40 protein-coding genes and 8 tRNA genes are annotated in these 54,125 nt (G+C 29.2%); 40 read left to right on the forward strand and 8 right to left on the reverse strand.

What is annotated here, in order from left to right; genetic code table 4:
• From ACWXVQ_RS02545 to ACWXVQ_RS02615, 15 genes are all read left to right on the forward strand, one after another.
• The coding region (locus ACWXVQ_RS02545; RefSeq protein ID WP_456013511.1) for a hypothetical protein at positions 1-425 on the forward strand (425 nt) is incomplete at its 5' end.
• A gap of 190 nt (positions 426-615) precedes the next feature.
• Entirely contained in the window at positions 616-1,413 is a 798-nt protein-coding gene (locus ACWXVQ_RS02550; protein WP_444704791.1) for a tRNA1(Val) (adenine(37)-N6)-methyltransferase, read from the forward strand.
• The gene (metG, locus tag ACWXVQ_RS02555; protein ID WP_456013512.1) at positions 1,406-2,971 is read left to right on the forward strand and encodes a methionine--tRNA ligase; all 1,566 of its coding nucleotides are present in this window, start codon (positions 1,406-1,408) and stop codon (positions 2,969-2,971) included. Before ACWXVQ_RS02550 ends, metG begins: the two co-directional genes overlap by 8 nt.
• A gap of 103 nt (positions 2,972-3,074) precedes the next feature.
• Positions 3,075-4,112, forward strand: coding sequence for a hypothetical protein (locus ACWXVQ_RS02560; RefSeq protein WP_456013514.1), 1,038 nt, complete (start codon positions 3,075-3,077; stop codon positions 4,110-4,112).
• Positions 4,113-4,223: 111 nt separating this feature from the next.
• Entirely contained in the window at positions 4,224-5,495 is a 1,272-nt protein-coding gene (obgE, locus tag ACWXVQ_RS02565; protein ID WP_456013516.1) for a GTPase ObgE, read from the forward strand.
• A gap of 65 nt (positions 5,496-5,560) precedes the next feature.
• Positions 5,561-5,637: transfer RNA gene (locus tag ACWXVQ_RS02570), tRNA-Pro, on the forward strand.
• Between the two features lie 5 nt (positions 5,638-5,642).
• A tRNA-Ala gene (locus ACWXVQ_RS02575) sits at positions 5,643-5,719 on the forward strand.
• A 4-nt stretch (positions 5,720-5,723) separates the two neighbouring features.
• Positions 5,724-5,800, forward strand: a tRNA-Met gene (locus tag ACWXVQ_RS02580).
• A 27-nt stretch (positions 5,801-5,827) separates the two neighbouring features.
• Positions 5,828-5,903, forward strand: a tRNA-Ile gene (locus tag ACWXVQ_RS02585).
• Between the two features lies 1 nt (position 5,904).
• A tRNA-Ser gene (locus ACWXVQ_RS02590) sits at positions 5,905-5,995 on the forward strand.
• Between the two features lie 6 nt (positions 5,996-6,001).
• Positions 6,002-6,077, forward strand: a tRNA-Met gene (locus ACWXVQ_RS02595).
• Between the two features lies 1 nt (position 6,078).
• A tRNA-Asp gene (locus ACWXVQ_RS02600) sits at positions 6,079-6,155 on the forward strand.
• Between the two features lies 1 nt (position 6,156).
• Positions 6,157-6,232, forward strand: a tRNA-Phe gene (locus tag ACWXVQ_RS02605).
• A 183-nt stretch (positions 6,233-6,415) separates the two neighbouring features.
• Entirely contained in the window at positions 6,416-7,219 is an 804-nt protein-coding gene (locus ACWXVQ_RS02610; RefSeq protein ID WP_456013518.1) for a SemiSWEET family transporter, read from the forward strand.
• Between the two features lie 234 nt (positions 7,220-7,453).
• Positions 7,454-7,714, forward strand: a complete 261-nt coding sequence (locus ACWXVQ_RS02615; protein ID WP_438340326.1) for a hypothetical protein — start codon at positions 7,454-7,456, stop codon at positions 7,712-7,714.
• Between the two features lie 392 nt (positions 7,715-8,106).
• On the opposite strand, the gene ACWXVQ_RS02620 is transcribed toward ACWXVQ_RS02615, so the two are convergent.
• Positions 8,107-10,701: a hypothetical protein gene (locus ACWXVQ_RS02620; protein ID WP_456013520.1), complete on the reverse strand. Its 2,595-nt coding sequence runs from the start codon at positions 10,699-10,701 to the stop codon at positions 8,107-8,109.
• A gap of 866 nt (positions 10,702-11,567) precedes the next feature.
• Positions 11,568-11,915: a YigZ family protein gene (locus ACWXVQ_RS02625; protein ID WP_456013522.1), complete on the reverse strand. Its 348-nt coding sequence runs from the start codon at positions 11,913-11,915 to the stop codon at positions 11,568-11,570.
• Between the two features lie 35 nt (positions 11,916-11,950).
• Here ACWXVQ_RS02625 and ACWXVQ_RS02630 point away from each other — a divergent pair, with 35 nt between their 5' ends.
• The 12 genes from ACWXVQ_RS02630 (at position 11,951) to ACWXVQ_RS02685 (ending at position 26,795) form a co-directional block, all read left to right on the forward strand.
• Positions 11,951-12,847 carry an RluA family pseudouridine synthase gene (locus ACWXVQ_RS02630; RefSeq protein WP_455993638.1) on the forward strand — a complete coding sequence of 299 codons (897 nt, stop codon included), beginning with the start codon at positions 11,951-11,953 and terminating at the stop codon, positions 12,845-12,847.
• 67 nt (positions 12,848-12,914) lie between these two features.
• A complete protein-coding gene (locus ACWXVQ_RS02635; protein ID WP_456013524.1) occupies positions 12,915-13,871 on the forward strand; it encodes a hypothetical protein in 957 nt (318 codons plus the stop codon).
• Positions 13,872-13,886: 15 nt separating this feature from the next.
• Entirely contained in the window at positions 13,887-15,062 is a 1,176-nt protein-coding gene (locus tag ACWXVQ_RS02640) for a hypothetical protein (protein ID WP_456011978.1), read from the forward strand.
• A 12-nt stretch (positions 15,063-15,074) separates the two neighbouring features.
• Positions 15,075-15,653 carry a hypothetical protein gene (locus ACWXVQ_RS02645; protein WP_456013526.1) on the forward strand — a complete coding sequence of 193 codons (579 nt, stop codon included), beginning with the start codon at positions 15,075-15,077 and terminating at the stop codon, positions 15,651-15,653.
• Between the two features lie 150 nt (positions 15,654-15,803).
• The gene (gene rpsL / locus ACWXVQ_RS02650) at positions 15,804-16,220 is read left to right on the forward strand and encodes a 30S ribosomal protein S12 (RefSeq protein ID WP_438340319.1); all 417 of its coding nucleotides are present in this window, start codon (positions 15,804-15,806) and stop codon (positions 16,218-16,220) included.
• Positions 16,221-16,248: 28 nt separating this feature from the next.
• On the forward strand, positions 16,249-16,719 hold the full coding sequence (rpsG, locus tag ACWXVQ_RS02655) for a 30S ribosomal protein S7 (RefSeq protein WP_438340318.1): 471 nt from the start codon (positions 16,249-16,251) through the stop codon (positions 16,717-16,719).
• 44 nt (positions 16,720-16,763) lie between these two features.
• Positions 16,764-18,857, forward strand: coding sequence for an elongation factor G (fusA, locus tag ACWXVQ_RS02660; protein ID WP_456013528.1), 2,094 nt, complete (start codon positions 16,764-16,766; stop codon positions 18,855-18,857).
• 333 nt (positions 18,858-19,190) lie between these two features.
• Positions 19,191-21,545 (forward strand): putative immunoglobulin-blocking virulence protein, encoded by a 2,355-nt coding sequence (locus ACWXVQ_RS02665; protein ID WP_456013530.1) that lies wholly within the window; start codon positions 19,191-19,193, stop codon positions 21,543-21,545.
• A gap of 32 nt (positions 21,546-21,577) precedes the next feature.
• The gene (gene mip / locus ACWXVQ_RS02670) at positions 21,578-24,373 is read left to right on the forward strand and encodes an Ig-specific serine endopeptidase MIP (protein WP_456013532.1); all 2,796 of its coding nucleotides are present in this window, start codon (positions 21,578-21,580) and stop codon (positions 24,371-24,373) included.
• Between the two features lie 556 nt (positions 24,374-24,929).
• Positions 24,930-25,670 (forward strand): hypothetical protein, encoded by a 741-nt coding sequence (locus ACWXVQ_RS02675; RefSeq protein WP_456013534.1) that lies wholly within the window; start codon positions 24,930-24,932, stop codon positions 25,668-25,670.
• 4 nt (positions 25,671-25,674) lie between these two features.
• Positions 25,675-25,959: a hypothetical protein gene (locus ACWXVQ_RS02680; RefSeq protein WP_456013536.1), complete on the forward strand. Its 285-nt coding sequence runs from the start codon at positions 25,675-25,677 to the stop codon at positions 25,957-25,959.
• Positions 25,959-26,795 carry a hypothetical protein gene (locus ACWXVQ_RS02685; RefSeq protein ID WP_456013538.1) on the forward strand — a complete coding sequence of 279 codons (837 nt, stop codon included), beginning with the start codon at positions 25,959-25,961 and terminating at the stop codon, positions 26,793-26,795. The genes ACWXVQ_RS02680 and ACWXVQ_RS02685 overlap by 1 nt, the downstream gene beginning before the upstream one ends.
• 171 nt (positions 26,796-26,966) lie before the next feature.
• On the opposite strand, the gene ACWXVQ_RS02690 is transcribed toward ACWXVQ_RS02685, so the two are convergent.
• Positions 26,967-28,337, reverse strand: coding sequence for an APC family permease (locus ACWXVQ_RS02690; protein WP_456013540.1), 1,371 nt, complete (start codon positions 28,335-28,337; stop codon positions 26,967-26,969).
• 399 nt (positions 28,338-28,736) lie between these two features.
• Positions 28,737-29,054, reverse strand: coding sequence for a hypothetical protein (locus ACWXVQ_RS02695; protein ID WP_456013542.1), 318 nt, complete (start codon positions 29,052-29,054; stop codon positions 28,737-28,739).
• A gap of 192 nt (positions 29,055-29,246) precedes the next feature.
• Between ACWXVQ_RS02695 and ACWXVQ_RS02700 the strand changes: the two genes are divergently transcribed.
• On the forward strand, positions 29,247-29,561 hold the full coding sequence (locus ACWXVQ_RS02700; RefSeq protein WP_456013544.1) for a hypothetical protein: 315 nt from the start codon (positions 29,247-29,249) through the stop codon (positions 29,559-29,561).
• Positions 29,562-29,942: 381 nt separating this feature from the next.
• On the opposite strand, the gene ACWXVQ_RS02705 is transcribed toward ACWXVQ_RS02700, so the two are convergent.
• A complete protein-coding gene (locus ACWXVQ_RS02705; protein ID WP_456013546.1) occupies positions 29,943-30,524 on the reverse strand; it encodes a hypothetical protein in 582 nt (193 codons plus the stop codon).
• 203 nt (positions 30,525-30,727) lie between these two features.
• On the opposite strand from ACWXVQ_RS02705, the gene rplJ reads away from it, so the two are divergent.
• From rplJ to rpmE, 11 genes are all read left to right on the forward strand, one after another.
• Complete coding sequence (gene rplJ, locus ACWXVQ_RS02710) at positions 30,728-31,219, forward strand: 50S ribosomal protein L10 (protein ID WP_438340307.1); 492 nt, start codon at positions 30,728-30,730, stop codon at positions 31,217-31,219.
• Between the two features lie 44 nt (positions 31,220-31,263).
• Complete coding sequence (rplL, locus tag ACWXVQ_RS02715) at positions 31,264-31,635, forward strand: 50S ribosomal protein L7/L12 (RefSeq protein ID WP_438340306.1); 372 nt, start codon at positions 31,264-31,266, stop codon at positions 31,633-31,635.
• A 143-nt stretch (positions 31,636-31,778) separates the two neighbouring features.
• Positions 31,779-35,372: a DNA-directed RNA polymerase subunit beta gene (gene rpoB / locus ACWXVQ_RS02720; RefSeq protein ID WP_438340305.1), complete on the forward strand. Its 3,594-nt coding sequence runs from the start codon at positions 31,779-31,781 to the stop codon at positions 35,370-35,372.
• Positions 35,372-39,832, forward strand: a complete 4,461-nt coding sequence (locus tag ACWXVQ_RS02725; protein ID WP_456013548.1) for a DNA-directed RNA polymerase subunit beta' — start codon at positions 35,372-35,374, stop codon at positions 39,830-39,832. The genes rpoB and ACWXVQ_RS02725 overlap by 1 nt, the downstream gene beginning before the upstream one ends.
• Before the next feature lie 168 nt (positions 39,833-40,000).
• The gene (gene rplU, locus ACWXVQ_RS02730; RefSeq protein ID WP_438340303.1) at positions 40,001-40,303 is read left to right on the forward strand and encodes a 50S ribosomal protein L21; all 303 of its coding nucleotides are present in this window, start codon (positions 40,001-40,003) and stop codon (positions 40,301-40,303) included.
• Positions 40,304-40,306: 3 nt separating this feature from the next.
• The gene (gene rpmA / locus ACWXVQ_RS02735; protein ID WP_438340302.1) at positions 40,307-40,567 is read left to right on the forward strand and encodes a 50S ribosomal protein L27; all 261 of its coding nucleotides are present in this window, start codon (positions 40,307-40,309) and stop codon (positions 40,565-40,567) included.
• Positions 40,568-40,666: 99 nt separating this feature from the next.
• Positions 40,667-41,155, forward strand: a complete 489-nt coding sequence (locus ACWXVQ_RS02740; RefSeq protein ID WP_456013549.1) for an MSC_0623 family F1-like ATPase-associated protein — start codon at positions 40,667-40,669, stop codon at positions 41,153-41,155.
• On the forward strand, positions 41,145-42,689 hold the full coding sequence (locus ACWXVQ_RS02745; protein WP_456013551.1) for an MSC_0619 family F1-like ATPase alpha subunit: 1,545 nt from the start codon (positions 41,145-41,147) through the stop codon (positions 42,687-42,689). The genes ACWXVQ_RS02740 and ACWXVQ_RS02745 overlap by 11 nt, the downstream gene beginning before the upstream one ends.
• Entirely contained in the window at positions 42,689-44,065 is a 1,377-nt protein-coding gene (locus ACWXVQ_RS02750) for an MSC_0618 family F1-like ATPase beta subunit (RefSeq protein WP_456013553.1), read from the forward strand. The genes ACWXVQ_RS02745 and ACWXVQ_RS02750 overlap by 1 nt, the downstream gene beginning before the upstream one ends.
• A gap of 584 nt (positions 44,066-44,649) precedes the next feature.
• Positions 44,650-47,031 (forward strand): phosphoketolase family protein, encoded by a 2,382-nt coding sequence (locus tag ACWXVQ_RS02755; protein WP_456013555.1) that lies wholly within the window; start codon positions 44,650-44,652, stop codon positions 47,029-47,031.
• 73 nt (positions 47,032-47,104) lie between these two features.
• Positions 47,105-47,314 (forward strand): 50S ribosomal protein L31, encoded by a 210-nt coding sequence (rpmE, locus tag ACWXVQ_RS02760; protein ID WP_438340297.1) that lies wholly within the window; start codon positions 47,105-47,107, stop codon positions 47,312-47,314.
• A gap of 61 nt (positions 47,315-47,375) precedes the next feature.
• Here the strand turns inward: rpmE and ACWXVQ_RS02765 are convergent, their stop codons facing one another.
• The 3 genes from ACWXVQ_RS02765 to ileS form a co-directional block, all read right to left on the reverse strand.
• Positions 47,376-47,615, reverse strand: coding sequence for a hypothetical protein (locus tag ACWXVQ_RS02765; RefSeq protein WP_444704768.1), 240 nt, complete (start codon positions 47,613-47,615; stop codon positions 47,376-47,378).
• 82 nt (positions 47,616-47,697) lie between these two features.
• Positions 47,698-48,282, reverse strand: a complete 585-nt coding sequence (locus tag ACWXVQ_RS02770) for a signal peptidase II (protein WP_456013557.1) — start codon at positions 48,280-48,282, stop codon at positions 47,698-47,700.
• The gene (gene ileS / locus ACWXVQ_RS02775) at positions 48,269-50,944 is read right to left on the reverse strand and encodes an isoleucine--tRNA ligase (protein ID WP_456013558.1); all 2,676 of its coding nucleotides are present in this window, start codon (positions 50,942-50,944) and stop codon (positions 48,269-48,271) included. Before ileS ends, ACWXVQ_RS02770 begins: the two co-directional genes overlap by 14 nt.
• 149 nt (positions 50,945-51,093) lie before the next feature.
• Here ileS and leuS point away from each other — a divergent pair, with 149 nt between their 5' ends.
• Positions 51,094-53,499 carry a leucine--tRNA ligase gene (gene leuS / locus ACWXVQ_RS02780; protein WP_456013559.1) on the forward strand — a complete coding sequence of 802 codons (2,406 nt, stop codon included), beginning with the start codon at positions 51,094-51,096 and terminating at the stop codon, positions 53,497-53,499.
• Positions 53,500-54,125: the final 626 nt, after the last annotated feature.

Here is a 54,125-nt window from a genome sequence, read left to right on the forward strand (position 1 = left end):
AAATTGAAATTGATTTTGGTGATCCAACTAATGAAGAAATTAAGAATGTAATTGAAAACTTCTATTACAAGAATTTATATAAAGAATACGACAAAACTAAGGATGATGACAATCATGGATTTGATTTTCCATTAGATGATGCATTTTATGGTGATTTAGATATTTTTTCAAAAAATAATGAAAAAGAACATAATGAACCATGGTATGAAGATGATGAACCCGGTATAGCAAAACCAATGCAATCCTTACCAAAAGCGCAATCTAAACAAGAACAAAAAAGTGATTCTAAACCGAAAGTTCAAGATTTAAGTGGGCCATCAAAATGAGATAATTTTTATGATCTTTTCTCAGGTGGAATTAAGGGTAAAGGTCCGATTATTGATATATACGGCATCCCCGGTGAAAAAAATGGAAATTCAAACTAAAAACCAGGTTCATTCTGGTTTTTAGTTTGCTTAAGGAAAATATTCATTTTTGGGATAACTAGTTTGTTGTTATTTATCATTATGTATAAGGCTTTTATAAATTATGAGGTTTTAAACATTTTATTAAAACGAAATGATTAATCTAACTTAATGCAGTATCAAAAAAAATATTAATTTATAATTAGTTATTATGAAAAAAATCGGTGTTTTTAAAAATAACTTAGGATATGGTAATGACCTCTTTGTTTATCAAGATAAGGAGATGTTTAATTATTCTGTTGATACAATTTTATTAGGTAATTTCGTTTCAATTAATCGCAATGTATCGAATATGCTCGAGGTTGGTACAAATAATGGAGCATTATCAATCTTTATGGCTGCCAGATCCAAAAAAATAAAAATTGACGCAGTTGAAATTCAACCTAAAGCAGTTTTGCTGGCTAAGCAAAATGTATGTTTAAATAATTTGGAAGACCAAATAAAAATTTTTGAAGCTGATTTTAAAGAATATGCAAAAGATTATGCTTTTAAATGTGGGAATAATCTTGCTAAGAAATACTCTTCAATTGTTGCTAACCCACCCTACTACAATGAAAACTATAATCAAGTTAGAAAAACTGGTACATATGCGCAAAAACTGGCTACACATGAAATTAATTTAGATTTAGAAACACTTATTTCTTTATCTTCTAAAATAATTGAGCAAAAAGGTTATTTTAGTGTTGTGCTTCCAATTGCTAGATATATTGATTTAATATCATTATTGCGCAAATATAATTTTGAACCAAAAAGAGTGCAACTAGTTTTCACTAGAATCAATTCTCAACCTAAATTTTGTTTAGTTGAATCACGATTTAACTCGGGTTGAGGCACGTATTTTGAACCAAATATTTATCTTCATAATGATGATAAAAACGACCATTCATATCGCCTAGAAACGCAAAAACTTTATATCCCAATGAAACAAAAAGGAGAAAAACATGAATAATTCAAAAAAAACATTTTATATAACTACTCCAATATATTATCCTAGCGGAAATTTACATATTGGTCATGTCTTAACAACGACACTGGCATGAGTTTTTGCAAATTATAAAAAAACTCAAGGATACGAAACTTTATTTGTGACCGGTATTGATGAACATGGTCAAAAAATTCAAAAAAAAGCTGAGGAATATAATTTGTCCCCTCAAGAATATGTTGATATTCAATCTCGGAAATTTATTGATTTATGAGGTTTATTGAAAATTAACTATGATTTCTACAGTCGTACTACAAGTAAACAACATGAACAAGCAATTATTAAAATTTTCGAAAAAATGTACGAAAAGGGATTTATTTTTAAAGATAAGTATGTAGGTCTTTATTCGGTTAGCGATGAAGAATTTTTTACTAAAACACAAGCTATCTATAAAGACGGAAGATATTACCACCCGACATCAGGTCATGAGCTTCAAGAAATTAAAGAAGAAAGCTATTTCTTTGATATGAAAAAGTTGGAACCTTGAATAAATGAATTTTTTGATATAAATTCTAACTTTTTAACTAATAAAAATATTGCCAAGGAGCTAAAGAGTAATTTTCTTTCCAAAGGAATTGAAGATCTATCAATTACTCGGGTTTCCTTTGATTGAGGAATCAATGTACCTAAACAAAAAAATAATGATGAAAAGCAACATGTTATTTATGTTTGATTAGATGCATTATTCAGCTATTTAACTGCTTTGGGATATGAAACAAATAACGATGAAAATTATCATAAATTTTGGCGTAATGGTAATGAACGTGTTCACGTTTTAGCGAAGGAAATTTCGCGTTTTCACTCAATTTACTGACCAATATTTTTAAAATCACTTGATATCAATCTACCGACAAAAGAAGTTGTTCATTCATGAATTATTACTCCCGAGGGTAAAATGTCAAAATCAAAAGGAAACATTGTGGAACCAATTCCCTTAATTAACAAATACGGAGCTGAGGAAATTAAATATTTCTTTTGTTCGCAGGTTAATATCGATAATGACTTTTCTTTTAGTGAAGAACTTTTAATTAACGTGCTAAATGCTGATTTGGCAAATAATTTTGGTAATCTTGTTAATCGTACTATCAAAATGGTTAATCAAAACTTTGCAAATGGCACATACTTTGATAAGAATAATTTGCTTGAAATCGATCAAAAAATATTAGACTCATTAAGTGTTTATTATGAGGAATATAAAAAGGAATTTGATCAATTTCATGCTGATAAGGCAATTAAAAATGCTATTAATTTGTCTTCGAAATTAAATGAATATATAGATTTAACAAAACCATGATTGTTGAAGGAAGATTTAGATAGACTTAATTGCGTTTTAAATACCTTGCTTAACGGGATTTATAGCATAGCCTTAATGTTATCTGTTGTCATGCCTCAAAAGATGAAAAAAATATTTAGTTTTATTAAGATAGATTTGATTAATTACGAACAAATAACTAATTTTGCCAAATTTGATAATTTGTATCCTGAGGCTAACGAGATCTTATTTGCAAGAGTTATTAAGAAATAAGACCATTTTTCATTTATAATATAATTGAAATTATGGAATATCTATAAAAAGCAAAAAAGATTCTTTTTTATCAAAATAAGGAATTTAACAATAAGGAGAACAAGTGAAAAAATCAAATAAATTGCTATTAGCATTGACATCTATTTCGTTACCAGTTATTACAGGAGCTGCGTTGGTTTCGTGTTCAAATCCATCTAACCCAGGGCCTAAAAAACCAGAAAAACCAGCTGAACCAAGCAATCCGCATAAGTCCCCCGGCAAACCTGGCGATCAAGGCAACCCTGAAAATAAGCCAAAAGAAAAACAACCTGATAAGCATGAGACACCAGATCAAGGAAGTAATACTACTCCTCCAATAGTGAATCCCCAAAAACCCGGCGAAGGAAAGCAAGAAGATCAGTCAAGTAAAAATCCTCAACAAGATAATCCAAAACATGACAATAAAAAAGAAGAAAAAAATCCCCAAACACCTGAACAAAAACCTGAACAAACACCCCTCCCAAATGATCCTATGGATAAACATGATGATAAACCAAAAAAGGATGATCAATCAAAGATCAAAAAAGAAGATGATAATATACCAAATGATAAAAATGGCATTATAAAAAAATTTGAAGAGTTACTTGCCTATTATGAAAAAAAATGAAATGATGTTAATAAAAAGATTGATGATTTACAATCTAAACTTAATGGAGATGAAATAAATAAACTAACTAGAGAAAAAGTAGCTCAAGATAAAACAGAACTTTCCTTCTTGCTTAATTTAGCTAACGAAATAAATCTAAAAATTAATAGTAGATTCTCGGAACTTAAAGAAGAAAAAAGTATGCATAAAGATGTTGATGAAGAACTTCTTAGAAAAATAAAAGAACTTATAACGGAATTTTCAGAAAAAAAAGGCGATAAGTTAATTGAAGAATTTTCACAAAAAGCAAGAGCCAAAGCAGAAGAAACATGAACTAAGAACCTTGCAAAGCAGAAAGAATTATATGAAAAACTAACTAAGCTTCTAGAAAAAATAACGGATTCAGAAGCAAAAGAAGATTGGAAGAAAAATATCGAAGATCTTTATAAAAAATTGTCACTAACAGATGAATTATTGCAACAATTAAATAAAACCATTGAATCACAAAAAAAGTAAATTAAATAATAGAAAAGCAGCCTTGTTAATTTTGAAAAAGGTTGCTTTTAATGTATTTAATAATTACTCATAATGGCTAAATTTATCTAAATTTTTGATAAAATAAAACACATGAAATTTATAGATGAAGTTGATATTTTGGTTATTGCTGGAAAAGGTGGAGATGGGATCATTAGTTTTCGTCGTGAGGCTAATGTTGATAAAGGCGGTCCGGACGGCGGCGATGGAGGAAATGGAGGTTCAATATATTTTCAGGGCGATCCTGGGCAAAATACATTATTGCCATTTTACTACCAAAAAAAGATTGTTGCTAATGATGGGGAAAACGGGAAACCTAAAAATGCTTTTGGCAGAGGCGCTGATGATTTAATTGTTAAGGTGCCATTGGGCACTATGGTTTATAATGATGGCAAGTTAGTTGCTGATATTGTTACAGAAGAAAAATATCTGATTGCTAAAGGCGGTAAAGGCGGTAAAGGCAATTTAAGATTTAAATCATCAAGAAATACTGCTCCAAGAATTTGTGAAAACGGAACATTAGGTGAAAGATTTAATTTGCATCTAACATTAAAGGTTTTAGCTGATGTGGGCTTTGTTGGAAAACCAAGCGCAGGGAAAAGCACAATTTTATCTCAAATTTCTAATGCTAAACCCAAAATAGCCGATTATAATTTTACAACACTTGTTCCACAATTGGGTTTAGTTAAATTTTATGAAAATACTTTTGTAGTCGCAGATTTGCCTGGATTGATAGAAAAAGCTTCGGAGGGCAAAGGCCTTGGGATTCAATTTTTAAAGCATATTGAGCGTTGTAGGGTTATATGCCACATTATTGATTTTGGTGATTCAAATAAAAACCCAATTTTGGATTATGAAATTATTAATAATGAACTAAGATCTTATAATCTTAGACTTGAAAAATTACCGCAGATTGTTGTAGCTAACAAATCTGATCTTGAATCATATCAAACTCATTTAGAAAAATTTAAAAGTAAGTACCCTAATATTAAATTAATAGAAAATTCATCATTGCTCGACTCGCATATAGAAGAAATAAAAAAAGTGTTATGAGAAACTCTACAAGAAGCCAAAATTAATATTGTTAATGAATTAAAAGAATCTGAAGAAGTTGTTGTTATTTCGCTAGATAAAAAGAAAATAGAAATTATCAAACTGTCTGATGATACTTATGAAATTGTTGGCAGTGATATTTATAAGGTTTATGAAAAAATTCCTGTTATTTCTATTGATAATTTATGAAGATTTAATTACAAATTAAAATCATTAGGTGTATTTGATTTAATTAAAAATTCAGATATTAAAGATGGTGATACTATTAAAATTAAGGATTATGAGTTTATTTGAAACAACGAAGATTTTTAAAAAAATTAATAACTAACATAAAAAATAATATATAATAATAAAGCATTTAGCAAAAATTTCTGTGTGGAGAAGTAGCTCAGCTTGGTAGAGCACTTGACTTGGGCTCAAGCGGTCGCAGGTTCGAATCCTGTCTTCTTCACCATTTATGGGGGGGTAGCTCACCTGGCCAGAGCGCCTGCCTTGCACGCAGGAGGTAGAGGGTTCGAGTCCCTTCCTCTCCACCATTATGGCACTGTAGCTCAGTTGGTTAGAGCGTCCGGTTCATACCCGGAAGGTCAAGAGTTCGACTCTCTTCGGTGCTACCAAATGTAAAACCCAATAGTGAAATTTTAGGACCCATAGCTCAATGGTTAGAGCAACCGGCTCATAACCGGTCGGTTACAGGTTCGAGTCCTGTTGGGTCCACCATGGGCAATTACCCAAGAGGCTGAAGGGAGCAGTCTTGAAAACTGCCAGGGGCTTCACGGCCCGCGGGGGTTCAAATCCCTCATTGCCCGCCATAATATAGCGGAGTAGAGCAGGCGGCAGCTCGTTGGGCTCATAACCCAAAGGTCATTGGTTCGATTCCAATCTCCGCAACCACGGTCCAGTGGTAAAGTGGTTTAATACGCTTCCCTGTCACGGAAGAGATCGCGGGTTCAATTCCCGTCTGGACCGCCATGGCTCTGTAGCTCAGTTGGTAGAGCAACGGACTGAAGCTCCGTGTGTCGCTGGTTCGATTCCTGCCGGAGCCACCATTTCAGAAATGACTTAACACCAAATTGGTGTTTTTTTTTTTTTTTTGAACGTTCTAATTTTACATAGCAAAATTTAGATGGTTTTTATAATAATTTTTAATAATATGTTTTTGCTATAAAAAAATATTAAAAACTAGGCAATATTATGTTTATAAATTAGTATTAATGTATAATTTTTTAGTTATGACAGCATTAGAAATATCTATTCAGTTTTTTGGAGCATTAGGAGCGATAGCGACAATTCTTTTAGGTGTTCCTCAACTAGTTAGGGTTGTTAAAACCAAAAAAGCTGAAAACATAAATTATTATTCATTTTGAATTTTTTATATTGGAATTATTATTTGGTTAATTTATGGTGTATTTACAGGTGATGAAAACGGTTGATACATTTTTTTAGCAAACTTAATTTGTTCTTTTATATATGCTTTTACAATGTATTTTTTATATCACTATAATAAAGTAATTACCAAAAATCAAAAAAAATTTGCAACGGCAGCTATAGTTTTAGTAGAATTATTTGCAACTTCGATATTCGCTGTATTTATAGTATTAGTATTTCAAAAGATTAATACTGGTTATTTTTATCCAATTGTTGGGAATAGAATTGCGGTATTTGATAAAGTTACATCACTTATTATTGGTTTAATTACGCCTGCGGGAACAACCTTAGCTTTTATGCCTCAATTAATAAAAGGATTAAAAACAAGAAACTTTAAATCAATAAGTCCTTGAATGCTATTTATTTTTATTTTAAATAACTTATGATGAATTATTTTCTTTATTTTGAGTATTGTAGATAAAAATATCAAAGGTGAGGAAGCTGCCTTGAATGGTTTAATCGGGGCTCTTGTATGGCAAATTGTATCATTAATTGTTTATACAGTGCAATTTTCATTTGTTATATCATATGAAGTGAAAATGAAAAAGTGCGAGGTTTTGCATAAAAGAACTATGATGATACAAGATGATGCAATGGAACAAAAATAAGATTCTATATCTTTAGAGGCCTTGACTTGAAATATATCAAAGTCTCTTTTTTATTTATTTTATAAAAAACCTGTTTTAATTTAATAGTGGACAATACAAAAAAATTAAACAAAGCTTCAAAAACTATTTATTGTTTGTATGCTACTTCTAAAATATGTGCATGATGAACTGGCCAAAAAATAGTTTTTCATTTAAAAAACATATATAATTATTTTAAGATTTAAAGGAAAAAATATGGGTCATAAAATTGGTTGGGTAATATGTTTGATAATAAGCTTCCCAATACTTGTTGTTTCTTCAATAATTGCTTCTATTACATTTAGTAATGAAGCATTATTATCAAATGCTACTACACCGCTTGGAAAACTAGTGTTTAAACTAAACGGCTTTTTGAAACTTGGTGATATAAGAATTATATCTTATGTTGGTATAGCGATAGCTGCGATATTTGGTATATTGTCACTAATATCATTAATAAGATTGATAAAAAAATAATGTGGTAGTGTAGATAATTTTGTGTAAATTTATCTCTGGCTTATTTTTAGTAAGAGATTTGAGAATAGCAACCACACAAATCTAAATTTATTATACAAAAACAACCAAGCAACATTATGTTGTTTGGTTGTTTTAATTATTTATTTTTTTCAAAAATAATTTGTAATCGATTAAAAACAGGCCCCCAATTAGTAACAAACTTTATTTCATTTTTCTAACTGATTTTGGGTTGTAAAATAAACTCTTATTAAAGAGTCATCAAAAAGAAATAAGCTTTTTAAAAAAATGCACAAAATTACTTATGGTAACACTTTTTTGCTTTTTATTAGCTAAAAATTGTCAACAAAAAAGTCTAAAACCTCATAAGAGATTCAAGACTTTCTTATTTTGACCTAATTTTTGTTTATTTCTTTTCTTTTTTGAATCTTATGACGTTTAACTGCATATCAAGTACCAACACTTGCGCCAGCTAATGCTAGTATTACCACAAGAGACCCTACAATCGCAGCTACATTTATCTTTGATTTGCCTTCTTTTTTAGATTTTGTTTCTTGCTCAGTAATTGCTTTTTGAATCTTCAATTTAATAATTCTTAATTCTTTTATATTTTGGGCGTTTTCTATCAATTTTTCTAACTCTTTTTTTGTATTTGAATTTATTAGCTTGTTTAGTTCTTCTTTTGTAGAATTAAGTTCCATATTAAATTCTTGTGTTGCTTTAGCTGCAATATCTTTTATTTTATTAGTATTTTCTTTGTTGTTGCTTAATTCCCTACCTAGTTGTTTTTTTAATTCAGAACCTTCTAGTCTGTCAATAGCATCATTCGCCTCTTTTTTTATTTGGGCATTTTCTTGAAGTATTTTTTCTTGAGTTATTTCTTTTAATAGAATTTTTAGATTCTTTATATTATTTGCATTATTAATTTTTGTTTGATAATCCTTTTTATCTAACAATTTGTCAAACGTATCTAATATTTTTTGCTTTTCTATGTTATAAATTTCTTCTGCTTTTTCTGCTACATTAGTAAGTTTAGCAACATCATTTTTTGCATTAGCGAGCAACGTTTTAAATTCTTCAAATCTTTCTGAACCTTCAGTCTGATCAACGGCTTTTTGCGCTCTTTTTATTAATTTGTTTAAATCTTGTTCTTTTATTTGATTCAATAGCGCTTCATTTAATTTATTTAATTTTTGAATATTATCAGCTTCTTCTAGCGCTTGCTCGAATCCTGTTTTATCATCTAAACTTTTTAGATTTTTTTCAACTTCATTTCTTTTTAATTTGTATTCAGCATTTATTTTTTCCGCTAACTTAGTTAGTTTGGTAATATCATCTTGCGCTTCACTATGTTGTTTTTTATATTCTTCATAATTCACTGAACCTTCAATTTTTTTCAGTGCTTTTGTAGCTTCTTCCCTTGCTTTTGTTAAATCTTCTACATTCTTAATTTTTTGTGCCTCTACTATTAATTTTTGTAGATCTTCAATGTTTTTTGCTTTTTTTAATTCTTCAAGTTTTTTAGTTCTTTGGTCTACTGAGTTGATGCTATTTATAAGCAATTTTGTTTTGTTGTTTTCATCAGAAAACAAATTAGTTGATTTATCATTAAGAGCATTAAATTGTTCAATAGTAATCTTTTGGTTTTCTATTTGACTTGATAATTTAGTATTAAGTTCATCTTTTTCTTTTTTAATATCAATATTAATTTTAGTATGGTTACGGCCAAAATCTTTTCATTTTTTATCAAAAGCTTCTATTGCAACTTTTCTTTGTTCAATTTGTTGCTCATTTTTTTCTTTTATGGTACTAAATGTTCTCATAAAATCATCATACATGCTAGAACCCTTTGTTTTTTTGATTAATATCATTACATCGTTTTGATATTCCTGTATTTTTTTAGCCATAATATCAGCATAAAGTTCTCTTAAAATTCCTACATTACGTGCTTTATTAATTTTTTCTTTAATATTAGGGTCTTTGTTTCTTAAATCTTCAAATGCCATATCGACTTTTTGTTTTTCACTAAGATAAATATTGTTAGCGGAATTTTTAAGATTTTCCAAAAATTCCATTGTGCTAGAATTCGAAACTAATTTAACTAATGGTTTAATTTTTTCATCGTATTCGATAGAACCGTATGATTTTTGTGCGGAAATTAATGCATCATACATTAACTTATCATGCGAAAATTCTGATTCAACTTCTTTTATAATTTCTTCAATAATACTATCATTCGCTTCTTTTTTAATTTTTTCGAGAATTGGCAGTGAATCTTTTAAGGTATTTAAATAAGCAGGATCTGCAGAATTAATGCCACTTTGTACCTTAAATAGATCTTTTATCAAATTTTTAATATTTGAATTTTCTTTGTGTTGAATCAATAAATTAATGGCCTCAAAATGAGCAATAATAGTTTGGACTATATAAATATCACTAATTTTTGATGAAAATTTTCCGGAAGTTACATTTGATCTTAAATCATCTGCAACCTTATAAACACTATCAATGTTTAATTTTTTGTATTCATTAAGCAAGAAAACATTATAGTCAAAATTAACATCTGATCATAATCTAATAAAAGTTCCCCAATGTAAAAAGTTATGGTCATAAAAAAAGTATTCATTGTTAAAATTATCAAAAACACCATCAGGAAAAATTTTAAATTTCATTAATTTTTCTTTATATGGAAGTATCTCTAATTTCTCACCTTGAAAATTAATTAATTTTTTTAGTACTCTATATGCAAATAACATTTTGTAATGAGTTTTAAAGGCTTCAGTCTTTCAGTAAATGTTATAACTTTCAACATCATTATAGTCATCATTTGTGGGTATCGATATTGCCTCAGTTGCATAAACGCTAACATTATTGCTAGAATTTTTTTCCTCTTTATCGATATTATTGGCCATATTGTTTTGAGCGCTAATTACTAATGGTGTTGCAGCTATCATAACTGCACTTAACAATGGGCTTAACTTAAACTTCATATTACTCCTTTTAATGAAAAAATTTACTATAAATCAATTTATTATTATGCTATTTTAGGTATAAAATATATCTTATTATTATATTAATAAATATGCCAGATTAATAGAACAAAAAAATAGTTTTATTTCAAGAAAAAAATAGGCAAATTAGTGTTTATAGTTTTTTAATAATCGCTAAATCTAAATAAATAAAAAATTATATATAAATAATTCATAATTTTTGAACATTGGGTGAAAATAGCATTTTTTGAAACTATTGTTATTTTAGTTGAGTTCTAAGTTTTTTAACACAAAATAAAATTAAAATCTAAGGATACAAAACAAATTAGAATTCAAAATTAAGAAAAATTTTATACTTTTTTTAAAAGGGGATTTTTTATCTTTCTCATTGTTTCTTGGATTTGCAATTTTGGTTTTTTCTATACTAGCTTGTTAGTTATTTTTTTAGGATCCTAAGTTGGAGTTTTGTTTTAATTTATTAAATAATTTTAATTCAAAGGATTGCCTTAAAAGGTTCAAAAGAATTAGAAAAAGTATATTTGGGTTTTTCTTAGTTTTTATAATTGCTTTTTACTTTCTTTCATGTTACATTGATATGTTTTGTTTAATATCTTTAAGATAGAATAGGTTGATAGTTTGGCAACTATAAAAAAACACTAATAAAACTGGTTATTATACTAGGATATAATTGATGTTAGTTTTAAAAGACATGTAGTTTCAACTAAATCTAAAAATAAATTCTTTAAATTTTTACTCCATTATTTTTGCTAAATTTCAATCTAGTGTAATGATAGATCTTTTAAATATTAGAAATATTTAAAACATTAATTCTAAAAACGAGACTTATATTTGAATTTGAATCTTATTTACTCATTAAAAAGTAGTTTGGCTGCTTGCAAGTAAGCTCTTAATAAATTACTTCTCCCTAATTCAATACCACCGAAATAACGAATAACAACTAATAATTTATTTTTTAAATTTTTATTATTTAAATAGCTATAAAGAGGAATCCCAGCCACACCTTTTGGTTCATGGTCATCAGTATATCCATTGATAATAACATCATTGTCTTTTATAATATAAGCATAAACAATGTGCTTTGCTTTTTTATGTTCTTTTCGAAGAGATTCAATATTTTTTCTTACATCTTCTTTTGAATTGATATTAAATAAAATGGGGATAAATTTTGATTTTTTGATTTCCAAAAACTTCATGCTATTATTATAACATTTGTTATAATTTAAAAATTATGTTGAAACTTGTTGCAAACTATTCTGAAAGAATTGATAAATATATAGCAAATAATTCTTCAATAACTAGAAATGATATTCAAGAATTAATTAAAGAGGGGGCTGTTTTTGTTAATGGAATTAAAATTAATAAAAATAAATTTGTTATCAAAAACAATGATGAAATAGAAATTGTTAGAGTCATCGATAAACAAATAAAGATTGAGGAACAAGAAATCAGCCTTGACATTGTATATGAAAATGAAGATTATTTGGTTATAAATAAACCTTCGGGTTTAGTAGTTCATCCGGCCCCCGGCCACAGGAATAATACTTTGGTCAACGGCTTAATGTACCACTTTAAAAATAATTTAAGTAATGTTAATGGGCTTTTAAGACTTGGCATAGTTCATAGGATAGATAAAGATACTAGCGGGCTATTAATTATTGCTAAAAATAATTCAACCCACAATTATTTTGCTTCCTTGCTTAAAGAACATAAGATTAACAGGACATATATTGCTATAGTTGATGGAAGAATAGCTAACAAAAAAATGCATATTAATTTGCCCATTGGAAGAGATATAAAAAATCGTCAAAAATTTGCTGTTAGCGATCAAAACTCGAAAAATGCATATACAATGATTGAATGTCTTGAATATTTGAAAATTGATAATAAAGATAAAACATTAGTAAAATGTAATTTAAAGACAGGACGAACTCATCAAATAAGAGTGCATTTAGGATATATTAAGCATCCAGTTTATGGTGACCCTGTTTATAATAAAAAAATTGATTCTTTTAATCAAAGGCTCCACGCTGCACAACTAGATTTTATTGATAATAAGGGAAGAAACATACATCTTGAGGCCCCTATTCCCGAACTAATGCAAAGAGAAATCGAGCAAGGTAGATAAAATTTAGTTATAATTCTAATATATTTTAAAATTAAGTAAACTCATTAAAACCAAAAAGGAGGTGTTTATGAAAAATATTGATATAAATAAATACAACTCAATTGATGAACTTTACAAACACAACAAAAAGGCAATTTTAGTAAAATCAATATTATTTACAGCATTTTTAGTTGTGATGTTTTTATCATTAATGGCCATATTTATTGAGTATGCAGTTAGAAAACAAGTCTATTTATTGAATTATAAAGAAGCATTTTCAAATGCAAATCCTAGTTATGAGATATCTACCATTAATGCTTCAGTTGAAGATTTGTTTATAAGAAAATTTGCATTTTCTATCGTTGTGGCATTATTCTCTGGAGCTGTATTGATTTGACATATCGTTTCTTTGACACTTTCACTAAAAGAAAAAGATTTCACAAAATATTCGCCTTGGTTACTGACCTTATATAGTATGACTGTTATGATTATATTTATTAATTTATTTTTCTCAGCCGGTGGTATTTTTAGAATTAAACCATGGGATATAAACCAAATTTTAAATCTTATTGTTACAATCATATTTTTAATAGGATATTTCACAATATATTGGCCGTTTTCAAGAATTGTAAAATTATTTAGAATTGTAAGAATCAACAATGAACAAGGTAGAATAAATGAAATTTTTGGGCAAAAGTTTTCACAAACTAACCAACAAACTTATTCTACACAACCTCCTATATTTGATAATAATGAACAAAAAAACAATGATGAGATTATTGGCGAAAAAAATAATAAATCATATAGCTCACAATTAGAAACATTAAGCGATGAAAAACTAATAATTATGGCGCAAAAATTAAATATATTTGGTGCTAGCGAATTAAAGCGTAAGCAATTAATTGAAAAAATCAGTGCCATATTTGAAAATAATAATAGTCATAACGAAAAAGCTAATATGAGTAACAATGAAAATAATAAAGAAAATGAATCTGATAATGCCAAAGAAATAAAAGATATTGAGAATAATAATGATTATGATTAATTTTTAGGAGGTAAAATGAGTCAGCTGTTTTTACAAGGACAGAATTCAAAGGTTCCCAATAATTCTGAAAGTGTCGGTTCTAATCCTTTTCTAATTTATGGTTTAATATTGACACTTTTGGCAATAGTTAATTTATATTTAATAATTAAGTTTTTTATTAATTTTAAGCGTAGCATTAATAAAACAAAAGCAGTACTAGATGGTTTTTTATTTAAAAAATATATACAAGGGTTAAATATAAAAAGTACCGCGTTTTATAATATAGTTACAATTTTAGTTATTCTAGCTATCCAAATTATTTTTTCATCTGTATCATTGTCAAAAGTATATTCATATATGGGAACTGCAACCCAGAAATTTAATTCAGGTCTGGTTACAGAAATGAAGTATCTAGAATATAAAGACACCATTACCTCATATATTCCTTTATTTATAACATTTATTTCTTTTGCTATCGTTCTTTTGATTTCATTTGGTATCGCATTTGTTGTAATTTATTACATAAGTTTTAACTATCCTCAATATAAACATAAGAATGAGGCAGTGTATAATGAAATTATTTCTCTTAAGGAACTAAAAAAACAAGAATTAGCTAAATATCCTGAAAAAATTAATATAGAGTTTGATAAGTTAAAATCTTCTAATCTTTTATTATCCAATGTGTTATTAAGATGAATGAAATTTTATAATAATATGGATCAAATAAAATTCGAGAAACAATATAACTTATTTTTAAATCAATTATTTAAAGTAGAGTATTTTGCAGAAGTCCAAAACGAAATTAAAAGTAATGCTCAAAAAATTTCTGATATTGCGGAATTTGCTACACCAATTCACAATCAAGATTTATCAAAGATTGAGCAGGAAATTATTTGGATGGATAAAATGGACAAAAAAGCTAAAATTCTTAACGAAACTAAGGAATTAGCAGCAATGTCAAAAGCTGAATTTAATAAAAAATATGAGGAATATGTATACACGGCTCGTGCTAATGATCCTTTATATCAAAGCGCCACTAAAAATTCATGATTATTTTATCGTGATAATGAAGTTGAAGATTTATTCTTTAATCCACATTCGAATGTTTCATATTATTATGAAGATTCAAATATTATTTATGAAAAAGAACTTATTGATTTTATGCATGAATATAAACAATTTTTAATTTCAAAATTTTTAGCAACTAAATAATTTGCTTTTGCTATGGCTAAAAAAATAAAATTAGTACTAGGTTTTTTGCCAGTTATTACTATTGCACCCCTTGTTGCTTCATGTAGTCAAAATCTCGAAAAGTTAAAATATAATGTAATTAACTCACTTAAGAATGATATTATAAATTTATTAGCAAATGTTGATGCGTTATTTGGAAGTTCTAAGAATGAAGAAGTTATTAAATTAAAGGATGAAATTAGCAATCTTCTAAGGTCTCTAAAAGAGGAAAAGATAACTCATGAAAATAATATTGACGTTTTTATAAATAAAGCTAAACAAAAATTTAAAAACTTAGTGCAGAAATTTGCGGATATGTACAATAATAATACTCGCCTTGTTTCTGAATTTTTTGAAGAACTAAGTAATTTTTCACAATGAACACTAGATAATTTGATTAATGTTAAATACACGCCCTTGATTTTAAAAATTAAGAAATATTTGCAAGATCATGTATTTAGATATGATTGAAATATTAGTCAAATCACCAAAGAAATAAGCAAACTTAAGGCATTTGAACAACAAATAAAGAAAGAAAAAGAGCAAATTGATATTATTACCAAGAAATTTTAGTAGCCTAATTATATCTGGCTGCTTTTTTATTAATAAAAAACATAAAAAAGTAAAAACACTGGTTTAGTTGTTGTATAATAATTTAGTATTTTTAAAATAAGAGTTAAAAATATCTGAAAATATGTAAAACAATGTTAAGAAAGGAAAAAAATGCCTACAGTTGCGCAATTAGTTAAACAAGGCCGTAAAGATAAGACAACTAAATCTAAAGCCCCTGCTTTATTAAAGATGTACAACTCTTTACAAAAAAAAGAAAAAGCAATTCCAGCCCCATTTAAACGTGGTGTATGTACTCGGGTTGCTACAATGACTCCTAAGAAACCTAACTCAGCTATTCGTAAATACGCCCGTGTTAGATTATCTAATGGACAAGAAGTTACTGCTTATATTCCTGGTGAAGGACACAATTTACAAGAACACTCAGTTGTATTAATCCGTGGAGGTAAAGTTAAAGATTTACCTGGGGTTAGATATACTATCATCCGTGGTACTCAAGATGCCGCTGGGGTAAACAATAGAAAACAAGGTCGTTCTCTATATGGAACAAAAAAACCAAAAAGTAATTAATTAGAAAGTTAAATAGAAAGGAAAGAATATGTCAAGAAAGCATAAAGCACCTGTGAGAGATGTCTTAGCAGATCCAGTTTTTAACTCAAAAATTATTACCAAATTAATTAACACAATTATGCTAGATGGTAAAAAATCTGTTGCCGAGAATATTTTATACAGTGCCTTTGAAATTATTAAAAACAAAACTGGTAAAGAACCAATGGAAGTATTCAATTCTGCACTAGAAAATGTAAGTCCACAACTTGAAGTTCGTTCAAGAAGAGTTGGTGGTTCTAATTACCAAGTTCCATGTGAAGTTAGTGCTAAAAGAAAACAAACATTAGCACTAAGATGAATTATTCAATATGCCAGATTAAGAAATGACAAAACAATGGAAGAAAAGTTAGCACATGAAATCATTGATGCAGCAAATAAAATGGGTGGAGCTATCAAAAAGCGTGACGATACCCACAAGATGGCTGAATCAAACAAGGCATTTGCTCACTTTAGATGATAATTACCTATTTTTATTTAAATTATTTATTTTATTAGGAACAAAGTATGTCAAGAGAATATAAATTAGAAGATTATCGTAACATCGGAATTATGGCTCATATTGATGCAGGTAAAACTACAACTACAGAAAGAGTTTTATACCACACAGGAAAAATTCATAAAATCGGTGAAACACATGAAGGTGCTTCGCAAATGGATTGAATGGTTCAAGAACAAGAACGTGGTATTACTATTACTTCCGCAGCTACAACTGCATATTGAAAGAATAAAAGATTAAATATTATTGACACACCTGGACACGTTGATTTTACTATTGAAGTTGAGCGTTCGTTGCGTGTTTTAGATGGTGCTGTCGCTGTTCTAGATGCTCAATCAGGTGTTGAACCTCAAACAGAAACTGTTTGGAGACAAGCAACCAACTATAAAGTTCCAAGAATTGTTTATGTTAACAAAATGGATAAAATGGGTGCTAATTTCAAAGCATCTGTTGAGTCACTAAGAAAGCTATTAGGTGCTAATGCACATGCTATCCAACTTAATATTGGTGAAGAATCACAATTTAATGGAATTATTGATTTAGTAACCATGAAAGCCTATGAATTTGATGGTGGTGTCGACGAAAATATGAAGGAAATCGAAATTCCTGATTATCTAAAGGACGAAGCAAATTTAATGCGTGCTTCTCTTGCCGAATCACTAGCAGATTTTGATGAAGAAATTACTGAATTAATCCTAACGGAACAAGAAGTTTCGGCTGAATTAATGAAAAAAGCTATTAGAAAGGCTACTTTAACTTCAACATATTTCCCAGTTGTTTGCGGAACTTCGTTTAAGAATAAAGGTGTTAAGTTAATGCTTGATGCTATTGTTGAATATTTACCTTCACCATTGGATATTACCGCAATGAAGGCATACAAAGGTGAACAAGAAATTTCAATTCCTGCTTCTGATGATGAATTTTTCTCAGCATTAGCATTTAAAGTTATGAATGACCCATTTGTTGGTAATTTAACCTTCTTTAGAGTATATAGTGGAGTTATCTCAAAAGGCTCATATGTAATAAATTCAACAAAAGGTGAAAAAGAAAGATTTAGTAGAATTTTATTAATGCATGCTAATTCAAGAACTGATATTGACGAGGTTAGAACTGGTGATATTGGTGCTGCTGTTGGTTTAAAATACACAACAACTGGTGACACACTTATCGATGAAAAACATAAAGAAATTGTTTTGGAAAATATGAATTTTCCTGAGCCAGTTATTTCACAAGCAATTGAACCTAAAACAAAAGATGCTTCTGAGAAGCTTTCATTAGCTCTACAACGTTTAGGAGCAGAAGATCCTACATTTAAATACTATACAGATGAAGAAACTGGGCAAACTATTATTGCTGGTATGGGTGAACTTCATTTAGACATTATTGTTGATAGACTAAAACGTGAGTTTAAGGTTGAAGTAAGTGTTGGGGCTCCACAAGTATCATATCGTGAAACAATTACTAAGTCAGCAGAAGTTGAAGGTATTCATAAGAAGCAATCTGGTGGTAAGGGACAATATGGACACGTGTGAATTAAATACGAACCAAACCCTGATGGTGGATTTGAATTTATTGATAAAATTGTCGGTGGTAAAATCCCTAAAGAGTACATTAAATCGATCGAAAAAGGTCTTAAAGAAAAAATGGAAATTGGTATTCTTGCCGGTTATCCAATGATTGATATTAAGGCAACTCTATTTGATGGTTCCTACCATGAAGTCGATTCATCAGAACTTGCTTATAAAATTGCTGCTTCAAAATCATTGACCAAGGGCCGTGAACAATTGGGGACTGTTTTATTAGAACCAATTATGGATGTTGCTGTTGTTGTGCCAGAAGATTTCTTTGGTGATGTTATGGGAGATATCTCTCGTAGAAGAGGTCAAGTTAGAGATAACGAAACTCGAAACGATGGAGCGCATGTTATTAAAGCATACATTCCATTAAATGAAATGTTTGGATATGCAACTCAATTAAGATCAATGACAACTGGACGTGGTACATATCAAATGTGATTTGATCATTATGAAAAATTACCTCGCAATTTAGCTGACGAAATTATTAAGAAACGTGGCGGAAAAGTTTCGGTTGACGAAGATTAATTTAAATAAATTTTAAAATAATAAAAAGGTCTAGGGCAAAATTGCCTAGGCATTTTTATTATACTTGTATATTCTTAGTATATTTGCAAATTAACAAGCCTATCTTATTTGCAATATAAAATATGATAGGAATTAAAAATAAAAAAACACCTTAAATTAAGTAGTAAAATCTCTTTTTATTATTTTAGACTAACTATTGTTATTTTAAAGAAAATAGATAGTAGTTAACTTATGCTTATTTTTGTGTATTATTATATAAATTTTAGTATAATGTAGGTTAAATTAAAGGTTCATAAGATTTTTTATGAATTGAAATTATTTTAAGGAGAAAATATGAAGCTTTTAAAGAGTAAAAAGAATAAGATCGTTTTATTTACCTTAGGATCAACAATATTAGGTTCAGCAATTATAGGTAATGCTATTTTTGCTGCTAACCAAAAGAATAAAAATGGTATAGAATTTAACAATATTTATGGTGAAAACTCTGAAATATTTCACAAAGGTACACCCGATGTAACTAAAGCTGATGTGTCTATAACTGATAAGAATTTAAAAGAAATTCCAAAACCTCCTGTTGTTGTGCCTCCACAACCCAAACCCGAACCAGAACCTATTCCAGTTCCTCCACAACCTAAACCCGAACCAAAACCTGAACCCAAACCACAACCCAAACCCGAACCAAAACCCGAACCAAAAACAAACCCAGTCCCCCTTCCACAACCCAAACCAAAACCTAAACCTATCCCAGTTCCGCCGAAACCTGTTCCGGTTCCGCCGAAACCAAAACCAACTCCCAAACCAGCGCCAAAGCCGGCCCCTGCCCCTAAACCTGCCCCTACACCTAGAAGCGAAAGAATTACTATTACAATTAATGGTGTTCAGGTTCTAGCTGAAGTAACACCACCTCCAACTAGACCATTAGACCCTCGTGATGTTGCTGCGGGAATTACTAATAAAAATCCTTATGTAAATGAAATTGTTGGAAATGTTAAAAGTGTTGAAGTAACAGATGAGTTAAGAAAAGCAACTCTTAAACAACTTATTATTAATAATGCAGATGGACTACAAAACTATTTCCCAAGCCTTATCGATGGTGTACTACTTGAAAAAACTGAATCATTTGACCCTGATAGATATATTAAATTAAATAGTCAAGTATGAACTCAATTAATTGATAAATTCAGACGTCTTCTAGATAGCCCTAATGTTGTCAATTTCTTAAAAGAGGATGCAAAAAAACAATATCCTAATAAACAATTTAAGAGTGAAAATGTTAAATATGCTTGATTAATTAAAAATTTAGATTATTCAAAATTTACAAAATTAGGTAAAGGAGCAGAAGAATATTTAAAACAAGGTTATACTGCTTCTCCTAATAATGCATATATTAATGAAAATGGAGAAATCGACTCATATAGCTATTCACCGGCTCCTGGTTATAACGGCGAGATAGCTAGACGTGAAAGAGATAATCGTGACCGTCGTGCTTTTGGCATTGAGGGATATTTTGGTCGAAATCCAGAACAAATTCAAAATGGTGTATATCCAGGATGAACTAAACAAGATGTTACCCAATCTGAAAAATTTAAAGAATTCAATGTCGGAAATAATGATGGTATAACCATAACTGAATTAACAAGACAAAAACCGCAAGAAGGTAAGTTAAATAAAGGCTACATTGTGGAAATTGATGCTGCTAACTATGATGGTTATGAGAAAACTAAGAATTTAATTGAATCATTAAAGAATAAAGGTATTGAAATTACTTCATATCGTATAAAAAATATGGGTAAAAAAGATCCTAACCAAAAATTCAAAGATATTTTAAGAGCTCTACCAGATAACTTGCCGCAATTAGAACTTTTCTTTGATCATAGAGCAACTAATACATCAGCATTAGTCGAATTAGAAAAGAAAAACATTAAGGAATTAGCGTTATTTACCTTAGGTAATTCTCTACTTGATGATTGATCGATTAACCCATGAGCATTGCGTAATGTTGAGTGAATTAATACTATTGATTACAATGTTAGTTGAGATACAAGACCCGGAGCCGAAATTGCTTCAAGAATTACATTTAACACCCTAGCATTTGAAGAGTCTGATTTACTAAAAGATGAATCGGATCCGCAAAAGAAATATGAAAGAATTAACAATGGTTTAAGAATGGCTTATTACACTAGAAATAATGAAGGGATATTTCAAGGTGGGTTCGGCCCTGGTCTAAATCCAGATACCAATGAAGGCGGAAATAGTTATCCAACAAGAATTGATTTCTCAAGAGCCCCTTCTATCAGATCATTAAAAGGCTTAATTTTTTATGATTACATTAAATCATCAAATAAACCAAGAAAACTAAAAAATGCTAAATTCTTTAGTGATAAAGCCTGATACGAAATTAGTGGTGATGATTTAGATGATGCACAATTTGACACCGTAATGTCACGCGGTGAACCTGGATTTCCTCCAACTAAAATTGAATTTAGTAATGGTAGTGTTACGCAAAATGTTAGATTAACAACTAAAGATAATTTGACCAGTTCAGCCTTAACAAATTTAAGCATCTTAATTAATTTATCAGGAATTTCGAGGGAAGTTCAAGTTCCACAGGGGGCAACTACATTGAAGAGTCAACTTGAATCTAATGGTTACAAAGTAAGTTTTGCTAGTGATAAAGCATTCAACTAATTTTAGAAAAGTATGTAAGGAATCTTAAAATTATGAAATTAACAAAAAGAAACAAGGCAATTATTACTGCGTTTTTTGGAATGCCGTTACTTTTTTCTCCAACATTTGCATTGATATCATGTCAGGATGACATAACATCACTAAAGACAACATTAAAAAAACAATTAACCGAATTAGAGACATCTTTAAGAGAATTAAAAGATACCCGCAGTGATGCTAAACAATCGAGCGCTTATGCTGAAGGAATAAAAGTTCAAAAAGAAATTAATGATATTCTAACTAATGAAAGCAGTGGCGTATTTGATTTGCGTAAGGCTAAAAATAAGGCAGATCAAGCCATTAATGCCATAAAAAGCGAAATTACAAATATTAAGGAAAACATTAAGAAAAATTGGTCTAGTGAGACACCGGACAAAAGCATAAAATATTCGGATGATGAATTTAATGATGATTTTAACAAATTAATTGTTAATACAAACATTGAAGATAATTTTGAACTTATTTTTAGTAACTTTTTAACAGGCAATACCAAGTCACAGCTATTTGCTAGTGAGCTACAAAAGAATGTTTCCAATATAAAAATTAATTTTAAGGATGTAAATCTAAATAATAAAATCAGCATATCAATTGAAGGTATTATTTTAGAAGATGACGCTAATACTACCGGAAAAGCTAAATTTAATGTTGTTTTTAAAAATAAAGCAACATTAACAAGAAAAAATCATATATTTGAATTATCAGGTTTAAAAATTTCGCCATTTAATAGTGATTCAAATGGTGATAAACCGAATAACAAAATTGATTCAACTCCAGAAGATAATGAAGTTTCAAAATATGTTAGTTTAAACCAAAAAGAGCGTTTTAAATATGATAATGATAAATACGTCGGTTCGCTAAAGCAATATTTGGCTTTTTCTGCCGGTATTGATGATTGAACTAAATTAAGAGAAAATACTAAGGCAACTAGTGAACAAATTAAAAAATATGATGAAAAAGCAAAAACGTTAGGTCAAGATTCTTATGAAAATGCCGCATATAAAGGTTTTAGCTTGCCTTCATATAAAGCAAATGGTGAAGTCGATGGAATTGAATTATTTGAGCCTTCAGAATTAGGAAAACAACCTTCATGAGTTGATACACTAGGTAAAAATGATCCCTTTAAAACTAATGGCTTAGCAAGAAAAATTGTTAATCAAAAATATCTTGATATAGCCAAACAGACTTTTACAATTGCTTTAACAAGAGCTAATGATTTTAAAGATGAAATAGCAAAAATTGAATTAGCTATCAAACATTGAAGCGATCCTAATAATGAATTAGAATTTAAAAAATTAATTGACAAAAAGGTTGCTGAATTAAAAGAACAAAAAGAAGCTCTAACAAAAGAATTAGATGACAAAATTGCTAAGAACACTGATGTTCATTTAACTGAAAGTCTTCAAAAAGAAAAAGAAACTGAACTAAAAAAATATGATGACGCTATTGCAGAATATAAAAATAGAACTCGTGAAATCGAAATCCAAAAGCAACAAGCAGCTATTCTTGATTTAAAACTAAAAGCAGAATCAAAAAAACATTTAATTGGCGAAAATGGAACCACTTGAATTCTTGATTACCAACTTGATAGTAATGGTTATCCAACAAAATGATATTTAGGAACTAATTCTCACGTTGCAAGGGCATTAACTGATAATTTGACAAGTTTTTCAATTGCTAAGATTGACAATAAATTACAGGTTGGGCAAAGTTTGCGTATTTCTGAATTAGATGATAATATTACTCGCTTTTCGTTTGAAGATCCTAGCGCAATTAGAAAGGTTTTTGATGGAACTGACTATTTAAAATCTCATCCATCTGATTTCTTATCTGAGCGTCAAAAGAAAAAATATGGTGATGTGGAAGAATTTGTTGATTTTGCTGTTTTAGAAATTGATTTTACTAAGATTAATAAATATTATGCAACTTCAAATGACCAAGATGTAACTCAAAGATATCCAAAAGTCGGTAGTGAACATTTTGCACAAAATTTAGCAAAAGAAATTACTAATGATTATGCTAATCACGCTGATAAACAAGTTAAATTTAAACAAAAATCATACTTAAACGATTATTCAAAAATTGATTTTCCTCTAAAATCTAAATTACCTAAAGATATAGATTTCTTGTATGCTGTAGGGTGGCCTTCATCACGTGAAGATTATTATTTGAAGAAATACATTGATGATGATCAAACTAAAAGAAAAAACAATAGTTTTAGCTTGTGAATTAATAGCGAATATGAATATTATGATGCAAAAATAACTAATGGCGAAGATGGTACACCTTCTTCATATCCAAAAGAAAAACTTGATCGAGGAAGTTTTCTTTCTTACCAAATTGGTTATCGTTCGTTTATTGATAAACCTGGTGTTTTAGATACATTTATAGCGGCTCCAAAAATTGGCGAAGATTTTTACTATGTTAATGGTAAAAGATATGTAAATATGGGGCTAGCTTATATTCCACGTAGATATGCACCGATTGGTGGTTCTTCTGGAACTTCTATTCGAAATCAACATAATGAGCTAGTTTCAATATTTTATGCATCAAATACTTTGGCACGTGTCGGCCTATCGGTTGCTTTTAGATCTGAAGGTTATAACTATGATGGTTTATATGGCAAATATAATCTTCCACAATATGATCTAATTTATGGTGGTGGTAAAGAACAAAAAAATTCATATCGTGAAGCGCTAAAAGAAATCTATTCAGCCTCGGATTTTAAAACCAACCTATTTAAAAACGGATTGAATGAAATACCTTCTGAATTTAGATTTAATAATAATTAAGAATTAAGCAAGAATTATTTCTTGCTTTTTATTTTCCTTTTGAGTTTTCCAGTTTTATTATACAAAAATAACAAATCTATCTAAAATTGAGGTATATTTGTTATTTTTTAACTATCTTTTAACAACGTTTTTAATATCATCATAAATTTATCAAATGTCTTTTATTGTATTAGAATCCTCTTTTTTTGTATTTCATAATTTCTTTTTTGGCGAATTTATATCAACCCTCTTTCCAAGCTCTGAAAAAATATCGACCAAATTAGATTCTTTTGACATGACTATATTAAATTAAAATGTTGTTAAAAAAATAAGAAAATAAAAAACCTATACTATAAATAGTATAAGCAGATTATTCGGTTTGAAATTCTGTATTTTTTATGCCAAAACTGGGAAATACAAAAAATAAATATGAAAATATATGAGTATTTTAAATATAAATTTAACACTATTTCTTAAAAATAATACAATAAAGATATGAAGAAATAAAAAAGGAATATATGAAAAATAAATTATTTAGCGTTTTTTAGCTACGATAGCTAGCGTTATACCATTTACAATGGTTTCATTAAAAATAATGCCATATGAGGATACAAAATATATTGAGGAAAAGAAAGAAAGACAATATAAAGAAAAATTATCCTCATACTGTTTATATGATTTTATAAAATTAACTGGAAGAAAAGACACAAAAGTAAAATTTGTAAGTAGAAATTATCTAGATCCGGAAACAAATAAATATTCATATATAGTAGGATATGAGAAGGGTGGTTTTTCAATGTTTGATCAAGAAAAAGAAAAAATAATAGAGGTTAATCAAAATTGAAACATATCTAATTTAAGTTCAGAAATCATGTCCAATGATAATTTGGTATATTACAGAGAAACCATCGGAGATATATCAATATTAAATAAAAATGATCGAGATAAATTAATGATAGGGGATCATAGAAGACCAAAAAAGAAGACTAATAACGAGAGCATAAACGAAGATTGAAAAAATAAAAAAGATAGCAAAAAGAGTAAAGTAAATTTCAATAATTTCAAATACCTTAATTTATTAGAACTGCAAAATGCAAAAAAATCGGAATATTCTAATCTTGGAATAAGAGATAAGTTGAATGGCTTTTTATATGCCGATAACGAAATAAATCATTCTTGAATTTTTAAAACAGAACCAAGAAAAACATTTGGAGAAAACGACACTTTTAATTATATATATGAAGAATGAGAAGGAATATGTGCATATATTACTGTGAATCAAATGATGCTATACAATCATTATTTTTTTAGGTTCTAATTATATGACGATAACAGAAAGTGACAAATATATAAACAAAAAAGAAGACTTTCATATTGATATAACTACATTAGGATCAGAAGAATGAAGTTCAAGACATAGAAAATCTCCATCAATAAAACCAAAAGAAGCAATGGAAAGTTATTTACCAGAAATTAAGAAACAATATCTATACGAAAATAAGTTTTCACCTGAATTGAAAAATATTTATATGATAGATATGTTAAAAAAACATGTAACTGGTGATGAAATGACAGAGTCACTTAAATTATGAGGATTTATAAAATAATGAAAAAAAATAAATGAATAAAAATAATAACTATCGTTCCATTTTTAAGTACTGTTTTATTATCTACAAGCTGTATAATTCACAAAAATGAGGATAATGAACAACATGAAGACATTATAAAACCAGGTGGGATTTATAAAGCTGAATACTCTCATAATCCGCTTTTATATTCAAAACTTCGCAATAAAGATAAAGGCGAGGTAATTAAAAGACCTTTTAGAAAAATAACTTTTAAAACAGAAAATAAATATCAAGAATTAATAGATTTTGTTAATGAAAATAAAGTTAAAAACTATTATATGCTTGCTATAAATGTGAAATTGGAAAATAATGATACGACCAATAAAGAAGGATACGAAAAAGAATTTAAAATTTGGCTTACAAAAGCTAAAGAAATTACATTTTTGTACTTTCCTCATTCTGTAAAATTGCTAATTCCAGATCAATTTAATAATACAAGTGATTATTTTGCATCTCCTCTCAAAAAAAATGAAGAATTTATAATACCGATTTCAAATGCAAGAACTATCAATGATGAAATGAAATTTAGAAATCCATTATATTTCGATACATGACAACCAGGAGAAGGGAAATGGTCCCTTTTAAAGATTTTAAGAAAAAATAAAATTAAGTATAGTGCAGATAAAACTTTGGATGTTATTGATGGATTCACAATATGAGTTAATCATTATCATGAAGAGGCAGAAGCATCTATTGTTTTTGAAAGATATTATCCTAAAATGGATAATAAAAGCGATGACGAATATATAAAAAAATACGAAATCGATGTAAGAAAATTAACTCATAAGAATAAACTTTTTACACTTGATTATTAATATTAAACCCAGCTACGTTCTGGGTTATATTTTTTATTTTGTTAATTCTTATTTAAATTGCAACATTTTTATAGTTTAAAAATGTTTATTAAACTTATGATTTTAAATTTATTTTTTAAGACCTAAAAATTCAAACCAGTAATCAGGAAAATTAGCAAAGTGATAATATAGCTATATTTTGAGCTCATAAGTTTTTGAAATATTTTTCTTTTTACGTCGTTTTACTGCTGAATATATTCCTCAAATGACAAAGCCAATCAGCATTACACCTAGATAACTAGGTGCTAAAAATATAGTTCCTTTTGTGTATTCATCGCCTACAATCGGAGGGATAAAATTAACTACTAATATAAAAATTATTAAAATAATAGACAAAATAAATATTGTAGTTTCTCATCAAGTAAGCCTAAATGTTCTATGTTTGAATGCAATAACTAAAATCGAAATTATTACTAAAAGGTACTGCATTAAGAAAACCACGTTACCAGCATTAAGGATAAAACTAAATTGATCTTTTATACCTAATGCATATGGTATTGCTGTAAAAATAATCATTGATATAACACTAAAACCTGTTGCAAATAATAATGCGTTTCTATATTCCCCATGCTTGTTTTTCTTGCCTAGTTTTGAAGGTAAGAATCCATCATGAGCTAAAGGAGCAACAATTCTTGAATAGTATATGTTTGCCGAAAGAGTGCTTGAAATTCTATTGAATAGTGTACCTATCATAAAAATTATAAGTCCAGCTAAACCTCATAACGATTGAAAGAATTTTGAAAATGAAGTGGATTCACCAATAAATCCTTTTTGCAGTCCTAACAGTAAGAGATATAAAGTAAAGTAAATTGCAAGTACAGCAGCAAAAATTAGTAATAATATCTTTTTAAAGCGTTTTGTTTCTACGTTAGCGCTTATTCCTGCAAGACCTTCTGCACCACCAAATGCATAAATAAAATTCAATACATTTATAGTAATTATTGAGACTGAAACTTTGCTATTTGTCAAGATGTTATTAGCAAAATCGAGTGAACTAAAGGATAAATAAATACCTAAAGATACACCTAATATTATCGTTATTCATTTTACTGATGCAGAAAATAAAATAAATCATTTAGATGTCTTTATTCCAAACGTTGCAATTAATGTCAAAGAAAGAAAGAATACAAGAGAAACAATTTGATAGATTAATTGATGTGATTTATCAAATTCTGATAGCAATGTTGAAAAAAATAAAATTGTCGTGGCTGAAAAAAGCGGTATCTGTGAGAATTGATTCCAGCCATTAAAAAAGACTCAAAATTTATTTGTTGAAGCTTTTTTGGCATAAACATATGAACCGCCGGCCTCATTACCAAATGCTTGAGCTCCACGCGCAAATGCTAAAATAACACTAAAACTGATGAATGATGTTAGTGCAAAAACCAACATACCTCATATACCTTGAGCAATTATTCCTGTGATTGTTGTTATAAAACCAAAACCAACTATAAAATTAATACCATATAAGAAAAAACTTTTTTCACTAAATTTATTTTTCATTTTAAATACCTAATGCTCCTAATTATATACATTATTTGTTAAATATAAAACGAAAAAGTGCATCTTCGCTAAATTTTATTAGAATAATTTTATGTAAAAAAATGCAAAAGCATTCCTAAAAAAACGCGAATTTTTAATATCTAAGGATTTGAGAGTTGCATATATCTAATTGCTTTTTGTTTGCATGGATAACTAATCTAACATACAATTTCGTTCATTAAACTTTTAATTATTCTGAAAGAAATTTTGAGCTGCATTAGCCGACATCAGAAATGGAAATTGCTTAATATTATGCCGAACAACGTTATTAATTTTGTCCATCATGGATCAGGTTTCATCATTGCTGTATCAGTCAAATAATTTTTTCTTTTAGAATATAAGTTTATGTATATTCTCAATCTAACCCTTTTGAGATGATGCAAATGCATTTGTGTGAAAAATTTGTTTGATACTCTTTATATTGTCCAACATATAGCTTTCAGATCTGTTATCTATTAATAAAGTGTTAATCTTAAAGTTAAATCTAGCAGCCAATTTTTCGATAGCTCTTTTTATTGCTCTAGCATTGAGTCTTGATATGGTTGCATAAGATTTTTTTGTTAAGCGATTTATCAAAGTTAATATGACTTTCTTTGATTTTATATTTCTATAGATTATATCCATTTCATAGTCATTCAAAGTTAATCAATCATTAATTTCTTTAGGTTGTTCATGCATTATTTTGCCAGCAGTTTCTTCTTAGGTTTATGGCACTTAGATTTTGACCTAAATGACTTCCTATAGACTTATAAGTAAGTAAAATATCATATGGGATAATAAAACTCATTTCTTTTTTTGGATTTGTATAGTGTTAAGGATGTGTAATAAAAGCATCTTTGTTAGATATTTTCTTAAATAAAGAGTTGAAAAATGAGTTTTATTCTTGATCTAGACAAAATCGAAGAAGATGAAAAATTTGATGGTTACTTTGTTTATGAAACATCAAGAAAAGATCTTAAACTTGAAGAAATTTTTTTTAGTTTATCGCAAACAATATCAAATTGAAGAAAACCTCAAAACATTGAAATAATCACTAAAAATCTGACCGATATTTATCCGAACTGAAAAACATATTCGAGGGCATTTTTTACTAAATTTCATTGCATTAATTGTTTTATTTTGCAATATTTGAAATTAATGAATTCTATCATCAACAAGGTTTCATTGAAAAATAACCAATACTAAGTTAATTGATTTTTTAAAAAGACTGTAATAAGTTAACTAAGTTAAGAAACGCGAAAATAATTGAAGAAAGATTTATTAACCCCGCTATTAATAAGAGCAATGAAGAAACTTATAATGAAATTTTAGAAATTGTAAAAAAATTGTATATAAAAAAACAAAAAGTGTGTTTTGCTTGAAAATAATGGTCAATTTTACACTTTTTATTTTTTGCTCAAAAACTTAAGAAAAACTGAAAAATGAAAAAATGAAATTTTTTTACATTTGAGTTTTCCATTTTTTCCCTTAATACTTTGTGTATTAAGGTTTATTTTAATTTTTGTTTTATTCTAGATTTGCATGATTACCACTAACGTGTATTACTTCTCTAATAATAGTGGCCTCTTACTGAGCGTTGATTTGCGGATTTTGTATTGTTTGATTGTTTTTTTGTAACAATTGTCCACATAAACTACAATAATTTCCATTATTTATATAAATTTTTGCTTTATTAAAATTTGTTTGTTCAGTCATAGCAATAATTAAACCTATTAATCCTAAAAGTGGAAGAAATAACCCGATTATCATTAATATTCTAGCTGCTGATAAACCTGTTTTAACCATAGCTATAAAATAAAATACTAAACCTATAATATTTAATATCAACGCTGGTGCCAAAGGTAAAAAAGGTAAAATAACAAATATTTCTTCAAATATTTCTTCATTAGAATTAGATTTTATGTTAACTAAAGCTAAAAACAAAAACATAACTAAGGCTATTGTTAAAAAAAGCGCGCCAAAAATATATATTATAAAAGATGTAATTGCTGCATTTTTACCTGTCATAATAAAATCCTTGTATTTTGTAAAAAAGTTTCCATTCCAATTTTTTTTGTTTGCTACAAATAGATTGAAAAAAACGGAAGAGTCAAACACCAAAAAACGCTTGACTTTTGTTTTGACTCCTATTAAAATATAAATAATCAAAATAGAAAATGAGTCAAAATATATTGTATATTATAAATACACATTAAATAATGGAAAATTATGATAATGATATTAAATTTTTATTTTTTCTATGATATAATGCTTTTGCAATATATGAAGACAGTAACGGCAAACGCTTAATAAGTTACCGAGTATGCTCGACTATTGATATTGCAAAAACATAATTTAAAATAGGAGGAGAAATGAGCGCATTAAGGGATGCTAAGGTCTTAGTGGTTGATGAAATTTCTAAAAACCTAAATCAGTCTAAGGCTTTATATGTTGCTATGTATAAAACTTTAGATGTTAGTTCGTTGCAAGCAATTCGTAGAGAATTGGCTAAGTATGGCGTTTTAATAAAAGTTTATAAAAATCGTTTAGTTAAACAAGCCTTATTATCGACAGAACACAAAACATTAAATGATTATCTTGTTGGCCAAAATATATTTATTTTTGCTAATGAAGATGACTTAATCACACTAAAAGCATTAGCTAAATTCAAAAAAGAATACCCTGCCTTACAATTGGTCGCTGGTATTTATGAAAACAAAGTTGTTGATGCAAAAAATCTTGAAGAAATTTCAAAACTTCCTTCATATGAAGAATCACTTATGATTCTTGGAAACTCATTGCTTGCACCAATTAGAAATCTTGCAATTGGTCTAAACGAGTTAGTTAAACAAAAGGAAATGTAAAACTTAATAATCAAAATATAAAATAAAATTTTAAGGAGAAAAATATGGCTAAATTAACAAAAGAAGAATTCGTTTCAGCATTGAAAGAAATGAATATTAAAGAAGTTATGGAACTTGTAGAAGGACTAAAAGAAGAATTTGGAATTGATCCTAGTGCTGTTGTTGCTGCCGCTGCTCCAGCTTCTGCTGAAGTTGTTGAAGAAAAAACAACATTTAATGTTACATTAAAATCAGACGGTGGAAATAAACTTGCTGTTATTAAGGCAGTTAAGGATTTACTAGGTTTAGGTTTAATGGATGCTAAGAAATTGGTTGAGTCAGCACCTGCCTTATTAAAAGAAAATGTTAAGAAGGAAGAAGCAGAAGAATTAAAGGCTAAATTAGCTGAAGTTAAGGCTGAAGTAGTTTTAGACTAATAAAGATAACATAAAAAACTGGCTTAAAAAGCCGTTTTTGTGTTTTTTATATAATATAAAAATGCGCATACATGCGTATGTGTAAACTGTTGTAAATACTTTGAGTATATTTTAGTAAATTTAAACAAAAAATGAGGTTAGATATGAACAAAAAACCAGAATATGTTTTAAGAAAATTTGGACCGGTTACCGAACGTAGAGATTATTCAATTAGTCAAAAGAAATTCGATACTCCTGATTTCTTAAAAATGCAAAGAGACTCTGTTGAACAATTTTTAACCAAAGGTGTTGAAGAGGAATTGAGAAACATATATCCAATTGAATCACGCGGAAAAGTAAGAATTGAGTATATTGAAAATTCTGCTACTTTTGAATATCCTAATAAAACTGAATTTGAGTGTATTAAAGAGGCAAAACAAAAAGGTTCTTCATATCAAGGTAAGTTAAAGGCTAAATTAAAGCAAGTTAATGAAGAAACAGGTGAAGTTACACCTGCTGAAGTTGTTTTTGCTGAAATTCCTATTATGACATATGGAGGCTCATTTGTCATTAATGGTTCAGAAAAGGTTATTGTCTCTCAATTAATTCGTTCAACTGGTGCTTACTTTGGAGTTAATGTAAGAAATAAACAGGCTAATGACTTGTTTAATAAAGTTGAAATTATTCCTCAAGTCGGTTCATGAGTTGAAATATACCACAAAACTACTTCATCTAACCCGGACACCGTTAAGGTGCATATCGATAAAAATAAATCATTCTTATTATCTACTTTTTTGAAAGCACTTGGTTTTACTGAAAAAGGTATTAAGAAAATGTTTGGTGATATTCCAGAATTAAATGAAACTTTACGAAAAGATAAAACATTAGGTAATACTGATGAGGAAATTACAAGGGATGCCCAGGAAACAATATATCGCTTAATTAGAAAGGGCGATAGAATGACCGCCGAATCGGCCCGTAATTTAATTCCATCAACTATTTTTAATGAAAAAAGATACAGTTTAACTGAAACTGGTCGTTTTACTTTGAACCGTAAGTTAAATATCGCCGAAAGATTAGTAAACACCTATTTAGCTGAGCATATCATTAATATGGATGGCGAAGTTAAGTATGAAAAAGGTTTGTTAATTACTTGAGAAATAGCAAGAAAGATTGCGGAGGAATTTAGATTAGGCATTCTTCCTTTGTGAAAATTACCTGATGTTGATCCTTCGGTATATGGTAATCAATTGGATATGCCTGGAAACGAAAAACTTGCTTTGCGTTTATCTGTTCCGAGGGTATGAGTTTATCCGACAGAAAATGACATGATAAATGACATTAATAAAGTTCAAGTGCTAGGTAATGATCCTAATTCAACTGAAAACTTTTTACTAATTCCTGATTTAATTGCAACAATATCATACTATTTTAATTTATTGTTTAATATTGGTGTTGATGACGATCCTGACTCATTAGTAAATAAAAGAATTGTTACTATTGGTGAGCTTTTGCAAAATCAATTTAGAATCGGTCTAATTAAATTAGAAAAAAATACTCGTGAAAGAATTTCAACCAAGGAAACATCAAAGATTACGCCAAAGAATGTAACAAATAATAAACCAATATTTAACCAGTTTAAATCATTTTTCAATACATCAAAACTTTCGCAATTTATGGACCAATGTAATCCGTTAGCTGAAATTTCGAACAAACGTCGTATTACCTCACTGGGACCAAGAGGTCTAAACCGTGATACCGCCCAATTTGAGGTTCGTGATGTTCACCCTACCCATTATGGAAGAATTTGCCCAATCGAAACTCCTGAAGGGCCGAATATTGGACTTATTCTTAATCTTGCATCATTCGCAGACATTGATAAATACGGATTTATTAAATCGCCATATTTTAAGGTTGAAAACAAAAAGGTAGATTTTTCAAGTCCGCACTATTTAACAGCCATCGAAGAAGCTGGGTATACATTTGCGCAATCAACCGTCAATATTGAAAATGATATAATTGTTGATAAAATGGTAATGGTTCGTCGTGATAATGAATATCTTGAAGTCCCAGCTAATGAAGTTAATTTTGTTGGGGTTTCAAACCGTCAAATGACCTCGATCGCTGCTTCTGCTATTCCTTTTTTAGAAAACGATGACGCTAACCGGGCATTAATGGGTTCTAATATGCAACGTCAAGCTGTACCTGTATTATTCCCTGAAGCTCCATTAGTTGCAACTGGTGTTGAAGCTGATATTGCTAAATATTCCTCAACAAACATTATTGCTAAATATGATGGTGTGGTATCTTATGTTGATGCTAACGTTATTATCATTAAGAGAGATGAAAGCAATAAGAAAGATGAATACCATTTAAGAACTTTCGAGAGATCTAATCAAGGTACTTTAATTCATCAGGTTCCATTAGTTAAGGTAGGTCAAAGTGTTAAAACTGGAGATTTACTGGTTGATGGTCCATCAATGAAAAATGGTGAAATGGCATTAGGTAAGAATGTTTTGGTCGGTTTCACAACATGACATGGTTTTAATTATGAGGATGCTGTTGTTTTATCAGAAAGACTAGTTAAGGATGATGTTTATACTTCGATTCATATTGAAGAACAAACTATTCAATTTAGACATTCAAAAGCCGGTGAAGATATTTTAACAACTGATATTCCTAATGTTTCAAACCACTCAAAGCGTTTCTTAGATGATAATGGTATCGTTAGAGTCGGTTCTGAAGTTTCTGCAGGTGATATTTTGGTTGGTAGAACATCGCCAAAAGGTGAAGAAAACCCAACTCCTGAGGAAAAACTGATGGGAGCTATCTTTGGACAAAAGACTGCTTCAAAAAAGGATACATCACTAAAAGTTAAACATGGTCATAATGGTACAGTTGTTGCTGTTGATGTTTTAAGTCGTGAATTTGGCGATGTTCTAGAAGACGGTATTGAAAAGATTGTTAAAGTCTCAATTGCCCAAAAGAGAAAAATTAAAGTCGGGGACAAGATGGCAGGTCGTCATGGTAATAAAGGCGTTGTTTCCGTTGTTTTACCAGTTGAGGAAATGCCTTATTTAGAAGATGGTACTCCACTGGATATTGTTCTTAACCCTCAAGGTGTTCCATCACGGATGAATATTGGGCAAGTTCTAGAATTGCACCTTGGCTTAGCTGCGCAAAAATTAAATACAAAATTTGTTACTCCAACATTTGATGGAATTACTCATAATCAAATTAAAGAAATTCTTGAAGAAGCAAAAATTAATCCATCAGGTAAATCTGTTGTGTATGATGGCCGTACTGGTGAACCATTTGATCAACCAATATCGGTTGGGATAATGTACTATTTAAAACTATATCATATGGTTGATGATAAAATGCATGCTCGTTCAGTTGGACCATATTCATTAATTACGCAACAACCGCTTGGTGGTAAGTCGCAAAATGGTGGGCAAAGATTTGGGGAAATGGAAACATGAGCCATCGAATCATATGGTGCAGCAAATTTATTACAAGAACTATTAACATATAAGTCAGATAATATTAATGGACGTAATCAGCTTTATAACTCGCTTGCAAGAAAAACAAAGTTGCCAAAGCCAGGTATGCCTGAGTCGTTTAATGTTTTGGCATATGAACTAAGAGGTTTGTGCATCAAACTTGAAACTCATGATGATTCACGAGAAGAAAATGAGCTTGAATATGAAAGAATTGATACTAAATATCAACAAGATTGAGATGGGGGAGCAGAATAATGAAAAACAATGCAAAATTCGATTTATTAGATGAATCAAAAATTAGAAAAATTTCTTTATCATTAGCTACTCCTGAGGATGTTGAATCTTGATCGCATGGGGAAGTTACAAAACCAGAAACTATTAACTATAAATCATATAAACCTGAACGTGGTGGTTTGTTTGATGAAATTATTTTTGGACCAATGATAGATTATCGTTGTCCTACTTGTGGTTATAAATATAAGAAAATAAATGAAGGTTCATATTGTACAAGAACTGATTTGTGTCGTAAAGAAAATGTTCAAATCTTGCCTAAAATAGCACGTAGAAATCATATGGGGCATATTAAGTTAAATAGCCCTGTTGTTCATTTTTGGTTTTTTAAGGTTGACCATTCAATTATTTATAAATTATTAGGTTTAAGAATTTCGAGTCAAAATTCATCTGAAACAGTTAGAAGAGAGGAACTTGAAAATCTTATTTATTATAAAAATCATATTGTTGTAGAAGATGGTGGACTTAAATCATTACCTAAAAACTTAATAATCGAAATCAATGATGCTGCTGTTATATATAAAGAAGCATTGGATGAATTATTAACACGTTTTGATCCAAAAAATCCAGACCATAAAGAAGCTTATGATGAAATTTCAGAAACAATTGAGCAATTGGTTGAAAAAGCCACTTCAAAAATTGGTCAAGAATATGGAATTGACTTTTATGAATTAAATGACATCATCCAACATTACTCAGACGCAAAAATTATGACTGGGGCAAGAGCTATTGAGTATCTATTGAAGAATTTAGATCTAGTCGCTGAAAAAGCTTATGTAACAGAGCAAATTAATCAACTCAATTTACAAGAATCTAAAAATCCCGAAAAGTTTGCAACTACTACTAAACAAAATAGGGAAAAATTATATAAGAGATTGCAAGTTATTAACGCGTTTATTGAATCAAAACAATCGCCAACAAATATGCTAATTTACAATTTACCAGTTATTCCAGCTGATCTTAGACCATTAATTCAATTGGATGGTGGTAGACACTCAACAAGTGATATAAATGAGCTATATCGTAGAGTTATTATTAGAAATAATCGTTTACAAGAATGACAAGAAAAAGATGCTCCTGAACTCGTAACGCAAAACGAATTACGTATGGTTCAAGAAGCCGTTGATGCTTTAATTGATAATCAAAGAAGAACCCCTAACCCTGTTTTATCAAAGGACAATCGTCCATTTAAATCTATTTCAGATGCACTAACAGGTAAAAAAGGACGTTTTAGACAGAATTTACTTGGAAAACGTGTAGACTATTCTGGCCGTTCTGTTATTGTTGTTGGGCCAAATTTAAAGATGCATCAATGTGGTATTCCAAGAGAGATGGCTGCAAAATTATTTGAGCCATGAATTATTGCTCGTTTAATTGATCAACAGGTTGCAACAACTGTTAAAAATGCTAAGAAAATAATTGAAGATCAAAATCCAATTATTTGACCTCATGTCGCTGAAGCAATTAAAGGAAAATTAGTACTTCTTAACCGTGCTCCTACGCTTCACCGTTTGTCTATTCAAGCATTTGAACCGGTTTTAGTTAGAGGAAAGGCTATAAGATTACACCCTTTAGTATGTACCCCTTTTAATGCCGATTTTGATGGTGACCAAATGGCTGTTCATGTGCCTATTTCGGAACAATCATTATTGGAAAGTCGTGAATTGATGCTTGCCAATAAAAATATTCTAGGCCCTAAGGATGGAGAACCTATTATTAATCCTTCACAAGATATGATTTTGGGTTTATATTATTTAACAATTGAACAAAAAGATGCTAAGGGCGAAGGAAGAGTCTTTGACAATTATGATCACATGATAAGGAACCTTGAAGCTAAAAAAGTTTCTTTACATGCAAGGGTAGCATTACCTGCTGAAGAGGTAAAAAACTCTAAAATATTTAATAAAAATACAATTAATCAACAACTTTATGTTATTTCAACAGTTGGTAAATTTATTTTTAATAATGTGTTTCCAAAAGATTTTCCTTTTATCTTTGATAATAAAGTAATAAAGGCAATTAATTTAGAGGAATATAAGAATGAGTTTAATAAAACATATGTAGTTAAAGCTGGTATAAATATTCCTGAATATATTAAGACCTTGCCATTGCTAGATGCCTTTAATAAAAAGAATATTGCCAAGATTATTCGTTACATGTTTGATAACTATGTTGCAACGATAAGCATAGCGGAAGTTGCTAGCGTTATTGATAAAATTAATGATTTGCAAGATTCAGATATTGTTTTAGAATTTCTAAAATTAAAAACCTACAAGGGCCAAAATCTTGAAAGAGAACATGCAGATTTATTGACTGAATTTGTTTTAGAAGAAAAACAAAAATTAAATTTAGAAAATGAAGAGAGATACCGCGGACAAATTCATATTCCATTAAGTGCTAAAGAGAAAGCTAAATTGTTAGACAAGGTTTGATTTAAATATACAAATATTGTTGCTTCTATTCTTGACGATATTAAACAACTTGGCTTTGATTATTCAACTACTTCAGGTATTTCTATTTCCTTCTCGGATATTTTAGAAACTGAAAAGAAAAAAGAATATATCGCTGAAGGTGATGAATATATTGCTAAATTAAAAAACTACTACAAATTAGGTTATATAACTGATGATGATAGATACTCGTTAACTATTAAAAAATGAGCTGAAATCAAAGATAAAATCCAACAAGAATTGCAAACAATCATCAAAGAAAATCCACAAAACCCAGTTATCACTATGATTAACTCAGGTGCTCGTGGAAACATTTCGAACTATGTTCAATTAGCTGGTATGCGTGGACTGATGGCTAACAATACAAAAACCACTAAAGCTGATGCTAAAAATGATAGGGTTGTTCGTTCGACCGTTGAAGTTCCCGTTAAGTCATCATTTATCGAGGGCCTAACCGCATTTGAATTCTATTCGTCAACCCATGGTGCTAGAAAAGGTCTTACTGATACTGCACTTAATACTGCTAAATCAGGTTATTTAACAAGAAGATTGGTTGATGTTGCTCAAAATATTGTGGTTAGAGAAGAAAATTGTGGTTCGGAATATGGATTTTTAGCTAGAAATATCATTGATACTAAAACAAAACAAATTATTGTATCTCTAAAAGAAAGAATAATTGGTCGATTTTCAAATAAGCCAATTTATGATAAAGAAGGTAATTTGATTTGTAGCCGAAACATCTTAATTACTAATAAGATAGCACAAAAAATTATTGATGCTGGTATTGAAGAAGTTGAAATTAGATCGATCCTTGGATGTAATACTCGTAATGGTGTATGTAAAATGTGTTTTGGTAAGGACTTAGCAACAAACCGTGTTGTTAATATTGGTGAAGCAGTAGGTATCATAGCTGCTCAATCAATTGGTGAACCTGGTACACAGCTAACTATGCGTACATTCCATACTGGTGGGGTTGCTGGTGTTGAAGATATTACTGGTGGTTTTACTAGATTAATTGAATTAATTGATGCTCATGAACAACCATGAGGTAGACCAGCAACAATTTCGCCATATCAAGGTATTGTAGTTGATATTGAAAAACTTGAAAAATCTGATAACGATTATGTTGTTTATATCGAAATTCTGAATAATAAAAATCAAATTGAAACTAGATCTATTTTAGTTAATACTAATAAGAAATTAAGAGTTTCTATTGGTGATGATGTTAAAGTCGGCCAAAAGCTTTCAGAAGGCCCAATTATTCTAAAAGAGTTATTAGCACTAACTGATGTTAGAACAGTCCAAAATTACTTACTAAAAGAAATTCAAAGAATTTATCGTATTCAAGGTATTGCTATTAGTGATAAATATATTGAAATTATTATTAGACAAATGATGTCTAAAATTGTTATTAGTGATCCTGGAGATTCAAAATTCTTTGCTGGTGCTATTGTTGATATCTTTGATTATCAAGAAGAAAATTCGTTATTATTATCTCAAAACAAAATTCCAGCATATGGAAGTGTTGTTATTAAAGGTGCTAAACAAGTTCCACTGTTGTCTGATTCGTTTTTGGCTGCCGCTTCATATCAAGAAACTTCGAAAATTCTTGTTAATGCTGCCATTTCTTCTAGAACAGATAATTTAAGTGGTCTAAAAGAAAATATTATTGTTGGAAAGAAAATCCCTTCAGGAACTGCATTATATTCATTTGAAGAACATTCTAAATACGATATTAAACCATCGATTAAATACTTTACAAATTTTGATGAAAATGAAGAACAAGACGATATTGAATTAGGCGATGAAAATATGATTGATTTATATACTTTGACACAAGAATATGATGAAGAAGGTCTTAGCGATAAAGGCTTTGTTAATGACTTTGCTGATGATTTTTATGATAATGAAGATTTTGAGACTGATGATAATGAATCAGAAGAATTTGATGATAATAAAATAGATTACGAATAATTAATTAGAATAAGGACAAGGAATAATTTCCTTGTTTTTTTATTTTGCCGAAATATACGCAAATTTGTGGTAAAATAATCAAGTTACTTATAGAGTAACCATTCTAAACAGGTTTTTAAACTTTTTAAAAGTACCTCAAAGATGTGACAAAATATAAGGAGATTTTAAATGTTTGCAATTATCGAAACAGGTGGTAAACAATTAATCGTTAAAAAAGGCGATTCTATTTATATCGAAAAAATCGATGGAAATGCAGGGGACAAGGTTGTTTTTGATAAAGTTTTAGCAGTCGAAAATAAAATTGGAACTCCATATTTAGAAGCTGCTTCTGTTTTAGGTATCATTGAAAAACAAGGGAAAGCAAAGAAAATTGTTGTTTATAGACACAATGCTAAATCAACTCATAAACGTAAATTAGGTCACCGTCAACCTTATACAAAAGTTCAAATTGCAGAAATTAAGGAGAAATAAGACATGGCACATACGAAATCTGGTGGAACAACCTCGAATAGTAGAGACTCGGCTGGTAGAAGATTAGGCGTTAAGGCTACTGATGGACAATTTGTAACAGCCGGAAGCATTATTTATAGACAAAGAGGAACAAAAATCTTTCCTGGCAATAACGTAGGCAAAGGAAAAGATGATACATTATTTGCTTTAATAGATGGTATTGTAAAATTCGAAAATAGAATTAATAGAAAATTTGCTTCAGTATATCCTATTGTAGAAAAATAATGGCTTTGCTATTATTTTTTTATTATCAATTCCTAAATTATTAGGAAATTATGGTTATAATAATGTTGTTTTATTATTTAACTTATTTTAAGGAGAAAAATGCCTGAAAAAAAATCTATATTAATAGATGGAAATAAAGATAGAATTTTGTTCTGGTTTGAAGATCAAAAAAATCAAAATGAAATTAAATTAATTGATTTTAATAAACTTATTTCAACTATTTTATTTAAAGGTAATTTTAATACAAAGGATTCCCGTGTAATTGACTTTCTAGAGAGAATTAAGAAATCACTTATGGATTATCTACCTATAAAATTTGCCAATTTTATTGTTAACTTCGAAGAAAACGCTATATTTAGCATTTATAAAAAAGTTCCATTAATTTATGCGAATAATGAAGAATTTGAATGAAATAATGACTTCGAAAAATTATATAATGAGATTCTTAAGGACCTAATAAAAGATGGATATTATGTTGAATTCTTGCCTAACATTATTTTATATTTCTCAGACATAGCAGGAATTTTGAAGTTATATATTAAAAAAAGTTATTTTATGAATGATAAAGGAGAAGAAAATGGAAAATAGTAATGCTAAACCAAATAAAAATCCCAAGATAATTTCTATTTTTGGTTATATTGTTGAAGTATCAGGACAATTTCCTTATGAACAAGGACAACAATTTGTTTGCGAAAGAGATACAAATATTAAATTAATTCTTATTAGCGCTACAAATGATCACGCGTTTTTATTAGCTAATAATGAAAATAAAGAGTTAAAAATTAATGATACAATAATCGCTACCCAAAAGCGTGATGTATTTACTTCAAAACAACATTTTGGAAATGTAGTCGATATTTTTGGCGATGTTGTTTTACCTAAAAAGCTTGCTGTCGAAAAACAAAAAAATGATCCTGAAAGTGCCACATTTAAACTTGCTCATCAATTAATGAGTGTTCAAACATTAAATGAGCAACTATATACAGGATTCACATCAATAGATTTATTAATTCCTATCGGAAAAGGACAACGTGAATTAATTATTGGGGATAGACAAACCGGAAAAACTCACATAGCAATTAATGTTATCTTAAATCAAGCAAAAACCAATACCAAGTGTGTTTATGTCGCAATTGGACAAAAAAGAGAAAGCATATCTAAAATTTATAATACCTTAAAAGAACATGACGCTTTAAAAAATACTATTATTGTTGATGCGCCTGCTACTAGTGCATACGAGCAATATCTAGCTCCGTATGTAGGTATGGCACATGCTGAAAACATTTCATTAACTGATGATGTTGTTATTATATTTGATGACTTAACAAAGCATGCTAATATTATTCGAGAAATTGCTTTATTAGCTGATAAGCCTGTTGGTAAGGAAGCAATGCCCGGCGACATATTTTTTGCTCATTCACAATTATTAGAACGTGCTGGTTCATTTAAAAATAGAAAAACAATTACTGCTTTGCCAATTTTACAAACTATTGATGGCGATATAACTTCATTAATTTCTTCTAATGTTATATCAATTACTGATGGTCAAATTGTAACTAGCGCTGACTTATTTTCTCAAGGTGTTTTACCGGCTATCAATATTAATTTATCAGTTTCAAGAACTGGTTCATCAGTACAAAATAGAATTATGTCAAAAGTAGCTTCAGAAGTAGGTAAAATCTTTAAACAATATAAGAGACATTTAAAGCTTGCTGCTCTTGATTATGAATTGAATAAAGAAACCGCAACATTATTGTACAAAGGAAAAATGATTGATAAGATGTTTATTCAAAAAGGATATACATTATATTCGAATAAATTTGTTTTATTGATGTCTAAACTAATTTCATGAACTATATTACATGGAATTAAGGATGAAGAAAAAGCGCTAAGATTTATCGATCTTTTAATTGAAACAAATCAGGAAGCTAAAAATGCTTATAATACTATGCAAACAAGTACAGATTATGATGATAAGATTATGAAAAACTTTTTTGCATATGCTTTAAAACAATATTCAGATTATTTAAATTTAGGATGAGATGTTGAATATGAACATGAGTTTGTTGAATTTAGTAAGGAATATTTAGAATTAGTTGCTAAAAAGTTAGGAGATAAATAATGGGAAAAATAGTTAAATTATGATCTGACATTATTGAAGTTAAATTTAATAAAAAAGAGTTGCCATTAGTTAATCAATTACTAACAACGAATGACGGCAAAACTTATTTATTGGTAAAAAGAATTATTGATGAGGAAACAATTAGAGCTATTATTATCTATTCTTCAAAAGAAATTAACATCAATGATGAAATTATTAATACCAAACAAAGTTTTATGGTTCCAGTTGGTTCGGGTTCCAAAAATAATATCTATTCATTTGAGGGAAAACCGTTACTTGAAAAACGTGGAACAAAACCTATATATATTGAAATGAATTCAATTATTAACAACGATCGCTATCTAGAGAGTAATCTAGAAATAGTTGAAACAGGAATTAAGGCAATTGACTTCTTTATGCCAATTATTAAAGGATATAAATTGGGTATATTTGGTGGCGCCGGTGTTGGTAAAACTGTTTTAATGAAGGAAATTATTTTTAATGTTAATAAAAAATTAACAAAGACTTCAAATATTTTTATTGGTTCCGGAGAAAGATCACGTGAAGCTATTGAATTATTTGATGAGTTAGAATCATCAAATTTAATGAAGAATTCAGTAATGTATATTTCAAAAATGAATGAATCACCAGGAGCTAGAATGTCGATTGTACCAATTGGTATTACAGCTGCCGAATATTTAAGAGATTATGAAAAAGATGATGTCTTATTATTTATTGATAATATTTATCGTTTTATTCAGGCTGAAAATGAGGTTTCTGCTTCATTGGGTAAAAAACCTTCTGTGGGTGGTTATCAATCTACATTAGAATCAGATGTTGCTAATGTTGAAAATAGATTATTTAGAAACAAAAATGGATCAATAACATCATTCCAAACTATTTTCTTGCCAATGGATGATTTAAGTGATCCATCAGCCGTTGCAGTATTTAACCACCTTGATGGTAATCTTGTTTTATCGCGTAATCAAACCTCAAAAAATATTTTCCCTGCTTTTGACCCTCTAGCTTCTTCATCACACTCTGTTGATGAAAAAATTATTGGTAAAGCACACTTTGACGCTATCATAGAAACAAAAAGAATTTTAAAAGCATATAAAGACCTTGAAGATGTTATTTTGATTCTAGGATTTGATGAATTAGATGAACAAAGTAAGAATACAGTTAAAAAGGCTCTTCAATTGGAAAATTTCTTTACTCAAAACTTCTTTATGACTGAACACTTTACAAAATCTCCCGGTGTTTATGTTTCGTTGGAAGATACGATAAAATCTGTTCAAAGAATTTTAGATGGTAAATATTTAAAACAAAGTCCCGAAATTTTTGCTTATGTTGGTTCAAATTTAGATATTCCGACTGATGAGGAATTAGGATTATAAAATTACTTGCTTTTGTTGAACATAGATAAAAAATCCAGTCACATTTGTGCTTGGATTTTTTTAATTAGTTGCTAATAGGAAATAGCTAAAAGAAAAAAAGAAGAAGAAATAAGGGGCTTGAGTTCTTTGTTTATTGATTATGTAAAAAAAGAAATTGTAATAGAGATACGCCAAACATTGTGTTTCATATATTGAAACATCAAAAAATTAAATTATATTTATTTATCAGTTGTAATTCATCACAAAACAAATAAAATTCTCAATTAAAATTTATTTTCAGTAAATGATCTAGATTTTGTTATTAAACATATGTTAAAAAATGGTTTTTATAACTAAAAACTATTGTAGAAAATTATAATAAATTGATATAACAAAAAAGAATACAGTTGTCATTAAATCAAGAAACTCTACATACGCTTTTTTGGAGAAATTGACAATAAAATGTGTTTTTAAAAAAATGACTATGTTTATTGTAGGGCATTTTTTGTTTTTATGTATGATTAGCTATTAACCCCTTTACTTCTTAATAAATTGATGTAAAATATTATTACTATATTTTTTGCAAAAATATATTATGGAGGAATATGAATAGTAATTTTGATAAAAAAGAATATTTTGAATTAATGGATAAGTGATTTAGAGCAGCTAATTATTTAAGTGTTGCTCAAATCTATTTAAGAAACAATCCATTATTAAAAAAAGAATTAACAAAAGATGATATTAAATTATATCCTATTGGTCACTGAGGAACAATTCCTGGACAAAATTTTATTTATACCCATTTAAACCGTGTTATTAATAAATATGATTTAAATATGTTTTATATAGAGGGTCCTGGACATGGTGGCCAAGTCATGATATCTAACTCATATTTGGATGGTTCTTATTCAGAAATTTATCCCCAAATTTCACAGGATGAAAAAGGGATACAACGAATGTGCAAGCGTTTTTCATTTCCTGGTGGAACAGCAAGTCACGCTGCTCCTGAAACACCTGGATCAATTCATGAAGGTGGAGAGTTAGGCTATTCATTATCGCATGCAACAGGAGCAATATTGGATAATCCTGGTGTGATTGCAGCTGCGGTTATAGGCGATGGTGAGGCTGAAACTGGGCCCCTTTGTGCTGGATGATTTTCAAATTCGTTTATTAATCCAGTGAATGATGGTGTTGTTCTTCCTATCGTTCATCTAAATGGTGGGAAAATTTCTAATCCAACTCTTTTAGCAAGAAAACCAAAAAAGGAAATTGAACAATATTTTTTAGGTTTAGGTTGAAAGCCATATTTCTTTGAATGAAGTGGTAATAAAACTAGTGTTGAAATTCATCAAGAAATGGCTAAAATCATGGATCAAGCTATTGAAGATATTCTAAATATTAAGGCTAAGGCAGAATTAGTCGGGCCAAATAATGTAACAAGACCATTATGGCCTATGCTAGTTGTTAGAACCCCGAAAGGTTGGACATGTCCAAAAGATTGAGATGGACAAGCAATTGAAGGCAGTTTTAGAGCACATCAAGTGCCCTTGCCTGTTAGTGCTTTTAATGTTACTCACATTAAAGAGTTAGAAAAGTGACTAAAATCATATAAACCTGAAGAACTTTTTGATGAAAACGGAACTATTCTAGCAGAAATTAAAAACCTTGCTCCAAAAGGTAAGCAAAGAATGGCAACAAATCCAATAACAAACGGAGGAATAAATTCACGCTATCTAGATTTATCTCCATGAGAAAAATTTGCTACTAATGTTGAATATCCTGGTAAAAATAAAGGACAGGATATGGTTGAGCTAGGAAAATATATGGCTGATGTTGTAACAAAAAATCCTAATAATTTTAGGGTCTTTGGTCCTGATGAAACAAAATCAAATAGATTATTTGAACTTTTTAGAGTTACTAAGCGTCAATGGTTAGAGGAATATTCGGACAAATATGATGAATTTGTTGGTCCTGTTGGTAGAATTATTGATTCACAATTAAGTGAGCACCAGGCTGAAGGCTTTTTGGAAGGTTATGTTTTGACTGGGCGCCATGGTTTTTTTGCTTCATATGAATCATTTTTACGAGTTATCGATTCAATGTTAACTCAGCATATGAAGTGATTAAAGAAGTCTTTAGAATTGAAATGAAGAAATGATTATCCATCTCTAAATATTATTGCAACTTCAACAGCATTTCAACAAGATCATAATGGTTATACGCACCAAGATCCTGGCCTTTTAGGCCATCTTGCCGACAAACGTCCTGAATTAATAAGAGAATATTTGCCTGCAGATTCTAATACACTTTTGGCTGTTATGGAAAAATCATTAACCGAAAGAAATGTTATTAATCTAATTGTTGCTTCTAAGCAACCGCGGGAACAATTTTTTAATATCGATGAAGCAAAAGAACTTGTTGAAAAAGGCTATAAGGTTATTGATTGAGCTTCAAATGTTAAGGAAACAGAAACGCCTGATATTGTCTTTGCATCCTCTGGTGTTGAACCGAACCTAGAAACACTAGCAGCAATTTCTATTGTTCATAGTCATTTTCCTAAGCTTAAAATCAAGTATATTAATGTTGTTGATTTATTAAAATTAAGAAATCCTAAGATCGATCCACGTGGAATTAGTGACGAGGAATTTGATAAGGCATTTACAAGAGATAAACTAGTTGTGTTTTCTTTCCATGGATTTGAAGGTTTAATAAGAGATATTTTCTTTGATCGAACAAATCACAATTTAATTATTCATGGTTATCGTGAAAATGGTGATATAACAACTAGTTTTGATATCAGACAATTAAGCGAAATGGATAGATACCACATTGCTAAAGATGCAATAGAGAAATTATATGGTTCTAAGGAACAAAATTTTATCGATTTAATGAATAAAAAAATACAAGAACATAATGAATATATTCATGAATTTGGCTACGATATGCCAGAAGTTGTTGAGTGAAAATGAAAAAATATTAATGAGTAAAAAATAACGCTTTTATGTTATAATTTTTGCTAGTTAATTAACTTCAATAAATAATATATAAGGAGCATATTCTATGAAAAAGGAAATTCATCCAAAATATTCTGAAATTCATGCAACATGTTCATCGTGTAGCACAGATTTTATTTTTGGTTCAACCGCTGAAAAAGTATCTTTAGATGTTTGCTCTAATTGTCATGCATTCTACACCGGAAATCGTACAGACGTTAAGGCACGTGGTCGTGTAGAAAGATTTAACAAGATATTAGAAAAATCAAAAAAATAAGTACTTATTTCAAAAAAGAAGATTAATAATAAAAAACTAGGAAAGTTTCCTAGTTTTTTATTTATAAGCAGTAATGAAAGCCAACATTGAAGCCAATGTTATTATCAGTATCTTCCCATTTTGCATTGAAATCTTTGGTTTTAATTTCGCCCTTTGAAGAATTTACTGATCTTATTAGACCTACGGTAGAGCTTATTGCTGAGGTGATTATTGGAATTGCTCCTAATATAGAAGTAATTAAGGCTGATATAGCAAATCCGCCAGCAATTTCATCACATTCTTTTTCACTTAATTTTTTCATTTTTCCTCCCTATAAATTTTTAATTTATAAACTTGGAAATATAACAAATATATGAAAAAAGAGCGAAAAAAATAAGGTTTAGTTAAACCTTATTTTCGTCTTTTGTTAGTTTGTTCTTTTTATAATGTTTTATTCAATGTATGGTTACAATTGATAAAACCACACTTATTGCTCCTAAAACTAATCAAATATCAGCAAAATTTAAAACTCCTTGGTTTGCTCACGGAAAATTCATAATATCTCTTACGCCACCGAATATAAATCTATCAATCATATTACCCATAGATCCAGCACTTACTAAACCAAGAAAAATAGTTATGCATATTGAATGTTTTTCTCTAACAAAAGTTACGCCTCATAGTGAACCTAAAATAATGGCAAAACTAAATGTGTGCAAGACTGGCAAATTACTTTCAAAAAAACCTAACGTAGTGCCAGCGTGAAAAACTGATTTAAAGATTATAAATTTGTTGCCGATTTCATAGTCTAGATCTGGAGATAAAACGCTTTTATCTTTTCATCTAAAAATATATTCCTTTGTAAGTTGGTCTATTAATAAGAAAATAAATAATGCTCCCAAAAAAATTGCTATGTTAACAAGAATGAATTTTCAATTTGTTTTTCAATATTCTTTTGAAAAGTATTTTTCCTTTTTATTTTCTTGCATTAATAACCTCCTCGCATCTAAAACAAATTTCATTTTTAAAACTAAATTGATCTTTTTCAAAGTGATTTCAACATCTTAGACATTTATATGATTCGCGTTTTTCAACCTTCATTTCGTTTCCGATGGTTAATTTAGCAATCATTAGTAATTTAGCTAGTGGTAATGATTTTATGAATTCTGATTTAGTTGTAATAGTTACAAATGCCTCGTTTTGTCTCTTAATTTCTTGCAATTTAATCTTTTCTTCAATTAATCTATAAACTTCGTCTTTTAGATCAAAAAATTCTTGTCATTTATCGCTTAGCTTTGTTGAAAAAGTTTTATTTAGATTTCATTTTAATAAGTGTACAGATTCTTGCTTATTGGGTTCGTTATAATATTGATATACTTCCTCCATAGTTGTTGGAAGTATAGGAGCAAGTATTTGCAATAAAGTTTTAATGGTTTTGGCAAAAACGGTTTGAACTTGTCTTCTTTCATAGTTATCTTGTTTATTTAGATATAAAATATCTTTTGTAATTGTGATGTAGTAAGAACTTAAATCAATGATAAAATTATTTACTTCTTTAATAACATTTACAAATTTATAATTTTCATAAAAAGATAGAATTTTTGCTTCCAAGTTATTTATTTTTTCAAACATTAATGCATGAATAGATTCAAGACTAACATAATTAAAATCAAAGTCAAATAGTGCTCCTAGCATAAATTTGATTGTATTTCTTAATTTACGATAAATTTCGACATTTTGTTCCAAAATCTTATTATCAATTGTAATATCGGCCGTGTATTCAGAGTTTGCAGCTCATAATCTTAAAATATCTGAACCATATTTTTTTACTATTTCTAGCGGGTCAACTGTATTTCCTAATGATTTAGACATCTTGCGCCCCTTGCCATCGAGGGTAAAACCATGCGATAGAAATGACTTAAAGGGACTTTTATTTCTTCAAGCAACCGAATTTATCATTGAGCTATTAAATCAACCGCGATATTGGTCTGAGCCTTCAAGATATAAGTCAAATGGTGCCTCAATAGCAGCTGGTTTAACGCCTAGTGAGGTTGATCCTGAATCAAATCAAACATCCATAATATCATTTTCCTTAGTGTATCCAAGTTTTTGATATTTTTCAGGTAATAATTCGTCCGCTGTTTTTTCATATCATATGTTTGAGCCATGTTTTTCTATAAGATTTATGACATAGTCAAATATTTCTTCTTCCAATATTGGATTTTTGTTTTTGTCATAAAAAACAATAATAGGAACACCTCAACTTCGTTGTCTTGAAATACATCAAGTATCGCGATTTTCAAGCATTAATTCAAGGCGGTTTTTTGATCACTCGTTATATGTTTTAACATTATTTATTTCATTTAGAATTTTATCTTTAATCTTTTTAACAGATACAAATCACTGAGGAGTGGCGCGATACATAATTGGAAGATGGGTTCTTCAATCATGAGGATATGAGTGTTTTATCTTTTTGAATCCAAGCAATAAATTATTTTCCTCTAAGAAATTACCAATTAATGGATTAGCATCATCATAGAAAATGTTCTTAAATTGAAGTGCTTTTTCGTTTAATGTCCCATCATCATTGACGTGCATAATTTTTTCAAGGTTGTTTTTATTTCCAATAATAAAATCATCTTCGCCAAATAAAGGTGCCATATGGACTAATCCTGACCCATTTTCAAGTGTAACATGGTGCCCCTCAACGACTGGGCAAATTAGTTTATTAATTGGACTTTCGTATTTTATTCCTAATAAGTCTTTACCTTTGAAACTACTTCCAATAATTTCATATTTTTCTCATTTACATTGTTGAGCAACTGATTCAACTAGGCCTTCAGCTAAAATGTAAGTAGTATTATTAACTTTTATTTTGATGTATTCAAATTCTGAATTGATAGCTACACCTGAATTTGCAATTAATGTTCATGGAGTAGTTGTTCATATAATTAGTTTTTCATCCTTACAAACAATATTATTGCCTTCTGTAATCTTAAAGGCAACAAATATTGATGGTGAAATATGGTCTGCGTATTCAACTTCAGCCTCTGCTAGGGCAGATTGTGAAGAAGGCGATCAATATATTGGTTTTAGGTCCTTGTATATCAAACCATCAAATAGCATTTTTTTAAAAAGTCTTAATTGTTGTGCTTCAAATCGTTTATCTAAAGTAACATAAATTTCTTTAAAATCAGTTAGCAATGAAAGCTTTTTAAATTGTTCCATTTGTTTTGCAACCTGACTTAGGGCATACTCTTCACATGCTCTTCTTAGTTCCACAACTGAAAAATCTTTTGCAGTCATTTTTCGCTCTACTAACATTTTGTGTTCAATAGGAAGCCCGTGAGTATCTCAGCCGGGTGTAAATGGAGCATAAAAGCCTTGCATATTTTTGAATCGTACAATTATGTCCTTAAGGATTTTATTTAACGCATGACCAACATGAATATTCCCATTCCCATATGGAGGTCCATCATGCAAAACAAATGTTTTATTCCCTTTGTTGGAAGCTAAAATTTTTTGATATAGTTGTTCATCTTCTCATTTTTTTTGGAAGATAATTTCCTTATCAGCAAGATTTGCTTTCATTGAGAATTCTGTTTGTGGCATTAATAATGTGTCTTTATAATCTTTACTTTCTTCAGCCATATTTTTTCCTTTATTGTTTTGTTGTATTACAGTTAAAAATAATATATTAAATTTTACAATAATTTATATAAAAACAGTGCTAATGTTTTTTGCAAGAAATTAAACAACATTATATTTGTAAAAAAAGATATTAATGTAAAATTAATAACATGTATAACCATAAACTAATAGAAAAAAAATGACAAGATTTTTGAGAACAAAATAGATCATTTAAGACAACAAAAAAAAGCAATAAAAAGGCCTATATTCTTGATATGTTCCCATATCCTTCGGGGTCTGGTTTACATGTTGGACATCTTGAAGGCTATACTGCAACAGATATAATTTCACGTTACAAAAGATTAAACGGATTTGATGTATTGCATCCAATTGGCTGAGATGCTTTTGGGTTACCTGCTGAGCAATATGCAATTAAGACTGGAAACCACCCAGCCCCCTTCACAATAAAAAATATTAATAACTTTCGTAGACAATTAAAACTAATGGGATTTTCATATGATTATGATAAAGAAATTAACACTACTGATCCCAAGTTTTATATCTGAACTCAATGAATTTTTAAGGAATTATATAAGCATGGACTTGCTTCAATTGAGGAAATTGACGTTAATTGATGCGAAGGATTGGGCACAGTATTGGCCAACGAAGAAATTATTGAAATTAACGGGCAAAAAGTTTCGGAGCGCGGTAATTTTCCTGTCGTCAAGAAGCCGATGAAGCAATGAGTCCTAAAGATCACTAAATATGCTGATAAACTCCTAGAGGGATTGGCTAGCCTTGATTGACCCGAAAGTTTAAAATTATTACAAAAAAATTGAATCGGAAAATCACAAGGTCATATTGTTAGATGAAATCTTAAAAATTCAAAGAAAAATATTGCAACCTTCACAACCAGATTAGATACTATCTATGGTGTTTCATCGATTATTATTAGTCCTGAGCATCCATTGCTTTTAGAAATTTGTACAGATGAATATAAGAAATTAATTATCGATTATATAAATATAACAAAAACAAAAAACGACCTTGAAAGAACGCAACTTAATAAAGACAAGACAGGTTTGTTCACTGGGGCATATGTTAGTCATCCCCTAACAAATGAAAATATTCCGGTTTGAGTTTCTGACTATGTTTTAATGAGTTATGGCGAAGGGGCAATAATGTCTGTTCCTGCTCATGATGCCAGGGATTATGAGTTTGCAAGAAAATATAATCTAACTATTAAACAAGTATTAGAAGCGGAGAAGTTACCGTTTGTTGACGATTCTAAACATATTAATTCTGATATCGCAAACGGCCTTAAAAAAGTACAAGCAACAGAAGTTATTTATCATAAATTAAATGCGATGGGTGTCGTTGATAATAAAACTAATTTTAAATTGAGAGATTGAGTATTTTCACGTCAACGATATTGGGGCGAACCGTTTCCGGTTTTATTTGATGAAAATAATAAAATTTATTTAGTTGATAATTTAGTAAAACTTCCTGAGGTTAATAATATTAAAGCATCAGGCTCAACAGAAGGACCACTTGCCAACATTAAGGATTGATTATATGTTGAAGTTGATAATAAGATATATCGACATGATACTAATGTAATGCCCCAATGAGCAGGGTCTAGTTGATATTTCCTGGCCTATATTTTAAAAAATGATGACGGAACATATTTGCCGCTTGATAGTCAAGAAGCAAAGGAAAGATTTAATCAATGGTTGCCAGTGGATTTATACATTGGCGGCCAAGAGCATGCCGTATTACACTTATTATATGCTAGATTTTGACATAGATTTTTATATGATTTAGGCATTGTCAATACCAAGGAACCATTTCAAAAGTTAATAAACCAAGGTTTAATTTTAGGACCAGATGGACAAAAAATGTCAAAATCTCTTGGCAATGTCATCAATCCTGATGGTTTAGTTGAATCACATGGTGCTGATGCCCTAAGGTTATATGAGATGTTTATGGGCCCCTTAACTGAGTCAAAGTCATGAAATACAGATTCTCTCAACGGAATTAGAAAATGACTCGATAGAATTTATCTTATTGTTGATAAATTAAGAAAAAACATTGATATAACTGATGAAAATCAGGAACTTGATAGCAATATTAATCAACTTATTTTGGATATTAGTGAAAATATTGAAAAATATAAGTTTAATATAGCAATAAGCAAGTTTATGGTCTTTATTAATTTTCTTGCGAATATTGAAAAAATTAATTCATTAGAAATTATTAAAAACTTTGCTATTTTATTTTCACCTTTCGCTCCTCATATAGCAGAAGAATTTTTGGAAATGATTGGTGAAAAATCGATATTTTACCAAAAATGGCCAATTGCCAAAACTAATTTAATTATTGAAAAAAATCCGCAAATTGGTGTACAAATTAACGGAAAGTTGCGTGGTCAGTTAGAAATTCGACCAATTTGGAATAATGATGAAATTGTTACGCAGGCAATGCAGCTTGATTCAATTAAGAAATGATTAAAAGACAAGCAAGTGATTAAAGTTATTTATATTGAAAATAAAATATTGAATATTCTAATTAAATAAAGAAATTTAGATAATAACTAAAAATAAGAATACATTAGGCAAAATAAAATAATTAGACTCAAGTCAAAAATAATGATTTGAGTTTTTTATTATTTTATTTCGTGCATCAATTATTATAAATGCCTCTAGTGAAACAAAAAATAAGTATAATCAAGGCGATAACATATATTATTAAAGTATATATTTTTTAAAAATGAAATATCGGTTAAAAAATTCTTAAATATTAATATATAAACTATTTATTTTATGTTTAATTTAAGCTTAATTTGTGACTTTCATTTTTTATTAATATGTATTAATGAATTATTTATGTTTTTATTTGAATTAGTTTATGACAGTATAAAACTTTAGTTTTTTTAAGCCTAAAATTAGAAATATTATACAAAAATTAAGTGATGAAAAAAAGTGTATAGTAAGTTAAATTAGCCATAAATTTTTAATTTAAAATATGATTTTTCTTTAAAAAAAGCGCTATTTTTTTTTTTTTTTGGTTGGTCATATAATTATAAAAAATACTAAATTGAAAGGAAAAAAAATGAAAAAAAGCAAATTACTTTTTTTAGGATTTTTGCCTGTTTTGGCAACACCGGTTATAGCTCTATCATGTGCAAATCCTGCTAAGCCAG

The organism is Mycoplasma sp. 527 (assembly GCF_053851595.1).